Annotated in this window: 50 protein-coding genes (1 of these 50 running past the window's edge); 27 read left to right on the forward strand and 23 right to left on the reverse strand. The window is 58.5% G+C overall.

Features of this window, described 5'->3' with window-relative positions:
• Both kdpD and MHZ89_RS17125 read left to right on the forward strand, forming a co-directional pair.
• A protein-coding gene (gene kdpD / locus MHZ89_RS17120; protein ID WP_311784006.1) for a two-component system sensor histidine kinase KdpD crosses the window boundary here: on the forward strand, positions 1-1,609 show its 3' portion. The gene continues 1,064 nt to the left of window position 1, outside the view; the window shows 1,609 of its 2,673 coding nt (coding positions 1,065-2,673); its start codon lies off the left edge, out of view; its stop codon occupies positions 1,607-1,609.
• Between the two features lie 54 nt (positions 1,610-1,663).
• Positions 1,664-2,167 (forward strand): TIGR00645 family protein, encoded by a 504-nt coding sequence (locus MHZ89_RS17125; RefSeq protein ID WP_311784007.1) that lies wholly within the window; start codon positions 1,664-1,666, stop codon positions 2,165-2,167.
• A gap of 23 nt (positions 2,168-2,190) precedes the next feature.
• Here MHZ89_RS17125 and MHZ89_RS17130 read toward each other — a convergent pair whose 3' ends face one another.
• Positions 2,191-3,132 (reverse strand): LysR family transcriptional regulator, encoded by a 942-nt coding sequence (locus MHZ89_RS17130; protein WP_311784008.1) that lies wholly within the window; start codon positions 3,130-3,132, stop codon positions 2,191-2,193.
• A 95-nt stretch (positions 3,133-3,227) separates the two neighbouring features.
• On the opposite strand from MHZ89_RS17130, the gene MHZ89_RS17135 reads away from it, so the two are divergent.
• From MHZ89_RS17135 to MHZ89_RS17150, 4 genes are all read left to right on the forward strand, one after another.
• The gene (locus MHZ89_RS17135) at positions 3,228-4,436 is read left to right on the forward strand and encodes an MFS transporter (RefSeq protein ID WP_311784009.1); all 1,209 of its coding nucleotides are present in this window, start codon (positions 3,228-3,230) and stop codon (positions 4,434-4,436) included.
• 59 nt (positions 4,437-4,495) lie between these two features.
• Complete coding sequence (locus MHZ89_RS17140; protein ID WP_311784010.1) at positions 4,496-5,845, forward strand: cation:proton antiporter; 1,350 nt, start codon at positions 4,496-4,498, stop codon at positions 5,843-5,845.
• A gap of 28 nt (positions 5,846-5,873) precedes the next feature.
• A complete protein-coding gene (locus tag MHZ89_RS17145) occupies positions 5,874-6,224 on the forward strand; it encodes a hypothetical protein (protein WP_311784011.1) in 351 nt (116 codons plus the stop codon).
• A 167-nt stretch (positions 6,225-6,391) separates the two neighbouring features.
• Complete coding sequence (locus tag MHZ89_RS17150; RefSeq protein WP_311784012.1) at positions 6,392-7,288, forward strand: alpha/beta hydrolase; 897 nt, start codon at positions 6,392-6,394, stop codon at positions 7,286-7,288.
• On the opposite strand, the gene MHZ89_RS17155 is transcribed toward MHZ89_RS17150, so the two are convergent.
• A complete protein-coding gene (locus MHZ89_RS17155) occupies positions 7,289-8,203 on the reverse strand; it encodes a bestrophin family ion channel (protein ID WP_311784013.1) in 915 nt (304 codons plus the stop codon).
• Between the two features lie 282 nt (positions 8,204-8,485).
• Here MHZ89_RS17155 and MHZ89_RS17160 point away from each other — a divergent pair, with 282 nt between their 5' ends.
• The gene (locus MHZ89_RS17160; RefSeq protein WP_311784139.1) at positions 8,486-9,421 is read left to right on the forward strand and encodes an Rpn family recombination-promoting nuclease/putative transposase; all 936 of its coding nucleotides are present in this window, start codon (positions 8,486-8,488) and stop codon (positions 9,419-9,421) included.
• Between the two features lie 106 nt (positions 9,422-9,527).
• On the opposite strand, the gene gorA is transcribed toward MHZ89_RS17160, so the two are convergent.
• The gene (gene gorA / locus MHZ89_RS17165; protein ID WP_311784014.1) at positions 9,528-10,880 is read right to left on the reverse strand and encodes a glutathione-disulfide reductase; all 1,353 of its coding nucleotides are present in this window, start codon (positions 10,878-10,880) and stop codon (positions 9,528-9,530) included.
• Between the two features lie 124 nt (positions 10,881-11,004).
• Here gorA and rnz point away from each other — a divergent pair, with 124 nt between their 5' ends.
• Positions 11,005-11,916 carry a ribonuclease Z gene (gene rnz / locus MHZ89_RS17170; RefSeq protein WP_311784015.1) on the forward strand — a complete coding sequence of 304 codons (912 nt, stop codon included), beginning with the start codon at positions 11,005-11,007 and terminating at the stop codon, positions 11,914-11,916.
• Positions 11,917-11,928: 12 nt separating this feature from the next.
• On the opposite strand, the gene MHZ89_RS17175 is transcribed toward rnz, so the two are convergent.
• A complete protein-coding gene (locus tag MHZ89_RS17175; RefSeq protein ID WP_126689838.1) occupies positions 11,929-12,771 on the reverse strand; it encodes a 23S rRNA (adenine(2030)-N(6))-methyltransferase RlmJ in 843 nt (280 codons plus the stop codon).
• Between the two features lie 224 nt (positions 12,772-12,995).
• On the opposite strand from MHZ89_RS17175, the gene prlC reads away from it, so the two are divergent.
• The gene (prlC, locus tag MHZ89_RS17180; protein WP_311784016.1) at positions 12,996-15,038 is read left to right on the forward strand and encodes an oligopeptidase A; all 2,043 of its coding nucleotides are present in this window, start codon (positions 12,996-12,998) and stop codon (positions 15,036-15,038) included.
• A gap of 8 nt (positions 15,039-15,046) precedes the next feature.
• Complete coding sequence (gene rsmJ / locus MHZ89_RS17185; protein WP_311784017.1) at positions 15,047-15,799, forward strand: 16S rRNA (guanine(1516)-N(2))-methyltransferase RsmJ; 753 nt, start codon at positions 15,047-15,049, stop codon at positions 15,797-15,799.
• A 131-nt stretch (positions 15,800-15,930) separates the two neighbouring features.
• Here the strand turns inward: rsmJ and uspA are convergent, their stop codons facing one another.
• A complete protein-coding gene (gene uspA / locus MHZ89_RS17190) occupies positions 15,931-16,368 on the reverse strand; it encodes a universal stress protein UspA (RefSeq protein ID WP_081136391.1) in 438 nt (145 codons plus the stop codon).
• A 427-nt stretch (positions 16,369-16,795) separates the two neighbouring features.
• On the opposite strand from uspA, the gene uspB reads away from it, so the two are divergent.
• Complete coding sequence (gene uspB, locus MHZ89_RS17195; RefSeq protein WP_033753315.1) at positions 16,796-17,131, forward strand: universal stress protein UspB; 336 nt, start codon at positions 16,796-16,798, stop codon at positions 17,129-17,131.
• Between the two features lie 44 nt (positions 17,132-17,175).
• Here uspB and pitA read toward each other — a convergent pair whose 3' ends face one another.
• Complete coding sequence (gene pitA, locus MHZ89_RS17200) at positions 17,176-18,678, reverse strand: inorganic phosphate transporter PitA (protein WP_120457377.1); 1,503 nt, start codon at positions 18,676-18,678, stop codon at positions 17,176-17,178.
• A gap of 242 nt (positions 18,679-18,920) precedes the next feature.
• On the opposite strand from pitA, the gene MHZ89_RS17205 reads away from it, so the two are divergent.
• The 3 genes from MHZ89_RS17205 to MHZ89_RS17215 all read left to right on the forward strand — a co-directional run bounded on the left by MHZ89_RS17205 (position 18,921) and on the right by MHZ89_RS17215 (position 21,346).
• On the forward strand, positions 18,921-20,105 hold the full coding sequence (locus tag MHZ89_RS17205; protein WP_311784018.1) for an NAD(P)/FAD-dependent oxidoreductase: 1,185 nt from the start codon (positions 18,921-18,923) through the stop codon (positions 20,103-20,105).
• Between the two features lie 235 nt (positions 20,106-20,340).
• Positions 20,341-20,538 (forward strand): hypothetical protein, encoded by a 198-nt coding sequence (locus tag MHZ89_RS17210; protein ID WP_120457126.1) that lies wholly within the window; start codon positions 20,341-20,343, stop codon positions 20,536-20,538.
• Position 20,539: 1 nt separating this feature from the next.
• Positions 20,540-21,346, forward strand: coding sequence for a hypothetical protein (locus MHZ89_RS17215; protein ID WP_311784019.1), 807 nt, complete (start codon positions 20,540-20,542; stop codon positions 21,344-21,346).
• Here the strand turns inward: MHZ89_RS17215 and MHZ89_RS17220 are convergent.
• A complete protein-coding gene (locus MHZ89_RS17220; protein ID WP_311784020.1) occupies positions 21,324-22,343 on the reverse strand; it encodes a LacI family DNA-binding transcriptional regulator in 1,020 nt (339 codons plus the stop codon). The two genes, MHZ89_RS17215 and MHZ89_RS17220, sit on opposite strands and share 23 nt — an antisense overlap.
• 618 nt (positions 22,344-22,961) lie before the next feature.
• Here MHZ89_RS17220 and MHZ89_RS17225 point away from each other — a divergent pair.
• The 5 genes from MHZ89_RS17225 to MHZ89_RS17245 all read left to right on the forward strand — a co-directional run bounded on the left by MHZ89_RS17225 (position 22,962) and on the right by MHZ89_RS17245 (position 28,313).
• Positions 22,962-23,675, forward strand: a complete 714-nt coding sequence (locus MHZ89_RS17225) for a gluconate 2-dehydrogenase subunit 3 family protein (protein WP_311784021.1) — start codon at positions 22,962-22,964, stop codon at positions 23,673-23,675.
• A 31-nt stretch (positions 23,676-23,706) separates the two neighbouring features.
• Complete coding sequence (locus MHZ89_RS17230) at positions 23,707-25,479, forward strand: GMC family oxidoreductase (protein WP_311784022.1); 1,773 nt, start codon at positions 23,707-23,709, stop codon at positions 25,477-25,479.
• A 1-nt stretch (position 25,480) separates the two neighbouring features.
• On the forward strand, positions 25,481-26,791 hold the full coding sequence (locus MHZ89_RS17235; RefSeq protein WP_311784023.1) for a c-type cytochrome: 1,311 nt from the start codon (positions 25,481-25,483) through the stop codon (positions 26,789-26,791).
• A gap of 120 nt (positions 26,792-26,911) precedes the next feature.
• On the forward strand, positions 26,912-27,574 hold the full coding sequence (locus tag MHZ89_RS17240) for an SDR family oxidoreductase (RefSeq protein ID WP_311784024.1): 663 nt from the start codon (positions 26,912-26,914) through the stop codon (positions 27,572-27,574).
• Positions 27,575-27,653: 79 nt separating this feature from the next.
• The gene (locus MHZ89_RS17245; RefSeq protein WP_311784025.1) at positions 27,654-28,313 is read left to right on the forward strand and encodes an epoxyqueuosine reductase QueH; all 660 of its coding nucleotides are present in this window, start codon (positions 27,654-27,656) and stop codon (positions 28,311-28,313) included.
• Positions 28,314-28,366: 53 nt separating this feature from the next.
• On the opposite strand, the gene MHZ89_RS17250 is transcribed toward MHZ89_RS17245, so the two are convergent.
• A complete protein-coding gene (locus MHZ89_RS17250; RefSeq protein ID WP_311784026.1) occupies positions 28,367-28,858 on the reverse strand; it encodes a helix-turn-helix domain-containing protein in 492 nt (163 codons plus the stop codon).
• A 411-nt stretch (positions 28,859-29,269) separates the two neighbouring features.
• On the opposite strand from MHZ89_RS17250, the gene MHZ89_RS17255 reads away from it, so the two are divergent.
• A complete protein-coding gene (locus MHZ89_RS17255; RefSeq protein WP_311784027.1) occupies positions 29,270-30,292 on the forward strand; it encodes an alpha/beta hydrolase in 1,023 nt (340 codons plus the stop codon).
• Positions 30,293-30,294: 2 nt separating this feature from the next.
• Here MHZ89_RS17255 and MHZ89_RS17260 read toward each other — a convergent pair whose 3' ends face one another.
• The 3 genes from MHZ89_RS17260 to proP all read right to left on the reverse strand — a co-directional run bounded on the left by MHZ89_RS17260 (position 30,295) and on the right by proP (position 34,019).
• A complete protein-coding gene (locus MHZ89_RS17260) occupies positions 30,295-31,266 on the reverse strand; it encodes a sensor domain-containing diguanylate cyclase (RefSeq protein ID WP_311784028.1) in 972 nt (323 codons plus the stop codon).
• A gap of 104 nt (positions 31,267-31,370) precedes the next feature.
• On the reverse strand, positions 31,371-32,348 hold the full coding sequence (gene hemB, locus MHZ89_RS17265) for a porphobilinogen synthase (protein ID WP_120457378.1): 978 nt from the start codon (positions 32,346-32,348) through the stop codon (positions 31,371-31,373).
• A gap of 165 nt (positions 32,349-32,513) precedes the next feature.
• Positions 32,514-34,019 carry a glycine betaine/L-proline transporter ProP gene (gene proP, locus MHZ89_RS17270; protein ID WP_311784029.1) on the reverse strand — a complete coding sequence of 502 codons (1,506 nt, stop codon included), beginning with the start codon at positions 34,017-34,019 and terminating at the stop codon, positions 32,514-32,516.
• A gap of 440 nt (positions 34,020-34,459) precedes the next feature.
• On the opposite strand from proP, the gene MHZ89_RS17275 reads away from it, so the two are divergent.
• A complete protein-coding gene (locus MHZ89_RS17275; protein ID WP_311784030.1) occupies positions 34,460-34,855 on the forward strand; it encodes a hypothetical protein in 396 nt (131 codons plus the stop codon).
• Here the strand turns inward: MHZ89_RS17275 and MHZ89_RS17280 are convergent.
• Entirely contained in the window at positions 34,844-35,803 is a 960-nt protein-coding gene (locus MHZ89_RS17280) for a D-2-hydroxyacid dehydrogenase family protein (RefSeq protein ID WP_311784031.1), read from the reverse strand. The two genes, MHZ89_RS17275 and MHZ89_RS17280, sit on opposite strands and share 12 nt — an antisense overlap.
• Positions 35,778-37,382, reverse strand: a complete 1,605-nt coding sequence (locus tag MHZ89_RS17285; RefSeq protein WP_311784032.1) for an EAL domain-containing protein — start codon at positions 37,380-37,382, stop codon at positions 35,778-35,780. Before MHZ89_RS17285 ends, MHZ89_RS17280 begins: the two co-directional genes overlap by 26 nt.
• Positions 37,383-37,617: 235 nt before the next feature.
• On the opposite strand from MHZ89_RS17285, the gene MHZ89_RS17290 reads away from it, so the two are divergent.
• Both MHZ89_RS17290 and MHZ89_RS17295 read left to right on the forward strand, forming a co-directional pair.
• Positions 37,618-38,382 carry a class II aldolase/adducin family protein gene (locus tag MHZ89_RS17290; protein WP_311784033.1) on the forward strand — a complete coding sequence of 255 codons (765 nt, stop codon included), beginning with the start codon at positions 37,618-37,620 and terminating at the stop codon, positions 38,380-38,382.
• 9 nt (positions 38,383-38,391) lie between these two features.
• Positions 38,392-39,339 carry an ABC transporter substrate-binding protein gene (locus tag MHZ89_RS17295; RefSeq protein ID WP_311784034.1) on the forward strand — a complete coding sequence of 316 codons (948 nt, stop codon included), beginning with the start codon at positions 38,392-38,394 and terminating at the stop codon, positions 39,337-39,339.
• A gap of 166 nt (positions 39,340-39,505) precedes the next feature.
• Here the strand turns inward: MHZ89_RS17295 and uxuA are convergent, their stop codons facing one another.
• Positions 39,506-40,693 (reverse strand): mannonate dehydratase, encoded by a 1,188-nt coding sequence (gene uxuA, locus MHZ89_RS17300; RefSeq protein ID WP_311784035.1) that lies wholly within the window; start codon positions 40,691-40,693, stop codon positions 39,506-39,508.
• A gap of 167 nt (positions 40,694-40,860) precedes the next feature.
• On the opposite strand from uxuA, the gene MHZ89_RS17305 reads away from it, so the two are divergent.
• Positions 40,861-41,544 (forward strand): FadR/GntR family transcriptional regulator, encoded by a 684-nt coding sequence (locus tag MHZ89_RS17305; RefSeq protein ID WP_311784036.1) that lies wholly within the window; start codon positions 40,861-40,863, stop codon positions 41,542-41,544.
• On the opposite strand, the gene MHZ89_RS17310 is transcribed toward MHZ89_RS17305, so the two are convergent.
• The 4 genes from MHZ89_RS17310 to MHZ89_RS17325 all read right to left on the reverse strand — a co-directional run bounded on the left by MHZ89_RS17310 (position 41,541) and on the right by MHZ89_RS17325 (position 45,991).
• Positions 41,541-42,587, reverse strand: a complete 1,047-nt coding sequence (locus MHZ89_RS17310) for an AI-2E family transporter (protein WP_311784037.1) — start codon at positions 42,585-42,587, stop codon at positions 41,541-41,543. The genes MHZ89_RS17305 and MHZ89_RS17310 overlap by 4 nt on opposite strands.
• Positions 42,588-42,674: 87 nt before the next feature.
• On the reverse strand, positions 42,675-44,327 hold the full coding sequence (locus tag MHZ89_RS17315) for an ABC transporter permease subunit (protein WP_311784038.1): 1,653 nt from the start codon (positions 44,325-44,327) through the stop codon (positions 42,675-42,677).
• A gap of 1 nt (position 44,328) precedes the next feature.
• On the reverse strand, positions 44,329-45,300 hold the full coding sequence (locus tag MHZ89_RS17320) for an ABC transporter substrate-binding protein (protein ID WP_311784039.1): 972 nt from the start codon (positions 45,298-45,300) through the stop codon (positions 44,329-44,331).
• Entirely contained in the window at positions 45,278-45,991 is a 714-nt protein-coding gene (locus MHZ89_RS17325) for an ABC transporter ATP-binding protein (RefSeq protein ID WP_311784040.1), read from the reverse strand. The genes MHZ89_RS17320 and MHZ89_RS17325 overlap by 23 nt, the downstream gene beginning before the upstream one ends.
• A 228-nt stretch (positions 45,992-46,219) precedes the next feature.
• Between MHZ89_RS17325 and MHZ89_RS17330 the strand changes: the two genes are divergently transcribed.
• Entirely contained in the window at positions 46,220-47,437 is a 1,218-nt protein-coding gene (locus tag MHZ89_RS17330) for an MFS transporter (protein ID WP_311784041.1), read from the forward strand.
• 88 nt (positions 47,438-47,525) lie between these two features.
• Here the strand turns inward: MHZ89_RS17330 and MHZ89_RS17335 are convergent, their stop codons facing one another.
• The gene (locus MHZ89_RS17335) at positions 47,526-48,341 is read right to left on the reverse strand and encodes a TIM barrel protein (RefSeq protein WP_311784042.1); all 816 of its coding nucleotides are present in this window, start codon (positions 48,339-48,341) and stop codon (positions 47,526-47,528) included.
• A 403-nt stretch (positions 48,342-48,744) separates the two neighbouring features.
• Here MHZ89_RS17335 and MHZ89_RS17340 point away from each other — a divergent pair, with 403 nt between their 5' ends.
• Positions 48,745-50,250: a CoA-acylating methylmalonate-semialdehyde dehydrogenase gene (locus tag MHZ89_RS17340; RefSeq protein WP_311784043.1), complete on the forward strand. Its 1,506-nt coding sequence runs from the start codon at positions 48,745-48,747 to the stop codon at positions 50,248-50,250.
• 85 nt (positions 50,251-50,335) lie between these two features.
• Entirely contained in the window at positions 50,336-51,148 is an 813-nt protein-coding gene (iolB, locus tag MHZ89_RS17345) for a 5-deoxy-glucuronate isomerase (protein ID WP_120457165.1), read from the forward strand.
• 68 nt (positions 51,149-51,216) lie between these two features.
• Here the strand turns inward: iolB and MHZ89_RS17350 are convergent, their stop codons facing one another.
• The 4 genes from MHZ89_RS17350 to iolD all read right to left on the reverse strand — a co-directional run bounded on the left by MHZ89_RS17350 (position 51,217) and on the right by iolD (position 56,253).
• Entirely contained in the window at positions 51,217-52,056 is an 840-nt protein-coding gene (locus tag MHZ89_RS17350) for a MurR/RpiR family transcriptional regulator (RefSeq protein ID WP_311784044.1), read from the reverse strand.
• 229 nt (positions 52,057-52,285) lie between these two features.
• Entirely contained in the window at positions 52,286-53,182 is an 897-nt protein-coding gene (gene iolE / locus MHZ89_RS17355; protein WP_311784045.1) for a myo-inosose-2 dehydratase, read from the reverse strand.
• A 57-nt stretch (positions 53,183-53,239) separates the two neighbouring features.
• Complete coding sequence (locus MHZ89_RS17360) at positions 53,240-54,256, reverse strand: Gfo/Idh/MocA family oxidoreductase (protein WP_311784046.1); 1,017 nt, start codon at positions 54,254-54,256, stop codon at positions 53,240-53,242.
• 56 nt (positions 54,257-54,312) lie between these two features.
• Positions 54,313-56,253: a 3D-(3,5/4)-trihydroxycyclohexane-1,2-dione acylhydrolase (decyclizing) gene (iolD, locus tag MHZ89_RS17365; RefSeq protein WP_311784047.1), complete on the reverse strand. Its 1,941-nt coding sequence runs from the start codon at positions 56,251-56,253 to the stop codon at positions 54,313-54,315.
• Between the last annotated feature and the right edge of the window lie 533 nt (positions 56,254-56,786).

Below are 56,786 nucleotides of genomic sequence, written 5' to 3' on the forward strand. Positions count from 1 at the left end.
GCGCCTCGGCAAGCTGGGGCCCGATCTCGATCTGCTGGTGGTGGCGCTCGATGAGCCTGTCGGCGAGGCGCCAGCCTTAGCCGACGCGCGCGTCACCGGTGACCGCTGGCGCCTGCCGCTGCGTGGCGTGCTGATGGCGCTGCTGCTCTGCATTGTGGTGACCGCCGCCGGACGCTGGCTGCTGGCCGGGTTCGATACCGCCAACGGCGTAATGATCTACCTGCTGGCGGTGGTGATTATCGCGCTGCGCTACGGGCGCTGGCCGTCGGTGATCGCCACGGTGATGAATATTCTCGCCTTCGACCTCTTTTTCGTCGCGCCGACCGGTACGGTCGCGGTCTCCGACTTGCAGTATCTGGTGACCTTCGCGGTCATGCTGGCGGTGGGCGTTATCGTCGGCAATCTCACTGCGGGCGTGCGCTATCAGGCGCGCGTGGCGCGCTATCGCGAACAGCGCGCGCGCCACCTCTACGAGATGGCGAAATCACTGGGCAGCGCGCTGACGCCAGAAGATATTGCTGCCACCAGCCAGCGCGTTATCGAGGTCACCCTGCAGGCGCGCAGCCTGCTGCTGCTGCCGGACGAACAGGGTGAGCTGGTCGCGACGGGCGCGGCGACGCCTGGCAGCGAGCCGGATCGCGCTATCGCCAGATGGAGCTACAGCAAGGGCCAGCCCGCCGGCGCGGGCACCGATACGCTGCCTGCCGTACCGTACCAGATCCTGCCGCTGAAGAGCGGCGCGCACTGCCGTGGGCTGCTGGTGGTGGAGCCGCAAAACCTGCGTCAGCTGATGATCCCGGAGCAGCAGCGGCTGGTAGAGACCTTTACGGTGCTGATCGCTAACGCGCTGGAGCGGATGGCGCTGTCGCAGAGCGAGGCGGCGTCGCGGCTGGCGGCGGAGCGCGAACAGCTGCGCAACGCGCTGCTCTCCGCGCTGTCGCACGATCTGCGCACGCCGCTTACCGTACTGTTCGGCCAGGCGGAGATGCTGATGCTGGACCTGGCCAGCGAAGAGTCAAAATTTGTCACGCAGGCGAACCAGATCCGCGAGCAGACGCTGAGCACTATCCGGCTGGTGAGCAATATGCTGGATATGGCGCGCATTCAGTCGGGCGGGCTGAACCTGCGCGAAGAGTGGCTGGCGCTGGACGAGGTGATTGGCGGCGCGCTCAGCAGCATGGCACCGTCGCTGAAAGGACACGGCGTCACGCTCGATCTGCCGTCGGAGCTGGTGCTGATTAAAGGCGACAGCGCGCTGCTGGAGCGGGTGCTGACCAACCTGATTGAGAACAGCCTGAAGTATGCGGGCAACAGCGCGCAGCGCGGCATCCGCGCCTGGCGCGACGGCGAACGGCTGGAGATCGCGGTATGGGACAACGGGCCGGGCATCGCCGACAAAGACCTGACGCGTATTTTCGACAAGTTTGCCCGCGGCGATAAGGAGTCGTCAGTGCCAGGCGTCGGGCTGGGACTGGCGATCTGCAAAACCATTGTCGAGAGCCACGGCGGGCGCATCTGGGCAGAGAATCGCATCGAGGGTGGCGTAGCGTTCCGCCTCTCTTTGCCGCTGCCGCCCGCGCCTGAAATTTCTGAAGAGGCGCTGAAATAACTTCACAGAGGATGGGTTATACTGCCCCACCTGTCTGATCACCTGTGGGAAATTATGGAACGTTTTACCGAAAACCTGATGTATGCGTCGCGCTGGTTGCTGGCTCCGGTTTACATTGGACTTTCGCTGGGTTTGCTGGCGCTGACGATTAAGTTTTTCGAAGAAATTCTTCACCTGCTGCCCAATATTCTCAGTATTGCGGAAAACGATCTGATCCTGCTGCTGCTGTCGCTGGTAGACATGACGCTGGTAGGCGGTCTGCTGGTGATGGTGATGCTCTCGGGCTATGAGAACTTTATCTCTAAACTCGACATCGACGAAAATACAGAGAAGCTGAGCTGGCTCGGCAAAATGGATTCCGGCTCGCTGAAGAACAAGGTCGCGGCCTCTATCGTCGCCATCTCCTCTATCCACCTGCTGCGCGTGTTTATGGAAGCGCGCAACGTGCCCAACGACAAGCTGATGTGGTATGTGATTATCCATCTGACCTTTGTGCTGTCGGCCTTTGTGATGGGCTGGCTGGATACGATGTCGAAGAGCGATAAAAAGTATTCATAACTGCCAGGAGGCGGCTCCGCCTCTTAGCGCTGAAATGTCCCTGCTGGCCGCGTGCCGGTCAGCTGCGGCATCACTTCCCGCACCATCTCGAAGAATTTCTGCAGTCGCGCCGGGTAGTAGCTTGCCCAGGGGTAGGTCAGCCAGACCGGCAAGGGCGGCGCCTGCCACTGCGGCGTAAGCTGAACCAGCTCGCCGCGCGCTAAATCCTCCTGTACCACCCATGACGACATAATCGCCGCGCCCATGCCCATCAGCGCCGCTTTGCGCACCGCGTAGAGGCTGTCACTGCTGAGTCGCGGCGCAATCGCCATATTAACCGGCTGGCCGTCGTCAATCCGCTGTAACGCAATTTCGTTACGGTAAAAGCTGGTCAGTGCCAGCCAGGGTAAATCCGCCAGCTGCTCCACGGCGTCGACCGGCGCGTGCTGCGCCAGCAGAGCGGGCGAGGCGACGACGATGCGCGGCACTTCCGCCAGCAAAATCGCCACGATAGCGGGATCGCTCAGCGCGCCGACCTGAATCGCGCAGTCGATATTCTCGGCGATAAAGTCCGGCGTGCGATCGTTGAGCATCCATTCCACGTTCAGGCGCGGATAGCGCATCAGATAGTCCACCAGCGGGGCGACCAGCTGATCCTGACCAAAGGCGTGCGGCGCGCGCACCCGCAGCGTGCCGACCGGCTCGTCGTTGGCGTGGGTCAGATCATCTTCCAGCGCGTGCCAGGTCGCCAGCAGCTGGCGCGCATGGGCATAACAGCGCTCGCCGTCGTCGGTCAGTTTCAGCGCGTGGGTGGTGCGCATAATCAGCTTTAGCCCAAGCCGCTGCTCCAGCGCCTGGAGTCGGCGGCTGATGGTGGGCTGAGTGGTGTTAAGCTGCGCCGCCGCTGCCGACAGGCTGCCGCTCTCGACGATGCGGATAAAGGTTTGCATCAGTTCAATACGATCGGGGCTGGATAAGTTGCTCATACGTATCACGCATAACAGTTTTGTTTTTTATCAGTCTACAACGTATGGCGGCAATCCGCTTTACTAAGCGCCATATACCTGTGGAGAAAGAAACTATGTCAGCCATTAACAGCATTGCGGCCACCCCGACCGAAAGATTGCCCGGCCCGCTGGTCTTTACCCTCGCCGCAGGCGCAGGGCTGAGCGTCGCCTCGATTTACTACAGCCAGCCGATGCTGGATATCATCGGCAAACAGTTTAGCGTCGGCGTCGGCGCGGTCGGCATGGTGCCGATGCTGACGCAGATGGGCTATGCGCTGGGTATTCTGCTGCTGGCGCCGCTGGGCGACCGTCACGATCGCCGCGTCATCATCCTGATAAAAGGTCTGCTGCTGGTGGCGGCGCTGTTGCTGTGCGGCTTTTCCGGCGGACTGAACGCGCTGCTGATTGCCAGCTTCGCCACCGGCCTGACGGCGACGGTCGCGCAGGATATCGTTCCGGCCTCCGCCGCGCTGGCACCCGAGCGCAGCCGGGGCAAAACGGTCGGTACGGTGATGACCGGTCTGCTGGTTGGCATTCTGCTGTCGCGCGTAATCAGCGGCGTGGTAGCGGAGTATTTCGGCTGGCGCGCCATGTACTGGCTCGCTGCGGCGCTGGTGCTCTTTATCAGCCTTGCGCTGTGGCGCGTGCTGCCGCGTTTTACGCCAGGCACTTCAGTGAGTTATCCACGACTGCTGCTGTCACTGGCGCATCTCTGGCAGCATCATCAGACGCTGCGCCGGGCGGCGCTGGCGCAGGGGCTGCTGTCGGTGGGCTTTAGCGCCTTCTGGTCGACGCTGGCGCTGATGCTCAGCGACCGCTTTCATCTCGACAGCGCAGTAGCGGGTGCCTTCGGCCTGGCGGGCGCAGCGGGCGCGATGGCTGCGCCGCTGGCGGGCAGCATCGCCGACCGTATCGGTCCGGCGCGCGTCACCATTGTTGGTGCCGGGCTGGTAACGGTTTCCTTTGCGCTGATGTTTCTGCTGCCCGCGCTGCCACTGCCCGCCCAGCTGGCATTGATCGTGCTCAGCACTATCGGCTTCGACCTTGGGGTGCAGGCGACCCTGGTGGCGCATCAGACGCTGGTCTACAGCCTGGCGCCGGAAGCGCGTAGCCGCCTTAACGCGCTGCTGTTTACCGTGGTGTTTATTGGTATGGCGACCGGCGCTGCGCTGGGCAGCCTGGCGCTGGCGCGCTGGGGCTGGAACGGCGTTGTGGCCCTTGCCACGCTGGCCGGTGCCGCAAGTCTTGCGCTTCGCCTGGCGAGCCGTCATCTGAAGAACTGATCCCGCTTTCGCGCTCTTGTGCCAGGATTATACGTAATCTTCAGGGAAAACGGAGCGTTATGAACTTTCTCGCCTGGATGGCGGCGACCGGCTGCCTTCTGTTATTAATGTCGCTGGCTTCGGGGTGGATCCACCGCGGGCCAGTAACCTCGTTTGGGCTCTATCTGTTAGCCGGGATCCTCTGCGGACCCTGGGTATTCGACGTCGTACAGATTGATATTCTGAAACATTCGGAAGCGGCCGCGCATATTACCGAAATCACTATGGCGGCCTCGCTGTTTATTACCGGACTCAAGCTGCGCCTGCCGCTGCGTGCGCACAGCTGGCGGCTCGGCATGCGGCTCGCCTTTCCGGCGATGCTGCTGACGGTCGGCGGCATGACGCTGCTGGTTCACTGGCTGGCGGGCTTCGACTGGCCGCTGGCGCTGGCGTTCGGCGCTATCGTCGCGCCGACCGATCCGGTGCTGGCAAGCCTCATCTCCGTCAACGACGCGCGCGACGATGACGCGCTGCGCGTGGCGCTTTCCAGCGAAGCGGGCATGAACGATGGTTCGGCGCTGCCGCTGCTAATCCTGGCGCTGCTGCTGTTTAACGGCGAAAGCCTCACCTGGAGCAGCTTTGGACACTGGACCGCCGTCGAGGTGATCTGGGGTATCGGCGGCGGCCTGGGGCTGGGCTTTCTGTTCGGCCGCCTTGTCGGCGTGCTGGCGACGCGGCTGCGCAACGCACACGGCGATGTGGCGCCCAGCGACTTCCTCGCGCTGGCGCTGATCGCGCTTAGCTATGCGGCGGCGGAAACGCTGGGCGCGTCCGGCTTTCTGGCGACTTTCGCCGCAGGCGTCGGACTGCGCCGCGCCGAGCTGCGCGTTTTCAAAAGTTTTCCCCCGGAAGAGCTGAGCGAAGAGCAGCGGGTGCTGCCCGCCGAGGCGCTGGTCAATCCCAACAACCGTCTGGAGCATGCGGGCGAAAGCGGCAATATGGTGAAATCGGTCGGGCTGGTGGTCAGCGATGCGCTCTCATTTGGTGATACGATTGAGCGTTTGCTGGCGGCGGCGATGATGGTGGTGCTGGGCGTGACGCTGGCCCACCACTGGAACCTCGACGGCGTTCTGTTGGGACTGGCATTATTTATCGTGGTGCGACCGCTGGCGGTGTGGCTGACGACGCTGCGCTGCGGCATCCCGGCGGTGCGACGTCTGCTGATAGGCTGGCTGGGCATTCGCGGCATCGGCAGTATTAACTACATCGCCTTCGCCTGGGTACACGGCATGGCGGGCCAGCAGGCGGAAACAATGGTTGATATGGCGCTGACACTGGTGGTGTGCAGCATCGTAATTCATGGCGTGACGGTGACGCCGCTGCTGAACTGGCGCTCGGCGCGCCTTTCCGCCCGGCAGAACGAAGAGTAGACCGTCACAGGTTAAAACAGGAGTGGATATGAAAAAGTCGTTATTAATTTTACTGGGGATGCTGACTTCATCGGCTGCGATGGCCGCTGACGATGGCACCAACATCCCGCAGGAAAATGTTTATGCCAGCAAGCTGTGTCATATCGTCAGCGGGGAAACTCAGGTCGGCACCGCGGATTCCTACGTGCAGAAAATGAAAAGCTATACGGCGATGAGTAAATCCTCCAGCGCAATGAATCAGCCGTCGTTCGACGAAGATATCGCAAACGAGGTGGCGAATGCCTGGCTGCAACTGGGAGAGGAGGAGCGGGGTAAACTTCGCGCCGATGAACAGCAGTGCGAGCAGACGGTTATGACGCAGTTCCAGCAGGAAGATTAAGCTTTTTTCTGCTCTGCATAAACGCGCCATCAGGGCGCGTTTTTTTGTGGCATTTTTCCCCAGATTGCGTACATAATCGCCAGCAATTGATACAGGTCACATAATAACAGCGCCGCCACAGGCAGGCGCGTCTGAATCAGCGTACTGGCATTGACTTAACGGGCATCATGATCACGCGTCGACATTTTCTTTTGGGGTCTGGGGCCCTTCTCCTTTCTATGACCGCAGGCAAACTTTTTGCCCGCGATGAAGTCATTCCGCTGTGGCCTGACGAGCCGCCGGGCGGCGGCGGGCCGTCCGGGCCGCTGCGCGTGAACAAACATGGCTCCTGGTCCAATATCGTCAGCCCGGCGATTCAGCGATTCAAACCGGAAAACCCCAACGGAGAAGCTGTGCTGATTGCGGCAGGCGGCGGCTATAAATTTATCGGCATGGGGCGTGAGGCCTGGCCGGTGGCGCGCTGGCTCAACAGCAACGGTTATACCGCCTATGTACTGAGCTATCGGCTGCCGGAAGAGAAGTGGCAGGCGGGACACCTTGCGCCGCTACAGGATGCGCAGCGCGCCATTCGCCTGGTACGTTCGTTTGAGCGCAAAGTGCATCTGCTGGGCTTTTCCGCCGGCGGGCATCTGCTCGGCATGGCGGCGGCGCGGCCAGATTTCCGCTCTTACGAGATTCAGGATGAGCTGGATAATGTGGTGCCGAAAGCTGACAGCGTCGGCTTGATCTATCCGGTGATTACGCTGGAAGCGCCCTATACCCATACCACCACGCACCGCATTCTGGTGGGTAACAACGCGACGCCGGCAGAAGAGGCGAACTGGTCAGTACAGAACTACGTAACCCGCAACTACCCGCCTACCTTCCTGGCGCAGGCGGAGGATGACCACATCTCTAACCCTTATAATACCGAGCTGATGCGCGATACCTGTCGGCGTAACCGCGTGCCGGTTGAGCTGATAGAGATCAGCCGCGGCGGCCATGGTTTCGGCCTCGGCACAGCCGGTACGCCTGCCGCGCTGTGGGATCAGGCCTACGCGCGCTGGCTCGACCGCCTCAGCTAATCAGGTCAGCACCCGACGGTTGTCAGGTTGCAGCACTGGCGGCAGCGGGAAGTCGTCGTTCATTTCCCGCAGGCTACGCTCAATGCCAATGCACAGCGCGTTAAGCGGCAAATCATTGGCCTCGACGCCGAAGGGATCTTCCAGCTCTTCCGACACTGACTCCAGCGCCAGAAAGGTGTAGGAGATAAACATTGAGACCAGCGGCGTCATGCCGTGAAGATCGCTCACCAGCGCAAACGGCAATAGCGTGCAAAACAGCGAGACGGTGCGGTGCAGGATCAGCGAGTAGGCAAAGGGGATCGGCGTTGAGGCGATGCGCTCGCATCCGCCCAGCACCAGCGACAGATGGTTAAGATTCTCATCCATGCTCTGCCAGAGAATATCGGACACCTTGCCCTGCTGACGCTGTTCGCCCAGCCATTTGCCCATGCACAGCAGCGCGCGGCTGGCAGGCATCGGGCTGTTTATCACTTCCTCGCGCCAGCGTAACGGCAGCAAACGCATCAAATCTTCACGCGGATCGCTGTTGCGTAGCTGATGCTTCATGCTGTAGCTGAACGCCATCTGCAGCGCCGCAAACTCATGCGCCTTCTCCGCCTCCAGCGGCACGCTCTTTACCTGACGCAGCAGCGAGCGATGGGTAATCAGCATGCTTCCCCAGAGCGTGCGCGCTTCGGTAAAACGCGCATAGCTGGCGTTGTTGCGAAAGCCAAGAAAGATTGCCAGCGCCACGCCGAGCAGGCTGAAGGGCGCGGTAGTGAGATGGACGCCAAGGGATTCGTACCATTGAAAGCAGACGATGGCGATAATCGACATCACCAGGTTTAACGACAGGCGGAAAGCGATTTTCGGCAACACCGAACCGTGCCAGCCCAGCAGCCGACGGAACCAGTGCTGATAAGGACGAACAATCATATTGAATGCGATGTGAAGTTTATTTTTGTGTTTTAAGCCTACGCCGACAGAAGATTGAACGCGAGTTTTCGCGTGCTTTTTCCGTTAGCCTTTTCCCGGATTCGAGGCCGAACGAACGTACCTCAATGAACTCAGCGGCAGGTGCTGCCTGAGTCCCAGCGTGACGGGTCACGCAAAGAGACCTGTAACTCAGTGATAGATCTGGCGCGCTTAGCGGTATCGCTAATGACTGTTTTTTCAGCTGTGATAGGCTCGGTGGATGTTTTTCCAGAGTCAGAAAAGATGGAAAAGAAAAACAGCACGCCGACTCCGCATGATGCGACCTTCCGACAGTTTCTCAGCCAGCCGGAGGTCGCACGCGATTTTATGGAAATTCATCTTCCCTCAGAACTACGCGCCATTTGCGATCTCAATACGCTAAAGCTCGTGTCAGGCTCGTTTGTTGAAGATGATCTGCGCCAGTACTTCAGCGATGTACTTTACAGCCTGAAAACCAAAAGCGGCGACGACGGCTATGTGCATGTGCTTATCGAGCATCAGTCGACGCCAGATAAGCATATGGCGTTCCGGCTGCTGCGTTATGCAGTAGCCGCCATGCAGCGTCACCTGGATGCCGGACATAAAAAGTTGCCGCTGGTGATACCCGTGCTTTTTTACGCTGGTAAACGTAGTCCTTATCCATACTCGTCCTGCTGGCTGGATGGGTTCAGCGACTCGGCCCTGGCCGAAAGACTCTACGGTAACCCCTTTCCGCTGGTGGACGTCACCGTTATCCCAGATGAAGAGATAGCTGAGCATCGTCGTATGGCCGCGCTCACGCTGCTGCAAAAACATATTCGCCAGCGCGATTTGATGGAGGTGATGGACAGGGTTGCGTCCATTATGCTGGCGGGCTGGCTCTCTTCATCGCAAATAATATCGCTGGTACACTATATTGTTCAGGCAGGCGAAACGTCAGACGCCAGCGCTTTTGTTCGCGAACTGGCACAGCGAATGCCGCAACAAGGGGACGCACTGATGACTATTGCAGAACAGCTAAAACAGGAAGGAAAGTTAGAAGGAAAACTAGAAGGCAAGCTGGAAGGAAAGTTAGAGGGCAAGCTTGAAGCGAAACTCGAGGTTGCGCGCAGCCTGCTGAAAATGAACATGCCGCGCGAGTCGATTTTACAAGCCACCGGGCTGACAGAAGAGCAGTTGAGCCGCGTTCAGGCAGATTGATGGGCGCCTGAAACCTTGCCAACAAAAAGATATAGCGAAGCTAAAAGTCAAAAGCCCGCAGAAAGCGGGCTTTGTCAGTCATTACCGGCAAGGCTATACGCCGTTGTTAGCGCATAGTGACAAACTCTTCCGCCGCGGTCGGATGGATCGCCACGGTATTGTCGAAGTCTTTTTTGGTCGCGCCCATTTTCAGCGCTACCGCGAAGCCTTGCAGCATCTCATCCATACCTGAACCGATACCGTGAATGCCGACGATTTTCTCATCCGCGCCAACGCATACCAGCTTCATGCGGCACGGTTGACGGTGCTGCGTGACGGCGGTGTACATGGCGGTGAAAGAAGATTTATACACTTTCACCTGGTCATCGCCATACTGCTCGCGCGCCTGTGGCTCGGTAAGGCCGACGGTGCCGATCGGCGGGTGACTGAATACCACGGTCGGGACGTTGCTGTAATCCAGATGCTCGTCCGGCTTGTTGTTAAACAGGCGCTCTGAGAGACGGCGGCCCGCCGCAACCGCAACCGGCGTTAACTCTACCGCGCCGGTATTGTCGCCCACCGCATAGATGCCGCTGACGTTGGTGTTCTGATACTTGTCGACTTTGATATAGCCTTTTTCGTACAGCTCCACGCCGGTTACCGCCAGATTCAGGTTATCGGTCGCCGGTTCGCGGCCGATCGCCCATACCAGGCAGTCTACGGTCTGTTCGCGCCCGTCTTCCAGCTGCAGCGTCAGGCTGCCGTCGGCGTTCTTGATGACCGCTTTCGGCACCGCATGGGTGTGCAGCGTCGGGCCTTCGGCGTTCATGACTTCTACCAGCGTGTCGGTGATCAGCGGATCGAAGCCGCGCAGCGGCGCGTGCTTACGCACAAACAGATGCGTTTCAGAGCCCAGCGCGTTAACCACGCCCGCCAGCTCAACGGCGATATAGCCTGCGCCGATCACTGCGGTACGCTTCGGCAGCGCATCCAGCTCAAAGAAACCGTCAGAGTCGATGCCGTACTCGGCACCCGGCACCGCTGGATGGCTCGGACGGCCGCCCGTGGCGATCAAAATATGGTCGGCGGTAATGCGCTCGCCGTTGACCTCTACCGTATGGGCGTCAACGAAGCGGGCGAAGCCTTTGATTACGTCGACGTTGTTTTTACCCAGCACGTTGTCGTAGGAGGTGTGGATGCGGTCGATATAGGCGCTGCGGTTTTTCACCAGCGTCTTCCAGTCGAAATGGTTTACTGTGGTATCAAAGCCGTAATCCGGACCGTACAGATGGATAGCCTCGGCGATCTGCGCCGCATGCCACATCACTTTCTTCGGAACACAACCCACATTTACGCAGGTGCCGCCCAGCTCTTTGGCTTCGATCAGCGCGCATTTCTGGCCATACATGGCGGCACGGTTAATCGAGGCAATGCCGCCGCTGCCGCCGCCAATGGCGAGATAGTCATAATGTCGTGTCATGGTGTGTCCATCCGGTTGCAAGAGTTTGGTCAGGATTGTAACGCTGAGAGCCGAGACGGCGCAAAGATTGCGCCTATGATTGTAATAGGGTTGAATCCTCCCATTACTGACAGGGAAGCATAGCATGCAGCTTACATTTCTCGGTACGGGCGCCGGCGCGCCTGGCCTGCAACGCAACGTTACCTCCATCGCTTTTACCTGGTCGTCGCGCGGCGACACCTGGCTATTCGACTGCGGGGAAGGGACGCAGCTCCAGTACATGCGTTCTCCACTTAAGCCGAGCCGCATGACTAAAATTTTCATCACGCATCTCCACGGCGATCATATTTTCGGCCTGCCTGGGCTGCTGACCAGCCGCTCCATGGGCGGCATTATCGAGCCGCTGACCATTTACGGACCGGAAGGCATCAAACGCTTTGTTGAGACTGCGCTGTCGCTAAGCGGCTCCTACACCGACTATCCGCTGGAGATTATTGAGATCGAGGCGGGTCTGGTGCTTGACGACGGCGAGTTCCGCGTCAGCGCCTGGCCGCTGCTGCATCCAGTACCCTGTTTCGGCTACCGGATTGAACAGCACGATAAGCCGGGGTTTCTCGACGCCGCGCGTCTGAAAGAGGAGGGCGTGCCGCGTGGCCCCTGGTATCAGCAGCTGAAAGCGGGAGAGACCGTGACGCTGGAGGATGGCCGGGTAATTAACGGCGCGGACTATCTCGGCCCGGCGACCCGAGGCAAAACCCTGGCGATTTTCGGCGATACCGCGCCGACGCCAATGGCGCTGCAGCTGGCGGCCGATGTCGATCTGATGGTGCATGAAACCACGCTGGAGGCGGCCTTGCAGGAGAAGGCCAACGGACGCGGCCACTCCACGACGCTGCAGGCAGCGCAGGTAGCGAAAGAAGCGGGCGCAAAGCGCCTTATCGCCACGCATTTTAGTTCGCGCTATCTGCCGCGCGATATGCCGCGTTTGCTGGAAGAGTGCCGCTCGGTATTTCCGAATACCGAGCTGGCACATGATCTGGCGGTGTTTACGCTGTAAAACCTGACGGGCTTATTCCGGTACGATCTGCGTCACGCTGGTGTGGCCGGTTCCGGCAGGCACCAGCTTCTGGTGCAGCCAGGGCAGCAGATCGTTCATCTGCTGCGCCAGCTTCCACGGTGGGTTGACGACAATCATGCCCGATGCGGTCATGCCGCGCTGATCGCTGTCGGGACGAACCGCCAGCTCAATCTGCAGAATATTGCGGATGCCGGTCGCTTCGAGGTCGCGCAGCATATGCTTGATCTGCTGACGCAGCACTACCGGATACCAGAGCGCGAAAACGCCGGTAGCGAAGCGCTTGTGACCTTCATGGATCGCTTTCACCACCGCTTGATAGTCGCTTTTCAGCTCGTAAGGCGGATCGATCAGGATCAGGCCGCGGCGGGTCGGCGGCGGCAGTTTCGCCTTCAACTGCTGATAGCCGTCGGCGCGCTCTACGCGGGCGCGGCTGTCCTTCAGGAATTCACCGCGCAGCAGCGGGAAATCGCTGGGGTGCAGCTCAGTAAGCTGCAGTTTGTCCTCTGCACGCAGCAGATAGCGCGCGATAAGCGGCGAGCCGGGATAGTAGCGCAGCGTACCGCCGGGATTGAGATCGCGAATGGCGTTGAGGTAAGGCTTGAGCAGTTCCGGCGCGTCCGGCTGCTGCCAGATACGGGCGATACCTTCCAGATATTCGCCGGTCCGTTCGGCGTGCTCGCCGCTCAGCAGATAGCGGCCTGCGCCAGCATGGCTGTCGAGGTAGAGGAACGGCTTTTCTTTCTCTTTCAGCGCGCTGATGATCAGGCTCTGTACGGTGTGTTTCAGCACGTCGGCATGGTTGCCGGCGTGAAAACTGTGGCGATAGCTCAGCATAACAGTGGGGATTCCGCGGTTGGCGTAAAAAGGCGTACTGCAAGTAAGCGAGATTATACCTGCTGAAGGCGAAAAATGCTGGCCGATTCTCCGTTGCGCAGCTTCCCGAGTCGATTCTTCGCCGCTCAGCCTGGGTGGCATTGATTTTCGCTACACTTAGCCGCATGTTAGTACGATTGCGTTGCGCGCCCCGCGCGCCCCATACATTGAACAAGGACTGCGCTATGACCAATCCATTACTCCAGCCTTTTACGCTGCCGCCTTTCTCCGCCATTCAGCCTGAACATGTGGTGCCTGCCGTAACCGAGGCGCTGAACGAGTGCCGCGCGGCGGTGGAAAAAGTTGTGGCTCAGGGCGCGCCTTATACCTGGGAAAACCTGGTGCAGCCGCTGGCGGAAGTCGACGATCGTCTCGGCCGTATCTTTTCGCCGGTAAGCCATCTCAACTCGGTGAAAAACAGCCCGGAGCTGCGCCAGGCCTATGAACAGACGCTGCCGCTGCTCTCGGAGTACAGCACCTGGGTCGGTCAGCATGAAGGGCTGTACCAGGCCTATCGCAACCTGAAAGAGGGCGAGAACTTCGCTACGCTCGACGTGGCGCAGCAGAAAGCGGTAGATAACGCGCTGCGCGATTTCGAGCTATCCGGCATCGGCCTCGATAAAGAGAAGCAGCAGCGCTATGGCGAAATCGCCGCGCGCCTCTCCGAGCTGGGTTCGGCCTACAGCAACAACGTGCTGGACGCGACCATGGGCTGGAGCAAGCTGATCACCGACGAAAGCGAACTCTCCGGCATGCCGGAAAGCGCGCTGGCGGCGGCGAAAGCGCAGGCCGAAGCCAAAGAGCAGGAAGGCTGGCTGCTGACGCTGGATATTCCAAGCTATCTGCCGGTTATGACCTACTGCGACAACGCCGCGCTGCGCGAAGAGATGTATCGCGCCTATTCGACCCGCGCTTCCGATCAGGGCCCGAACGCCGGCAAATGGGATAACGGCCCGATTATGGCGGAAGAGCTGGCGCTGCGTCATGAGCTGGCACAGCTGCTGGGCTTCGACTCCTACGCCGATAAATCGCTGGCCACCAAAATGGCGGAAAACCCGGCGCAGGTGCTCGACTTCCTGAACGATCTGGCGAAACGCGCCCGTCCGCAGGCAGAAAAAGAGCTGGCGCAGCTGCGCGCGTTCGCCGAGAAAGAGTACGGCGTCAGCGAGCTGAATCCGTGGGATCTCACCTACTACGGCGAAAAGCAGAAGCAGCATCTCTACACCATCAGCGATGAACAGCTGCGTCCTTACTTCCCGGAAGCGCGCGCCGTCAACGGCCTGTTTGAGGTGGTGAAGCGCATCTACGGCATCACGGCTAAAGAGCGTACCGACGTGGACGTTTACCATCCCGACGTGCGTTTCTTCGACCTGTTTGATGAGAGCGGCGAGCTGCGCGGCAGCTTCTACCTCGATCTCTACGCGCGTGAGCATAAGCGCGGCGGGGCCTGGATGGATGACTGCGTCGGCCAGATGCGTAAAGCAGACGGCACGCTGCAAAAGCCGGTCGCCTATCTGACCTGCAACTTTAACCGTCCGGTGAATGGCAAGCCCGCGCTGTTTACCCATGATGAAGTGACCACGCTGTTCCATGAGTTCGGCCACGGTCTGCATCATATGCTGACGCGCATCGAAACTCCCGGCGTTTCCGGCATCAGCGGTGTGCCGTGGGATGCGGTTGAGCTGCCGAGCCAGTTTATGGAGAACTGGTGCTGGGAGCCGGATGCGCTGGCCTTTATCTCCGGTCACTATGAAACCGGCGAACCGCTGCCGAAAGAGCTGCTCGACAAGATGCTGGCGGCGAAGAACTACCAGGCGGCGCTGTTTATCCTGCGTCAGCTGGAGTTCGGCCTGTTCGACTTCCGCCTGCACGCCGAGTTCGATCCGGCGAAAGGCGCGCAGATCCTTGAGACCCTGCGCGAAGTGAAAAAGCTGGTGGCCGTGGTGCCGAGCCCGGAATGGGGCCGTTTCCCGCACGCTTTCAGCCATATCTTCGCTGGCGGCTATGCAGCGGGTTATTACAGCTATCTGTGGGCGGATGTGCTGGCGGCGGACGCCTATTCGCGTTTCGAAGAAGAGGGCATTTTCAACCGCCAGACCGGCCAGTCCTTCCTCGACAACATCCTGACGCGCGGCGGTTCGGAAGAGCCGATGGAGCTGTTCAAGCGCTTCCGTGGTCGTGAGCCGCAGCTGGATGCGATGCTGGAACATTACGGCATCAAGGGATAACGGTTGCAGTGAAGATCTGTTTGATTGATGAATCGGGCGCCGGTGACGGCGCCTTGTCGCATCTGGCACAGCGCTGGCAGCTTGAACATGACGAAGCCTGCGTGCTGGCGCTGGTGCAGACGCCGACCCACCTTGAGCTGCGCAAGCGCGATGAGCCGAAGCTGGGCGGCATCTTTGTTGACTTCGTTTCTGGCGCGATGGCGCACCGTCGTCGCTTCGGCGGCGGGCGCGGCGAGGCGGTGGCGAAGGCGGCTGGCGTTAAAGGCGATTATCTGCCGGACGTGGTAGACGCGACCGCCGGGTTAGGGCGTGACGCTTTCGTGCTGGCGGCTATCGGCTGCCGCGTGCGCATGCTGGAGCGCCATCCGGTGGTGGCGGCGCTGCTGGATGATGGGCTGCAGCGCGGCTACCGGGACGAAGAGATTGGCGGCTGGCTGCGCGACAGGCTGACGCTGATCCATGCGCCGAGCGCTCAGGCGCTTGGTGATATTACGCCTGCGCCGGACGTGGTTTATCTCGACCCGATGTATCCGCACCGGCAAAAGAGCGCGATGGTGAAAAAAGAGATGCGGGTGTTTCAGTCGCTGGTGGGGGCGGATGAAGACGCCGACGCGCTGCTGGAACCCGCGCGTCGTCTGGCGAAGAAGCGTATTGTGGTGAAACGTCCTGACTATGCGCCGCCGCTGGCAGGCGTTGCAACACAGTCGGCGGTAGTGACCAAAAGCCATCGTTTCGATATCTATCCGCCGCTCGGCCAGTAGCGGGACAGCAAGGCGGCAATTAGCGCCGTCTGTTACCTGAGTCAGCAGAGTGATGAGGAAGTTAACTGACCTGAAATAGCGCTCAGGCCAGACTGAAAAAAGCCGGTTCTCGCCGGCTTTTTTCTTTGCTGTTATTCGTCGTCCGCGTCGCGCAGCGGAACAATCAGCATATCGATATGCACTGTGTTGATCAGCTGGCGCGCCGACGACATCAGCTTGCTCCAGAAATCCTGATGATGGCCACACACCACCAAATCCACATCATATTTTTTAATCGCATCGACCAGCACCTGGCCGAGATCGCCGCTGCCGCTCAGGGTTTCGCTAATAGGATAACCTGCCGCATCCGACAGCCCGCGCAGCGCAGTGTGCGTCTCTTCCGAGATGCGCTTCTGCATATCGCCCAGATTAACGTCAATCAGGCCGGTATAGAGATCGGAATAGTTCACGTCGACGTGAATCAGCGAAATTTTGGCGTCATAGGGGCGTGCCAGCGAAACGGCTTTATCCACCAGTAGCTGGCTTTCGGGAGAAAGGTCTACCGCAATCAGGATATGTTTATAAGCCATGATATAACTCCTTTCACAAGATTCAGGATGGCGACCTCTCTTCCTCTCGCGTCATTGCCTGCGCAATCCTTTACGCGAACGGGCGATGCCTGTCACCAGATGTGTGCTGTCGGTGCTCCCGACAGATAGTTATTATGCCTTTAGTATAGCGGTGACGGATAACAAATGCTCCCGTACGCGCTTCGGTTGTGAATGAGATCAAGGCTTATCGCGTTTTTCGCTCGCGGCGAACGAAAATCATCGCTGGAAAAGAGTTAAAAATTTCTCCTACACTACAAATTAACGGTGGTACTCGTCTGGTGCCGACCGCGTATGTTTGCCAAAAAAAAGAGATCTGTTCAGGTCATTCAGTGGTCGGCTTTTTACCGTAGAGCATAAGGCGCAGCCGCGCTTAACCTGTCTCTGCGGCTCCAGTCGGGAGGGGAATATGATCAGCACTATCGCGCTTTTCTGGGCTCTTTGTGTGGTATGTATTGTGAATATGGCGCGCTACTTTTCGTCTTTGCGCGCGCTGCTGGCGGTGCTGCGAGGCTGTGATCCCTTACTCTATCAGTACGTCGACGGGGCCGGTTTCTTTACGTCTCACGGCCAGCCGAGCAAACAGGTGCGGCTGGTGCGTTATATCTGGGCAAAGCGCTATCTCGACCATCACGACGAGGAGTTTATTCGTCGCTGCGAGCGGGTGCGCGGTCAGTTTATCTTAACCAGCGCCTTATGTGGCTTAGTGATCCTCAGCCTGATTTGCCTGGCGATCTGGCATTAGAAATAAAAAAGGGCGACTTGCGTCGCCCTTAATACTGGAGCCTGTTACACCAGCTTCAGCGCCAGCCAGTAAAGACATCCCGACAGCAGAATACACACCGGCAGCGTAAAGACCCACGCCATGGCGATATTCTTGATGGTGCGGCTCTGCAGCCCGCCGCCGTCCACCAGCATGGTACCCGCCACCGACGATGACAGGATATGCGTGGTGGAAACCGGCATACCCGTGTAGCTGGCGATACCAATCGAGACCGCTGCGGTAACCTGCGCCGACATGCCCTGCGCGTAGGTCATGCCTTTTTTACCAATCTTCTCGCCAATTGTAGTGGCAACACGACGCCAGCCAATCATGGTGCCGATGCCAAGCGCCAGCGCGACCGCCATAATAATCCACACCGGCGCATACTCGATGGTGCCCAGCAGATCGGTTTTCAGCTTACCGAGGAAGCGCTGATCGTCGGCGCTGGTTTCCGGCAGCTTGGCCGCTTTATCGGCGGTGTCGGCGATGCACAGCAGCAGGCGACGCATCTGGCTGCGTTGCTCAACGGTAAGCTGCTCATAGCTCTGCAGATTGTTGTTCAGCAGGTTCTGCGCGTGCTGAACCGCCTGCAGCGCGCGGGCGCTGTCGCAGTGGAACTGCTGCGGGCCGGACGGCGTCTCTTCTGGCGTCGGCAGCGCAGGCGGTGCCATCTGAATGATGTGCGTCAGCGCTTCGCTGTGCTGCTGATAATACTGCTCAAGGTGATTGACCGCGTCGCGCGTACGCGTGATGTCGTAACCGCTGGCGTTCATATTGACCACGAAACCAGCTGGCGCGACGCCAATCAGCACCAGCATAATCAGGCCGATGCCTTTCTGGCCGTCGTTAGCGCCATGCGAATAGCTGACGCCAATCGCCGAGACAATCAGAGCGATACGCGTCCAGAACGGCGGTTTTTTCTTACCGTCGATCTTCTCGCGGTCAGCGGGCGTCATATGGATGCGCGCACGCTTTTTAGTGCTGCTCCAGTAGCGACGCAGCAGGAAAATCAGGCTGCCTGCGATGATCAGACCAACAATCGGCGACAGAATCAACGACAGGAAGATATTGATTACTTTAGGGATATTCAGCGCGTCGATCACCGAGGTGCCGGTCATCAGCGCGTTGGTGAGGCCAATGCCAATAATCGCGCCAATCAGCGTATGCGAACTGGAGGCTGGCAGACCGAGATACCAGGTGCCAAGGTTCCAGATAATCGCAGCCAGCAGCATGGAAAAGACCATCGCCAGGCCATGCGCAGAGCCAACGTTCAATAACAGATCGGTAGGAAGCATATGCACGATAGCGTAAGCAACGCTTAAGCCACCAAGCAGAACGCCAAGGAAGTTAAATACGCCCGCCATCACCACAGCAAGCTGCGCGCGCATCGCGCGGGTATAGATAACCGTCGCCACTGCGTTGGCCGTGTCGTGAAAGCCGTTGATTGCTTCATAAAACAATACAAACAGCAGGGCAAGAACCAATAACAGGCCGGTACTGAGGTCAAGACCAGCGAACAAATGTAGCATAAACATTACGCCATTTTTGAGTACATGAGCGCGGCGCATTATCTGCGACAATGCAGGGTATGGGAAAGCAAAATATAGCCTTGTTTTGACTTAGGAATGTCTTAAAAGAGTCGGTTTACCCTAAAAGTGTCTTAAAATTAGGCATTTACAATATGACATAATTACGACAACTTTTTGACGCTGGCGTCATGCAGAGCAGACCTCTACAATCAGCGCCTCTTAAGACAGGCAGGGCGAATGCAGTGGAAAAGTTTGACGTTATTATTATCGGCGCCGGTGCGGCGGGACTGTTTTGCGCGGCGCAGGCCGGGCAGCGAGGCCGACGCGTGCTGCTGCTGGATAACGGCAAGAAGCCTGGCCGCAAGATTCTGATGTCAGGCGGCGGTCGCTGCAACTTCACCAATATGTACACCGATCCCGCTGCCTATCTCTCGCATAATCCGCACTTCTGTAAATCGGCGCTGGCGCGCTATACCCAGTGGGATTTTATCGATCTGGTTAACCGCCACCATATTGCGTACCACGAAAAGACGCTGGGCCAGCTCTTTTGCGACGACTCGGCGGCGCAGATTGTCGATATGCTGATGGCGGAGTGCGAAAAGGGTCAGGTCACGCTGCGCCTGCGCAGCGAGGTGTTAAGCGTCGCGCGTGAAGAGGCGGGCTATACGCTACAGCTTAACGGCGCGACGGTTCAGGCGGAGAAGCTGGTGATCGCCAGCGGCGGATTATCCATGCCGGGCCTCGGCGCATCGCCTTTCGGTTATAAGATTGCCGAACAGTTCGGCCTGAAGGTCTACCCGACACGCGCCGCGCTGGTGCCTTTTACCCTGCACAAGCCGCTGCTTGAGCGGCTACAAACCCTTTCCGGCGTCGCGCTCGATACCACAATCGAAGCGCAGGACGGCACGCTCTTTAAAGAGGCGATGCTGTTTACCCATCGCGGTCTTTCCGGCCCGGCGGTTCTGCAAATTTCCAGCTACTGGCAGCCGGGCGAGCACATTACTGTTAACCTGTCGCCCGCCACCTCGCTCGATGACTTCATCAACGCGCAGCGCGAGGCGCATCCGAACCTGAGCCTGAAAAACAGCCTGGCGAAGCTGTTGCCGAAACGTCTGGTAGAGGTGCTGCAGGAGATGAAGCAGGTGCCGGACGTAACGCTGAAGCAGCTCAACAGCAAACAGCAGGCCGAGCTGGCGCAGACGTTACATCAGTGGCGCGTACAGCCCAACGGCACCGAAGGCTACCGCACCGCGGAGGTGACGATGGGCGGCGTCGATACCACGCAGCTCTCGTCGAAGACCATGGAGGCGCGGGATGTGCCGGGGCTCTATTTTATCGGTGAAGTGGTGGACGTCACCGGCTGGCTGGGCGGCTATAACTTTCAGTGGGCGTGGAGCTCAGCCTGGGCGTGCGCGCAGGCGCTGTAATGGCTTTATTCGGCGTCATTCCTCCCTTTCTGGCTCTGCCGCAGCCGGTGTGACGCCGCGCTGAAAAGGCCAGCCGCCGATAAATCCTCTCGCCGCCATAGCGCGGCTTCTCTTCGTTCCGCTGCCCTGTCGCTTCGCTAATCCTCTGAGCCGCCCTACTTTTAGACTAATCCACCTGGCGCGTTTGCCGCCTGGATTTCATACTTCTGATTTACACAGAGGAGTTCCGCCCCCAATGCTCACCTTTATGCGTTCCCTGTTTTCCAGCCCCGAAAGCTTTATCAGAGGCATGTCGCGTCAGGATTTAAATGATTCCATCGCCGATGGCGAGCGCATCATTATCGACGAAGACGGCAACGCTTCGGTAAACGTGCTGAGTGAGGAAGTGCATGAGGATTTCGCCCGCCACATCGAAACGCTAAAAGGAGTTTAAGATGGGTACGGCGATATTCATGGTGCTGATGGTATGCGGCTACTGGTACACCAGCCGCGATCTCTCCAGCCGTTTTAAAATCCGTCGCAGCTTCGGTTGGGATGTCTATTTTCTGGTAGCGCTCTACGGCTGTATCTTCGTCCTGCAGGGGATGCTGGCGACGGCCATCATCTGGCTGCTGCTGCTGATTATCTCCAGTACCGCCAACGCCTTGCATCTGATACCCGGCGAGCATCTGCGCTGGCAGATGGAGTTTATGAACTGGAGCTTTCTCGGCATTCAGGCGCCGGTCGTGGTGATGCTCGCCTTTGCAGTGCTGTTCTGTATGTACCGGTCAAACTGGTCAGCGAGCGCGCGTCTTAACAGCAGCGGTCGTAAAGATCTCTATCAGCAGCTCTCTAAATCCAACGGCGTCGAACAGCTGCTCTACCAGTGTATGCAGGAGGGCGAGCTGGCGTGGATTACGCTAAAGTCGCGCCGCATCTATATCGGCATGGTGCACGCTGCCACCTTTGAGTATGAAAATACCGCGAATATCGTGCTTATCCCCATGCTCAGCGGCTACCGCGACAGTAAAACGCTCAGCATGTCGATCGAGCATAACTACAGCCGCTGGTATGCCGAACACGGCATTACACTGACCTCAGAACCAAAAAACGCGATGGCGTTTCGTAAAGTGCTGATGGTGGATCAGATCGAGAGTCTGTCACTGTTCGATCCGGCCAGCGCCAGTTCGCTGGCCATGACTCACCACGACGGCGTGCCGATGGAAGTCCACGGCTCCTTTACTCCACATTCTCCGCCGTAAACAGCCGTAAGGCGACTTTGCCGTCCTGATAGGTATCGGGCTGGTAGCCGCTCTCCAGGTGACGCAGCAGCAGTTCGATAGCCAGACGCGCGTGCTGCTGCGCATTCTGATCCAGCGCAAAGGCCAGCTCGTCATTGCGCAACAGCTTTCGCGTAACCGAATAAAGCTCATGGGTAATATAGCCGCAGCGGCCCAGAAGATGATGGGCGCGCAGCGTTTCGCTTATGTCGCTGTTGCCCATACCGGTGTTATAGAGGCCTGCAACGTGCTGTGACTGCGCCAGGCTGCTCTCCAGCAGGGTGCGGATCGTGTCGCGCTGATCGAGTCCAAACAGCACTTCGCGCAGGTGGCGCTGCGGCGCGCGCTGCATCATGACCTCGCGAAAGCCTGCGATACGCTGACGATGCGCCCAGTAATCGAAGCGACCACTCACCATGACAATATCGCCCGGTTGATGCACCATCTTGCTCATCAACAAACCGGCAGTGCGGCCCGCCTGATACTGATCGATGCCGACATGGCAAAGGCGATCCGCATCCGGCAGGTCGGTGACGATGGTGATGACCGGCACGCCGCGTTTGCGACAGAGCGCCAGCGCGCGGTAGATGGGCGGATAGTCGTGGCCAAAAACGATGATGCCGTCACGCGTGGCGCTGCGCGCGATAATGCTTTGCGCCAGCTTTTCCGGCTGCGACTCTGCAGCCAGCGTTTTATGCAGCGTAATGCGCCGATAGCCCAGTTCGCCCGCCACCTCGCTAAAGTAGCGCACCAGCTGCTGAAAAAACGAGGAGCCGTTATTGCTGAGAAACACTTCTATTTGCCAGGGATGGCGATACTCTTCCGGCAGCAGCCGCTTCAGGCCGAGTTCGCGCGCGGCTTTTAATACTTTGCGCGTCGTCTCCGGCGAGACGCCGCCGCGTTCGTTTAATACCCGATCGACAGTTGCGATACCGACGCCCGCAATTTTTGCCACCATCTCAAGGGTGAGCTTTTTCATTCTTGCTCCACACATGACTCTTTTTGTCATGCCGTTACCACTACTCGCCTGCTGGCGTACTGCCTGCAAATGAATAATAAATTTCTGAACTATCTGGCGCTATTCTATTCAGCGCGCTGACCCTTACGCCAGCCTATTTTGATGACATTTCATGTCGCTGAAAAAATGCGCGCCTGAAGCAGTCAAAAAACAGGCAAGAAAGCGCGTATTAATAACTTATCGAAACTTTCTGCTGTCTTAAAAATGAGGGTTAGTGAATAACACTGTAAACTCTGATGTGATTAACTTGCTGAATTATAAAAAATATTCAGTTAATTGATGGATTTTCATCAACGCTTCGCTTTCCGAAAATAGGTTAAAAATTTATTATTATTTTGTTGTTAATAAAAGGATTGTAATTTCAGGCTATCAACAACTCACCTCTGAACAGCACGATTTCTTCGTCGGTTAACGTAAGCGTTTAACGTGAAGTTTAATAAAAATTATTATTCTGTCGCCAGAGGGGATATTTCTGCGCGCAGTTAAAGGCCATGCTCTGAATAATTACAGTCAGCTGCGCCTTCGCATCATCAAATAAAATTAAGCATTTAATGTGATTAATTCGTTAGCAGGGAAAATATGAAACGCAGAGAGTTTCTCACCTCCGTGGCTGCCCTGGGCGTGGCGTCGTCGCTGCCCATCGCAAAAGCTGAAACCGTCCAGGGTGGTCAACCCTGGGAACCCGGCAAAATCAACACGCCGTCTCTGCCGCGCAAAGGCGGCCTGCAATATCTGACACCGCACGAGTTCGACACTGTTGGCGCAATCGCCGAACGCTTTATTCCTGCTGACGATCTGAGCATCAGCGGCAAAGAGGCGGGCTGCGCGACCTTTATCGATCGCCAGCTGGCGGGCGATTACGGCAATGCGGTAGCGATCTATCGTCTGGGCCGCTTTGTAAAAGGCACGCCGGAGCAGGGGCCGCAGTCTCCGCTGACGCCCGCGCAGCGCTATCGCCAGGGGCTTGCCGCGCTTGACGCCTGGACACAAAAAACCTTCCACAAAGATTTTGTCGCGCTGAGCGGCGAACAGCAGGACGATCTGCTGCGCCATATGGAGGCGAACCAGCTCGACCTCGGGCCGGAAGTCGAGACCAAAGTCTTCTTCGAGCTGCTGCTGCAGAACGTGCGTGAAGGCTTTTTGTCCGATCCCATCTACGGCGGCAACAAAGATATGGCGAGCTGGAAAATGATCGGTTTTCCCGGCGCGCGCTATGACTTCCGCGACCTGATTGGCAAGAAAGGGAAGAAGCTCAACATCATCCCGACCAGCCTGATTGATAACACCCTTTAAATCTTCAGTCTGACTGAGCTGTGAGTAACATATGCAAAATATTCGTCCAAAAGCTGACGCTGTAATCGTCGGCCTGGGTTGGTGCGGCTCGTTGATTGCCGAAGAGCTGACCCGCGCCGGCCTGAACGTGGTTGCCATCGAACGCGGCCCCTGGTTTGAAACCGCCACTGATTTTCCGCCCTCTATCGACACCGATGAGCTGCGCTGGGATACCCGCCGCAGCATGCTGCTGCCCCCCGCGGTAGAAACCACTACTTTCCGTAATAATCGTACGGAAACCGCGCTGCCGACGCGCGAATGGAACCTGAACGAGCTGGGCTATAACGTCGGCGGCTCCGGCACCCACTGGGCCGGTATGGCCTGGCGCTTTACGCCGTGGGATTTCCAGCCTTACACCCAGACAGTTGAGCGCTACGGCAAACAGCAGATCGCCAAAGGGCTGATTCTGCAGGACTGGGGCGTGACCTACGACGAACTGGAGCCTTTTTACGATCGTTTCGAGAAGATCGCTGGCGTTTCCGGTAAAGCGGGCAAGCTTAACGGCGAGATCATTCCCGACGGCAACCCCTTCGAAGGCAACCGCAGCAGCGAATATCCACTGCCGCCGCTGGAGAGCACGCGCCTGACCGATCTGTTCCGCGACGCGGCGAAATCCCTCGGCCAGCATCCCTTTATGGTGCCCGCCGGACAGACCTCGCGCGCCTACGTTAACCCGCTCGGCGTCCATATGGGGCCTTGCACCTACTGCGGCTACTGCCTCTATTACGGCTGCGGCAACTTCTCCAAATCCAGCCCGAACGCCTGCGTGATCCCGGCGCTGATGCAGCGTGAAAACTTTACCGTACTGACCGATTCCGCCGTCGTGCGCGTTAATAAATCGGAAGATGGCAAAACCGCCACCGGCGTAACTTATATCGACAAGAACAAAAAAGAGTGGGTGCAGCCAGCCGATATCGTCATTCTGTCGGCATTCCAGATGCAGAACGTGCGCCTGCTGCTGCTGTCGAAAATCGGCCAGCCTTACGATCCGGAAACCAAAACCGGTACGGTCGGCCGCGCTTACAGCTTCCAGACCGTCTCTGGCGCCAGCCTGTTCTTCGAAGATGAATACCTTAACCAGTTTATCGGCGCAGGCGCGCTGTCGCAGCAGGTTGACGACTGGAACGGCGATAACTTCGATCACAGCGGCAAAGGTTTTATCGGCGGCGCCGGCATCCTGGTGGTAGCGCGCGGCGCACGTCCTATCGGCAACGCCGACGCGCTTCTGCCAGGCACGCCGCGCTGGGGCAAAGAGTGGAAAAAGGCCTACACGCACGCTTTCCAGAACGCGACCTTTATCTTCGGTCAGGGCACCAGCTTCTCACACGAGGATTACTACCTCGATCTCGACCCGGAATATAAAGATGACAACGGCAACCCGCTGCTGCGCGTCACCTTTGACTACAACGAAAACGATCGCCGTTCAGCGAAGTTTATCGAAGAGAAGAGCGTAGAGATCGGCAAGGCGATGGGCGCGAAAACTGTCATCGGCACCAATTCGGCGTCGGGCAAATATTCGCCCTATAACTTCGCCAGCGACCATACCATCGGCGGCGCGGTGATGGGCACCGATCCGAAAACCAGCGTACTCAACCGCTATCAGCAGAGCTGGGATATGCACAACCTGTTTGTGCTTGGCGCCTCCTCGTTCCCGAACAACGCAGGCTACAACCCAACCGGTACTATCGGCGCGCTGAGCCTCTGGACGGCGAAGGCGATCGTTGAACAGTACCTGAAAAACCCCGGCCCACTGGTGAAGGTGTGATATGAAAAAAACAACCCTTGCAGGCGGCGCGGTGGTGATCGCAGGCATTATTGCGGCGGGCCTGCTGTGGCAAAACGGCGATACCTCGGCCGATGAAGTAGCGAATAATCAGACGCTGACCAGCCAGCCGCCAGCGGCAGCGGATGCTGCCGCGGTAGCGCGCGGCCGATACGTGGCGATCGCCGGCGACTGCGTGGCGTGCCATACCGCGCCGGGCAGCAAAGAGGCTTTTTCCGGCGGCTACTCTATCAGCACGCCGTTTGGCGGCATTTTCGCCAGCAATATTACGCCGGATAAAGAGACAGGCATCGGCAACTGGACCGAGCGTGACTTCTACCGCGCAGTGCGTCACGGCAGAGGCAAAGAGGGCGAACACCTCTACCCGGCGATGCCGTATAACGCCTACGTAAAAGTCAGCGACCAGGATATGCACGACCTGTGGATGTATATGCGCTCGGTAAAACCGGTGCACTACAAGGTGCCGGAAACCAACCTGGGCTTCCCGTACAATATCCGACTGGCGATGATGGGCTGGAATCTGCTCTTCTTCCGCAACAGCGGCTTTGAAACCGATCCGGGCAAATCCGCCGAGTTCAACCGCGGCGCCTATCTGGTAGAGGGACTGGAGCACTGCGGCGCCTGCCATACGCCGAAAAACCTGCTCGGTGGCGATACTGACGCCTATTTGCAGGGCAGCAACCTCAGCGAGTGGCACGCGCCGGATCTGACCTCAAACCGCTATGTCGGCGTCGGCAACTGGAGCGAAGAGCAGATCGTGGATTACCTGAAGCTGGGCAGCAACCACGTTGCGGTCGCGTCCGGCCCGATGGCAGAAGCGGTCACCAACTCGACGCAGTATCTTAGCGATGGCGATCTGCGCGCGATAGCGACTTACCTGAAGGCGCAGCCCGCCTCTGCGACCCAGCCGCCGCAGCCGCAGAACCCTGACAGCGCGCTGATGAAGACGGGTGCGAATGTTTACAGCGCCAACTGTAGCGCCTGTCATAACAGCGACGGCAAGGGCATCCCGAACCTGGCTGCCAGCCTGGCAAACAACCCCGGACTGCTGGGGGACGACGCCTCGTCCATCATCACGACGGTGTTGCAGGGCGGACGCGGCGCGGTGACGCAGGGCAATCCGACCAGCGGCGCGATGCCGAGTTTCGCCTGGAAGCTGACTGATGAGCAGGTCGCTGCGGTATCGACCTATATCCGCAACAGCTGGGGCAACGCCGCGACGCCGGTGAAGGCTGAGGAAGTAGCAGGCAAGCGCAGGCTGCTGAAGCTGCCAGACCAGATGGCGGCGCACTAAAAACAGAGGCGGCGTAAGCCGCCTTTTTTACACCCTGTGCTCTTGCCTTTCTGCATCGCCTCTCATTCTACGTGCCAGGCTATAAGCTGTGTAAAGTCACTTCATCAGAGAGGAACGGATATGACAGGCAAGGCATTAGTCATTGGCGCATCGCGCGGCATCGGGCTGGCGGTGGTCAAAGCGCTGGCGGCAAAAGGTTATCAGGTAACGGCAACTTATCGCAGCAGCGCGCCGGAAGCGGAAGCGCAGTGGCACGAGCTGGATATGACGCATCAGGATCAGGTGCGAGAGCTGGCGGCGCAGCTCAAGGGCGAGACCTTTGACGCGATCCTGATCAATGCGGGCATTTCAGGCCCGTCGCATCAGAACCTGCTGCAGAGCAGCGACGCCGAGCTGGCGCAGCTTTTTCTGACCAACGCTATCGCGCCGGTACGCAGCGCAGAAACCCTGCTGCCGCTGCTGGCGAAGCAGAATGGCGTTATTGGCTTCACCACCTCAATCCTCGGCAGCCTGAACGAGAACGATACGGCGGCGATGCCGATTTATTCCGCCAGCAAATCGGCGCTCAATATGCTGAGTCGCGCGCTGTTGCCGCAGATTAACGAGCATAACGCGACGCTGTTGTCGCTGCATCCAGGCTGGGTGAAAACCGATATGGGCGGCGAATCCGCGCCGGTGACGGTGGAGCAGAGCGGCGAGGGGCTGGTGCAGCAGCTGGAGGCGTATCGCGGACGCGGCGGCCACCACTACGTGGACTATGCCGGACAGCTACTGCAGTGGTGAATCATGGCGCGTCAGCGCCTTTTTTGCATCTGTAGCGGCGAAACACTAAACTCGCGGCATAGTCTGACAAGGAGTTCGTATGTCTCAGTCCCTTCAGCGTAAGCCGCTGCCGCTGCCAGGCGGCCATAACAAAGTCCTGCTGCACTCCTGCTGTGCGCCCTGTTCAGGCGAGGTCATGGAGGCGATGCTCGCATCCGGCATCGACTACACTATCTTCTTCTATAATCCCAATATCCATCCGCTGAAAGAGTATGAGCTGCGCAAAGAGGAGAACATCCGCTTTGCTGAGCAGTTCGGCGTGCCCTTTGTTGACGCGGACTACGATCGCGATAACTGGTTTGAGCGCGCAAAAGGGATGGAATGGGAGCCGGAACGCGGCGAGCGCTGCACCATGTGTTTTGATATGCGCTTTGAGCGCACCGCGCTTTATGCCCATGAACACGGTTTTCCCGTTATCACCAGCTCGCTTGGCATCTCGCGCTGGAAGAATATGCAGCAAATCAACGACTGCGGCGTGCGTGCCGCGTCGCGCTATCCCGATATGCTCTACTGGGAGTTTAACTGGCGCAAAGGTGGCGGGTCGGCGCGTATGATCGAAATCAGCAAGCGCGAGCGTTTTTATCAGCAGGAATACTGCGGCTGCATCTATTCGCTGCGCGACAGCAATCGTCATCGCGTCGCCAACGGGCGTGAACGTATCAAGATCGGCGTGCAGTATTATTCGCCGGATGAAGAGTAGAGGAATAAAGGGCGGCGATTATTGCCCTTTATTCCCGACGGCTGCGCAGGCATTCAGCGCAAGCCATTGCGCGCTTCATCCGTGTCGATATTACGGATTTCCAGGCGAGCCGAAGTAAAACGCGTGGAATGACCGGCCGCTGGCTGCGCCTGGCGGCAAAGCTCACACGGATTCGTATTGCCTTCCAGCTGCGCCTGCGTTTGCGCGTCCAGCTGGCGCTTTCGACAGACGTAAGGCGTACAGCCCATTACCTGTTTAAACGATCGCGTAAAAGACTGCTGGCTTTCAAAATGGTATTTCATCGCCAGCGTAATAATGGGCGTAGAACTGCTTTTGAGCGCATGAACACAGGCGGCCAGCTTTCGCTGACGGATATAGCGCGCCAGAGTTTCGTTACGGCAACGTGCAAAAAGTTTTTGCAAATACCATTTTGAATAGCCTGACTTTTCGGCAATGTCATCTATGCTAAGTCGCTGATCAAGATGACTATTGATCCAGTCAGTAATGCTATCAATCACTTCTTCGTTATATTTTTTCTCACGCATAATCAACCTCATCAAACTGTGTTATATAGTGTAGGGAATTTAATGTTTCTCTATACGTGGCTTCGGTAAAGAAATATCAGAAAAAGCATGTTTATTTTTTTCAAGAGGAGCGATATCGGTAATTATTAGCAAAAGATGATGAAAGTTAATTAGTGGTTTCGGTAAATAAATAAAAGAATAAATAAAAGTGACGGTAATGTTTGGCTTTGCTGTGAACTCTTTAGCGGTTCTTTAATATCGATAACGCGTATCGTTTAAATTGCCTCTGCCGCAGGCGCAATCCAGCAGGCGAAATAAGCCAAAGCCCGCTACGCTTCTTGCTATAAAAATCATCGACATGACACAGCGCAACAATACGTCCGGCTTTTGCGCGTGTCACACTGCCGCTCTTTTCCACATGGAGATCATCGCATGCGTCCGACCTCTGGCCTGAAAAAACCGCTTGCTGCTTTGCTCGCGTCAGTCACTCTGCTTAGCGCTGCGCCCGCGCTGGCTGCCAGTACCTATGGCGAGCAGCTGGAAGGCTTTCACTATCCCTTCCCGCTACAGCGCTTTAACTTTTCCTCCCAGCAGCAGCCGCTCAGCATGGGCTACATGGATGTAAAACCAGCCAGCCGCGCCAACGGCCAGACGGTCGTGCTGCTCCACGGCAAAAATTTCTGCGGCGCGACATGGGAAGAGAGCATACGCGCGCTGAGTCAGGCGGGTTATCGCGTCGTCGCGCCTGACCAGATCGGCTTTTGCAGCGCCAGCAAACCGGCTAACTATCAGTACAGCTTTCAGCAGCTGGCGGATAATACGCATCAGCTTCTGGCTCATCTCGGTATAAAGAAAGCGGTTATCGTTGGCCACTCTACCGGCGGCATGCTGGCTACGCGTTATGCGCTGATGTACCCCGACGAGACGCAGCAGCTGGTGCTGGTGAATCCTATCGGGCTGGAAGACTGGAAAGCCAAAGGCGCGCCATGGCGCAGCGTCGATCAGTGGTATCAACGCGAGCTGAAGCTCGACGCGGCGGGCATCAAAAAGTATGAGCAGCACACCTACTACAGCGGGCAGTGGAAGCCGGAATATGACAAATGGGTCGATATGCTGGCGGGCCTGAACGCCGGGCCGGGGCACGAGAAAGTCGCGTGGAACTCGGCGCTGATCTACGACATGATCTTTACCCAGCCGGTGTTTTATGAGTTCGGCGATCTGAAAGTGCCGACCACGCTGATGATCGGTACGGCCGATACCACCGCCATCGGCAGCGATATCGCCTCGGCGCAGGTAAAAGCGAAGCTGGGCCACTACGATGTGCTGGGCAAAGAGGCGGCGAAGCGTATTCCCGGCGCACGCCTGATTGAATTCCCCGGCATGGGCCATGCGCCGCAGATGGAGGCGCCTGCGCAATTCAACCAGACGCTGATCGCGGCGTTAGCGCACCGCTAAATTCACGCCTGCGCTTTTTTACTCTTTTTAGCGGCGTACATGCGTGCGTCGCTCCCCTCCAGCATCCGCTCCAGGCTTTGCGGGTGGGCGGCGTTAAACTCGACCACGCCCGACGAGAAGCGCAGCGCATAGCGACGATTCAGGCTGCTGGCCTGCTGCTGTAGATAACGCTCAAAGTCAGCCAGCAGCGCTTCCGCTTCCGGCTGACGCAGCCCGTTAAACAGCACGACGAATTCATCGCCGCCCAGTCGTGCGAAAAGATCGTGATGGCTAAAGCAGACCTTCATCGCGTCGGCGAAATCCATCAGCGCGCGGTCGCCTTCGCGATGGCCGAGGGTATCGTTGATCTGCTTAAACTTATCGAGATCGAGAAACGTCAGGCTGGCTGGACGCTGCTTTAACAGACAGTCGTTAAGCACCAGCTGGCCAAGGGTCATAAAACCGCGACGGTTAGTGATTTGCGTGAGTTCATCGCAGGTCGCGGTCTGAAAGGCCGCCAGCTCAGCTTCTGCCAGCGCCGCCAGGTCGCGCAGCGTTGCACGATCGTCGGCGCTGAAATCGCGCGGCTCGGGGCCGAGAATACAGAGCGTGCCGACGTTAACGCCGCCTGGCCCGCGCAGCGGACAGCCAGCATAAAAACGAATATGGGGCTCGCCGGTCACCAGCGGGTTATCGTGAAACCGCTCGTCGTTAAGCGTATTTTCCACCACCATGATGTCGTCCTGCAAAATAGCGTGACCGCAAAACGAGATATCGCGCGGCGTGCTCCGGGCGTCATAGCGGCCAGAAACAGATTTGAACCACTGCTGGCTGGCTTCCACCAGGCTGACCAGCGCCACGGGCGTGTTAAACAGACGACGCGCCAGACGCGTCAGGCGGTCAAAGCGCTCCTCCGGTGGCGTATTAAGGATTTTTATCTCGTGCAGTTCGGTAAGGCGTTGCGCCTCATTAGCCGGGTACTGAGGTGCTTTCATCGCGGTACTCTTATCGTTATTTATGCAGGTGAAGCGAAACTGGTGTGGCCACAAGGGCTAAAAGAGATCCTGCCGTCATTGAGACAGCAGGATCTCAGGCGGGATCAGAGCACTTTTTGTTCTGCAAGATCAAGGGCGAAATAGCTGAAAATCAGGTCGGCGCCGGCGCGTTTAATCGCGCCCAGGCTTTCCAGCACCACGTTACGCTCGTCAATCGCGCCCGCCTGAGCGGCGAATTTGATCATCGCGTATTCGCCGCTGACCTGATACGCCGCCAGCGGCAGCTCGGTGCGGTCGCGGATTTCACGCAGCACGTCAAGGTAGGCGCCGGCCGGTTTCACCATCAGCGAATCCGCGCCTTCAGCAGCGTCGATCAGCGACTCGCGAATCGCTTCGCGGCGGTTCATCGGGTTCATCTGATAGGTTTTGCGGTCGCCTTTCAGCGCGGTGCCGGCCGCTTCGCGGAAGGGGCCGTAAAACGACGAAGCGAACTTGGTGGAATAGGACATGATGGCGGTCTGGGTAAAGCCCGCCGCGTCCAGCGCCTGACGGATCGCCTTAACCTGACCATCCATCGCCGCCGACGGCGCAATAAAGTCCGCGCCCGCCGCCGCTGCCACTACTGCCTGCTTGCCGAGATTAATCAGCGTCGCGTCGTTATCGACGCCGTGGTCGCACAGCACGCCGCAGTGGCCGTGGCTGGTGTATTCACAGAAACAGGTGTCGGACATAACGATCATTTCCGGCACCGTCTCTTTACAGATGCGCGACATGCGCGCCACCAGGCCGTTTTCATTCCAGGCATCGCTGCCGGTAGCGTCGGTGTGGTGCGAGATACCGAAGGTCATCACCGAGCGAATGCCCGCTTTGGCGATACGCTCAATTTCATAAGCAAGACGCTTTTCCGGAATGCGCATTACGCCCGGCATCGCTTCAATCGCTTTGTAATCATCAACGCCTTCCTCAACGAAAATCGGCAGCGCCAGATCGTTCAGGCTGAGGGAGGTTTCCTGGAAGAGTTCACGCATCGCCGGGCTGGAACGCAGCCTTCTTGGACGCTGGAGCAGAGAAAAATCAGACATATTCATTCTTACGCAGGTGAAAAAAGTAGCGTTAGTCTACTCCTTTTAACGCGCGGAAATGAAGAATGTGTGCGGCGATGGTAGAAATAGCGCGGAACGCTTTGCGCTTATCAGCCTGCCAGCTACGCAAAAAAAAAGCCCGCCTTGCGGCGGGCATTAAAGGCTTTATTCGTTGATGTCGGGATGCTGCTGCACCAGATTTTTACGCTTTGCCTCAAGGCGGGCAATCTCTGCGTCGATATCTTCGATTTTTTGCTCGATGTTGTCGTGATGCTCCTGAAGGATTTCACGCGCTTCTTCGAGGTCAGAAGCGGCAGGCGTCGCGCCGCGCAGCGGTTTATTCGCCGTCTCTTTCATATAAATGCCGGTAATCAGGCCGATCACCGCCACCACCATCAGGTAGTAGGCTGGCATATAGAGGTTATTGGTCGTTTCTACCAGCCATGCTGCGAGCGTCGGGGTCAGACCGGCAATCAGTACGGAGATGTTAAAGGCACTCGCCAGCGCGCTGTAGCGGATATGGGTCGGGAACATCGCTGGCAGCGACGATGCCATGACGCCGGTAAAGGCGTTGAGGATCACCGCCATCAGCAGCAGACCGGCGAAAATCAGCCCCAGCACGCCGCTGTTAATCAGCATAAATGCCGGAATGGCGAAGATCAGCAGCGCGATGCTGCCAATAATCACGAAAGGACGACGGCCGAAGCGGTCGCTCAGCATCCCCATCACCGGCTGCACAAACAGCATGCCAAGCATAATCGCAATGATGATCAACACGCCGTGATCTTCCGAGTAGTGCAGGTTATGCGACAGATAGCTCGGCATGTAGGTCAGCAGCATGTAGTAGGTGACGTTAGTGGCGATCACCAGACCGATACAGGCAAGCAGGCTTTTCCAGTGCTTGCTGGCGATCTCTTTAAACGACACTTTCGGGCCGTCGCGCAGGCCTTCACGGTCGCCTTGCTCCAGTTTCTCAACGTGCTGCTGGAAGGCCGGGGTTTCTTCCAGCGCGTGGCGCAGGTAGAGGCCGATAATGCCGAGCGGCAGCGCGAGGAAGAACGGCAGACGCCAGCCCCATTCCATAAACTTCGCTTCGCCGATAATCGCGGAGATCAGCACGACGATGCCCGCGCCGAGCACGAAGCCTGCGATTGAACCGAAGTCGAGCCAGCTGCCCATAAAACCGCGTTTACGGTCGGGCGAATATTCAGCAACGAAGATCGAGGCGCCGGTATATTCGCCACCCACCGAGAAGCCCTGCGCCATTTTGGCTAACAGCAGCAGAATCGGCGCCCAGATGCCAATTGAGGCGTAAGAGGGTATCAGACCAATACAGAAGGTACTGATCGACATAATTACAATGGTGATAGAGAGGATTTTCTGGCGACCATACTTATCGCCCAGCATGCCGAAGAAAAGGCCGCCCAGCGGGCGAATCAGAAAGGGAACAGAGAAGGTACCGAGCGCGGCGATCATCTGAACGCCTGGCGACGCATCGGGGAAAAAGACTTTACCCAGCGCGTAAGCAACAAAGCCGTATACGCCAAAATCGAACCATTCCATCGCATTGCCCAGCGACGCAGCGGTAATGGCTTTGCGCAAACGGGCGTCATCAATAATAGTGACGTCATCCAGCCCAATAGGTTTGACACGCTTCCTACGTAATTTCATAGATTTACCCTGTAATAGCACATGAAAGTCCTCAAGGTCGCGAACCGGTTGAACGAAACAGTCCGCGGCATTGAGAAAATTTAAGCATAGCCGTTCGGCAGAATTTTCCACTGGCTACTATGCGCAATAATTAGTGTTGAAATTATTGCGACAAGTGGCAGAGTATACCGTTTTTTATTGATATTTGTCATGTTTGGACTGATAGCGGCCTTTTTTGCCGACGATAGCGGCTAAGCCAGCGATGAGATAAAGCAGTAAAAAAAGCGGTTTTACGACAGCGGTTTTTTCTCAAAATGTAGTGGCGATTAATCTGGCGCAGGCGCGTCTGCCTCCGGACGATGAAAAACCTGTGCGGCAGGGCGTTGATCTCAGACACAGCCCAGCTTGCCGCTATGGCGTTATTCAGTAATACTTTGCCCCTCACTGTCAATGGAGGATCGATGGTAAGGAAAGAGACTGCGCCCTTTGAAAACCCCTGGCTGTCAGCCATCGACAGTACAGAAAAGAAACTTACCCGCTACGCTTCGTTTAACCCACTTAATTCTGTGTCAGAGACGCCGTTCAGCGTCTGGCTTGCCCGCCATCCGCTGGCCCCTTTGGCGCAAAAAAGGCCTGTCCGCGCAAACGATTGGCTTTGCGACAGAAACGCGCAGCGCAGCCCGGTGAAGGCGCTGCCGGAAGCAGAGTATCAGCAGCTGATGCCGACGCTGGCGCGTATCAACCAGCGATTAGCGGCGAGAAAAAGCGCGATAACGCCGACACAATGCCCGGATGAGAGCGTTGAAGTGGCGCTGCGCGCAGTAAGAAAGCTGCGCGCAGGGCGGCTAAAGCAGTGAGCGCAGCGGCTGATGTCGCAGCCAGGCGGCGATATCCTCGACCGCCTGAGTAAAGTAGCGCCGGTAGTTACTGTCGGCGACATAGCCCAGATGCGGCGTCGCCAGCACGTTCGGCAGCTGCCGCAGCGGATGATCGGCGGGCAGCGGCTCCGTATCGAATACGTCCAGCGCAGCGCCAGCCAGCCGACCCGAACGCAGCGCGGCGATCATCGCCTGCTGATCCACCAGGCCCGCGCGCGAGGTGTTTACCAGCAGCGCGCCCGGCTTCATCTGCGCCAGCGCGGCGCCATCCAGCAAATGATGCGTACGCTCGCTTAACACCAGATGTATCGACACCACATCACTCGCCGCCAGCAGCGCCTGCAGCGACGGCATCAGCGAAGCGCCGCACTGCGCCGCGCGCTCGGCGGTGAGGTTCTGGCTCCAGGCGCAAACGCGCATGCCAAACGCCAGCGCCACCTTCGCCATCCCGCCGCCGATCTTACCCAGCCCAATCAGCCCGAGGGTTTTACCCTCAAGCCCGATTCCGAGATGCTGTTGCCAGGGGCCGTTGCTGCGCAGCGCCTGATTCTCCGCCACGATATGGCGCGCCAGCGCCAGCAGCAGACCCCAGGTCAGCTCCAGCGGCGGCGCGCTGCTGCTCTCGGTGCCGCATACCGCGATGCCGCGCGCGCGGCAGGCTTCAAGATCGATGGCGGCATTTCGCATGCCGGACGTAACGATAAGTTTCAGGCGCGGCAGGCGCGCCAGACGGGCGGCAGTAAGCGGGGTGCGTTCGCGCATTGCCACCAGAATATCGCTGTCGGCAAGCGCGGCGATAAGCGGTTCATCATCGGCGATATGTTGCTGCAATGAGCGGGTCTGGACAGCGGGCTGTAGCGAAGACCAGTCGGCCAGCGTCAGCGCTACGTTCTGATAGTCATCAAGAAGGGTGCAGTTGAGCGTCATCAGGTACCTCTGTGCGCATCGGCTGATGTTGATGCTTTGTGAGCCAGTCGATGAACGTGACGTTATCCATAGGCAAAGCATAATAGTAGCCCTGAATAAACGTTACGCCGCGCTGGCGCAGATAGAGATACTGCAACGACGTCTCCACGCCTTCGCCCAGCACTTCCAGCTGCAGCTTATGGCTGAGCGTGATAATCGCATCCAGCACCGGCGTTTCCCCCGACAGCGACTCAATGGCGTTGATAAAGCCACGATCGATTTTCAGGTAGTCCAGCGCGAAGTTTTGCAGATAGCTCAGCGAGCAGTGTCCGGTGCCGAAATCATCGATTGCCACCTTCATCCCGTCGGCGCGCAGACGATCGAGCTTTCTTGCCACGTCTTCGCCATCTTTAATCAGGCTGCGCTCAGTCAGCTCCAGCGTAATCTGCAGCGCCTTATGTTTGATTCTATCGGCAAAATTGACCATATCCTCAACGAAGGCCGGGTGTTGCAGATGATCGGCGGCGACGTTGATGCCGATATGAAAGCCAGGGTCAATTTTCCACTGCTGGACATCTTCGGCGATAAGGTCGAGCAGGTGACGCGTCAGCGGCACAATCATGCCTTCCGCCTCGGCGGCGCTGATAAAGATATCGGGCCGGATCGCGTCGCCGTTCGGCAGCGTCCAGCGCAGCAGCGCTTCGGCGCCGGTACAGGTTTGGGTCTGGTTGTTGTAGACCGGCTGGTAGTGCACAAAGAACTGACGCGCACTGATGGCGCGGCGGATCTCATCACGCCAGGAGATGCGACGCTGCAGCCAGTTGGCGGTCAGCACCATCAGCAAAATAGAGAGGATCGCCGTCATCGGCAGGAAAATAAAGGTCACCTGTCGCCAGGCGCGCATGATCTCCGCGCCGGGCGTCTCGATTGTCACGCTAATGGGATAGCGGGTCGACTGCGCCTGATAGGTTTGATCGCTAAAAAGGCTGGCGTGGAGCGGCGTCGTGTTTCCCGCGGAGATCGGCGCGCCGTCGCTAAAGCGCATACTGAGGCGGTAACCGCGCGACTCGCCGATGGCGCTCATAAAATCAATCAGATACTGGCCGTCGATAATCGCCCAGAAACTCTGGTTATCCGCCAGCTGCCGCACAAAAATCACCGCCGGACGCTGCGGTACGGCAGCCGTACCGGCGAGAGAGAGGCTCCACCAGGCTTTGCCGGTTACCGGCGGCGCGCGCCGCATCATTTCGCTTAAGGTGCCGGGATTCATGCCATAAGCGGAGGAGCAGGTAATTTTTTGCCCCTCCAGTTTGCCGATGGCGCGGAAATAGGCGTTGAGGTTGCCGGCGCGCTGCAGTTCATCCTCAAACGCACTGCAGGGCTGATATTGAAAACGACGTAGCCAGGTAATCATATCCCAGGCGCTGTCGCTCATCTTTTCCGCCTGCGAGAGCAGCGTACTGGCGGCGCTGAGCTGCTGCTGCTGAACGGTGTGCCGCGCGTCGATAGCGGTAAACAGGATGCCGAGCAGCAAGGGCAGCACCCCGGACAAAATAATAATTATTCTGGCGTAGTCGCGTTTTCGTTTTAACGGCGGCACCGCGAATTCCTCTGAATGTGAATGCGTCTGTGAGGAGGTGCAAATTTAATCAGCGCAGCATAGCACGCCCTCAGGCCGTGCAGGGTAGCGTTTTGCTCCGGTGAGCAGGTGATACAGATCAATTATCGACCGCGCTTTGCATTTATTGACAATGTTTTGCCGCTTTTGGTATTTCCCAGCGGCAAAAATGCCGTGTCACCATGACGCCACACTGAATCGCGGAAAAGAGGCGTATATGAGTATGGCAACCCTGGCATCAACTTCCCTTCAACAGCGCCTTTCCGATGCGGAATGGCAGGCGCGCGTTAAGCTGGCGCAGGCTTATCATCTGGCGGCGAAGCTGCGCTGGACCGATCATATCTACACCCACTTTTCGCTGCGCGTGCCGGGCGATCTGCCGCACTTCCTGATTAACGCTTACGGGCAGACCTTTGACGAGATCCAGCCGGAAACGCTGGTCAAGATCGATATCGACGGCAATGTCATCGACGATCCCACCGGGCTGGGGATCAATCCGGCAGGCTTCGTGATCCACAGCGCCATCCATCGCGCCCGCCCGGATGCGCATGCGGTTATGCATACGCATACGGCAGCGGGCATCGGCGTGTCGGCGCAAAAGCAGGGGCTGCTGATGATCTCCCAGCACAGCACGCGTTTTCACAGTCGCGTCGGCTATCACGATTACGAAGGGATCGCGCTCGATCTCGACGAGCAGCAGCGCATCGTAGCGGATCTCGGCTCCCTGAACGCGCTGATCCTGCGCAACCACGGCCTGCTGACGGCGGGCGGCAGCATCGAAGAGGCGTTTTATAACCTCTACTATCTTGAGCGCGCCTGCCAGGCGCAGCTGGCCGCGCAGTCAGGCGGCGTGGAGCTGATTATCCTGCCGGACGCGGTGGCGGAAAAGGCGGCGCAGGCGTTTGATAACAGCATCCGCAACAAAAAGTATCAGCTGCACTGGGATGCCTATATTCGCCAGCTCAACCGCAACGCGCTGTAAGGAGCGGCAATGAACAGACTCAAGGTATTTGCGGCGGCGCTGCTGCTGGGCGCCAGCGCGCTGGCGCAGGCGGCGCCCGATCTCAGCGAAGTGACGCTGGTGCTGGGCGATCAGGCGCGCAATTTGCGCTCGCTGGTGGAGGCGTCCGGCGTACTCAAAGATGCGCCCTATCACTATCGCTGGGCTAATTTTCAGGGCGCGGCGCCGCTGTTTGAAGCGCAGCGCGCCGGCGCGGTCGATACCTCTTATGCGGGCGATCTGCCGGTGCTGATGGCGGCATCCGGCGGCGTGCCGCTGAAAATCATCGCCACCAACGTCGGCGACGCGGGCGCAAACGGGGTGATTGTGCCCGCCGATTCGCCGGTGCGCAGCGTAAAGGAACTGGCGGGCAAAGAGGTGGTGGTATCGTCGGCGCGTGGCAGCATTTCGCAACATCTGCTCTATGAAGCGCTGGGCGAGGCGAAGGTACCACGCGACAGCGTGTCGGTGCGCTTTGTGCTGCCGACCGACGCCAGCGCCGCCTTTAACGCCGGGCAGATTGGTGCCTGGGCGACCTTTGATCCCTATCTCGGCATCGCTGAGCAGCATGGCGCGCGCCTGCTGCGCGACGGTACGGGGTTGACCACCGCGCTCTCCTTCGTGACCGCTACCCGGCAGTCGCTGGACGATCCCGGCAAGCGTGCCGCGATCGCCGATTTTGTCCAGCGGCTGGCGAAAGCGCGCGCATGGGCGCTGACCCACAAGGCGGCCTACAACCAGGTTTATGCGCAGCTGACGCGCCTGCCGCCCGCCGATGCGGAGAAAATTACCGCGCGCATTTCTCACGGCATTCGCGCCGTGACGCCAGAGGATATTGCGAAAGTACAGAAGGTGTCGGATCTCTTCAGCGAGCTGAAGATTTTGCCGAACAGGGTAGACGTGGCGGCGATTACCGATCGCACTCTGTTTCCAGAGTAAGTGAGAGGCCAAAAGCTGGCTGGAACGCTCCGCCGGTAAGCGATGGCGCGAATAGCAGGCATCTGGCACACGTTGATGCGCATCTCATCCCTGAGGTGCGCATATTACGCCAGCGCTCTGCGTTTCTGTCCTGGCCCTTCGGCCATGCCTGCTGCTGTCACTGATATTACCGATCGTTGAACAGCGTCTGGCGTAGCGCCAGCTCGACGCCGCGCAGCTCCGCCAGCCCTTTCAGGCGGCCAATCGCCGAATAGCCTGGGTTGGTGCGCTTGTGCAGATCGTCGAGCATCTGATGGCCGTGATCGGGACGCATTGGAATGGCATCTTTCTCTCCCGCGCGCCGACGGCGCTGCTCCTCCGCCAGAATCACCCTGATCACGCCAACCATATCGACATCGCCCGCCAGATGCGCCGCCTCATGGAAACTGTTGGGATTGGCTTCGCGCTGCGTGGCGCGCAGGTGGATGAAATTGATGCGGTCTGCGAACCGCTCCGCCATCTGCGTCAGATTGTTATCGGCGCGCACGCCGTAAGAGCCGGTGCAGAAACAGAAGCCGTTATGCAGGCTGTCCACCGTCTCCTTCAGCCACTGCATATCCTCCTCGGTGGAGATAATGCGCGGCAGGCCGAGAATAGGGCGCGGCGGATCGTCCGGATGCACTGCCAGTTTGATGCCGACCTCTTCGGCGACCGGCACGATAGCGCGCAGGAACGTCGCCATATGTTCGCGCAGCTTCGCCTTGTCGATGCCGTCATACTGCGCCAGCTGGGCGCGGAACTGATCCAGCGTATAGCCCTCTTCCGCGCCCGGCAGGCCAGCAATAATATTGCGTGTTAACAACGCTTTGTCATCGTCGCTCATGGCGGTGAAGCAGCGTGCAGCGGTCTCTTGTTCCGCCGCTGAATAATCCTCTTTTGCGCCGGGACGCTGCAAAATATGCAGCTCGAAAGCGGCGAAAGCGTCCGCGTCAAAGCGCAGCGCTTTTGCGCCGTCCGGTAGCGTCCAGGCGAGATCGGTGCGCGTCCAGTCGAGCACCGGCATAAAGTTGTAGCAGACCGTCTCGATGCCGCAGGCCGCCAGGTTGCGTATCGACTGCTGGTAGTTGGCGATATAGCGCTGATAGTCGCCGCGCTGCGTCTTGATCGCCTCGTGCACCGGGATGCTCTCTACCACCGACCAGACCAGATTCTTTTCAGCCAGCAGCGCCTGACGCGCTTTAATCTCATCAACCGGCCAGACTTCGCCGTTCGGAATATGGTGCAAAGCGGTAACGATACCGGTCGCGCCTGCCTGACGCGCATCGTCTAACGAAACCGGATCGTTGGGGCCGTACCAGCGCCATGTATGTTCCATTTTTACTCCTTAGTCGCAAATTTGGCCCAGTGGTCAGGCCGCTGGGCCAAGAGTATGCTACCCTGCCGGGAAAGGCCGTGATCGCGATCGCAGCGCAGTGAATTGCGTCTGTCGGAAAGGGCACACGGCTTGTGCTACGCTGCACCGCTGCTGACAGGAGAAAAAATATGGCGCTGCCTGTGCTGAAAACGGAACGTCTTTATCGCCAGATCGCTAACGCGATAATGGAAAGTATCAAACGCGGCGAGTTCGCCCCAGGCGCGGCGCTGCCGCCGGAGCGCGAGCTGGCGAAGCAGCTGGGCGTCAGCCGTTCCTCGGTGCGTGAAGCGCTGATTGCGCTGGAAATGACCGGCTGGGTGGATATTCGCACCGGCAATGGCGTCTATGTGATGCAGCCGCTGCCGCAGGCTACTGCTTCCGTGGCGGAGGCGGATTTCAGCCTGGAAGATCTGTTACAGGCGCGTCTCGCTTTTGAAGGGATGCTGGCGGAGATGGCGGCGCGAAACGGCAGCCCGGCGCAGCGCGACCAGCTGCGCGCGCTGGCCGATACGCTACTGCGCTACAACGCCAACGACGCGGAGTTTCTCGATCAGGATAAACGCTTTCATCTGCTGATTAGCGAAATGAGCGGCAACGAGGTACTGCGCGACCTGATGGAGTATCTCTGGAACAAGCGCGACAGCGCGCGTTTCCGGCGGCTGGAGAGCCATTTTGCCGACAACGCCTTTACCCAGGAGATGAACCACGACCATCAGCAGATTGCCGCCGCGATAGAGGCGGGCGATGCCGCCGCCGCGCGCGCCGCGATGGAGAGCCATCTGGCGCAGGTGCAGCAGCGGCTGCTGGGTTAGATTTTATGGCGTTTAGGGCGGCCCGCGCCGAGCATAATCGCCAGCCGGCTGCCGCCTGGGGTCGTTTCCATCAGGATTTTGGTAATGCTGGTTAGCGGTACGGAAAGCAGCATGCCGACCGGCCCCAGCAGCCAGCCCCAGAAAATCAGCGAAAGGAACACCACCAGCGTTGACAGCCCCAGGCCGCGCCCCATTACGCGTGGCTCCAGCATATTGCCGAACACCATATGAATGGCGATAAACAGCGCCGCCACCAGCATCGCGTCGTAGGGGCTGTTAAGCAGCAGCGCCTGCAATACGGGCGGAATGCCGGCGATAATCGGGCCGATATTGGGAATGTAGTTAAGAATAAAAGCGACTACGCCCCACAGCAGCGCGAACTTAACATCGAGCAGAAACAGGCTGCCCCACACCGACACGCCAGTAATCAGGCTGATCAACGTCTTCAGCGCCAGATAGTGGGTTACGCCTTTCAGCGCCCTGTGCAGCCCGGCGATGCGGATCTGCGGATTGGTCAGGGCATTGCGCATTTTGTAGGGCAGGTGACGCACTTCAAACAGCATAAACACCACCGTCAGGATCAGCAGTACGAAGTTGCTCATCATGCCGGAGAACTGCGTCAGCGCGACGGTGGCGAACGACATCAGCATATTGGGATCAAAGCGCTGCACCAGCGTCGTGGTTGAGACGTGAATGCCGATGCCCGCCGCCAGATGCTGCACCACGCTCATCTTCCTCTCCATAGTGGTGCGCAGCTGCGGATAGATATCGGAGAATTCGCTTACCGAGCTGGCGAGCACCGCCACCAGCAGCAAAATAACGATAAATATCACCGTAATCACTACCGTGATCGCCAGCCCGCGCCGCCAGCCGCGCCGCATTAAAAAGGTGACGATAGGATTCAGTACGATGGCGAAAAAGGCGGCCAGTAAAAAGGGCACCATAATTTCGGACGCGGCGCGGATCCCGGCGAGAATAATCACCAGCATCGCCAGCTTAATCAGAATGCTTTGTCCTACTTTTTCCTGCTGTTGTTCGCTCATTCCCTCTCCAGAAAAGCCAGACCGCAGAGAGTAGTGTAGCTGAACGGCAATTAAACGCCTGATTCTGCTATGAAAGCGTAACGATAATCAGACTTTTTTACTGCGCTGCAGCAGCGCCGTCGCGCCCAGCATCAGCGCCAGCGTGGCGACCAGCGTCAACGTCGCCATCGCCATGCCTTGTCCCACCGAGCCTTGTTCGAACTGACGCCAGATAAACAGGGCGACGGTCTGTACGCCAGCAGGTGCCAGCAGCAGTGAGGTCACCAGCTCGCGCGAGGCGACGGCGAACACCATCATCATCGCCGCCAGCAAGCTGGGTGACACCAGCGGAAAGACTACCAGACGCAGCGCCTGAAGGCGCGAGGCGCCGTGTACGCGCGCCGCTGGCTCCAGCGTCGGCGCAAGCTGACGCAGCGCGCTGCTGACGTAGCGCACCGGCCAGGGCAGCAGCAGACAGCAGTAGGAGAGCAGCAGGATTGCTGGCGTGTTATAGGGCGAGACCGGCCAGAAGCTGCGGTTCCACAGCAGGATCAGACCGACGCCGATGACCACGCCAGGGATCGCCGCAGGCAGCAGCGCCAGACCATCCAGCAGCGCCAGCGCGCGGCTTTTGCCTTCCGCCACGCGCCACGCCACCAGAAAACCCAGCGCGCCAGTGAGCAGCGCCGCGCCAAACGCCAGCCCGATGCTGGTAGAAAAGGCGCTCAGCGCATCGCCCTGCTGCGAAAAGAGCGCGGCGAAATGGCGCAGCGTCAGATTCGCACCGCTGAGGCCGCCCGACAGGGTATCGAGCAGGCCGCTCAGCGTCATCGAGCAGAGCGGCAGCGCGACGGCAACCAGCGCCGTAAGCGCAAACAGCAGCACTATCGGCAAGGTCCAGACGCCTGCGCTGACCGCTTCGCTGGCCGCGGGCTTGCCGCCAATAGTGGCGACATCCTGCGCGGCGGTCAGACGGCGCTGAGCGAACCAGGCGGCCAGCGCGACCAGACTCAACAGCAGCGACAGCAGCGCCGCGCCGGGTAAATCGATCGGCCAGTCCGACAGCTTCTGCTCAATGCCGACCGTCATCAGGGTGATACCAGCGCGGGCACCAAGCGCCGCCGGTACGCCATATTCATCAATCGCCAGCGTGAAGGCGAGCAGCGCGCTGCCCGCCAGCGCGGGCAGCAGCAGGGGCAGCGTAACGTGCCAGAAGGCGCGCCATGCCGACGCGCCGTGTACGCGTGCCACCAGCGCCAGCCGCTGCCCGCTCGCCATCAGCGCGCGCGATACGGCGAAATAGACCACCGGAAAGATATTGATCGTCATCACCAGCGTGATGCCGCTGGCGCTGAACAGCAGGCTCTCCAGATCGAGACCGGTAAGCTGCTGCACATAGCCGTTGCGCTGCAGTGCCAGCGTCCAGTTCAGCGCCGCGATATAGGGCGGCGTAAGAAAGGGCACCAGAAACAGCAGATCCCACAGTGCGCCACCAGGCAGGCGAAACAGGCCTCGCAGCGCGCCGAGCGGCAACCCGATAATCAGGCTGCACAGCGCTACGCCCAGGCCCACCTTCAGCGTGCCGAACCCCATCGGCAGCAGCGCGTCGTCGGTAAACAGGCGCGGCAGCGCGCTGAATGCGCCCTGCCAGCTTCCGGCGCCCAGCTGCGGAAATATCGCCTGCAGCACAATAAACAGCAGCGGCAGCGCCACCAGCACGCCGAGCGCCAGCAGGATCAGGCTGTTCAGAACGCGCGACATCTTACTGTCCGAACAGCGTCGCGAAGCGCTTCAGAATCGACGCGCGATCGGCGTTGCTCTCCTGCGGCATCGGTAGCAGCCGGATCTCGGTAATCAGCGGGCGCTGCGCCTTGATATCGGTACGCGCGGGCATCAGCCAGGCGTTCGCCACCTGCTGCTGGCCTTCATCAGAAAGCACATAGTCGATGAATTTCTTCGCGTCGTCGGCGTGCTGGCTGCTTTTCAGGATCATCATCGGACGCGGCGCGACCACGGTGCCGCTTTCCGGGAAGATCACCTTCACCGCTTCGCCCTGGGCGATATTGTTGTAGGTGACATAGTCCACCGCGCCGAATACCGCCGCCTTCGCGCCCTGCAGCACCGGCGTGACCGCCTGCGCGTTTGGCCCGCTGACCACCATGCCGTTCTCTTTCAGCTGCTGGAACAGCGTCCAGGCTTTTTCGCCTTCGCTGTTTTGCAAACCAGCCAGCAGATCGAGCGATGCGCCAGAGAGCGCCGGATCCGGCGTGGTGACCTTATCTTTGAACGCCGGGCCGGTGAGGTCCTGCCAGTTTTTCGGCTCCGGCGTGCCGCTTTTGGTATTCCATACAATGCCGAGCGCGGAGATGCCCTGCGCCACGTAGTCGTTGGTTTTAAAGGCGTCCGGCACCTTTGCGGCGTTGGGGCTTTGATAGGGCTGCAGCCAGCCGCGCTGTTGCAGATCTTCGGCGATATCCCATGAGGCGGAAATCAATACGTCGGCCTGCGGGCTGGCCTGCTCGGCCTCCAGCCGCGCCATAACCTTGCCGGTCGTGGCCTGAAAGATATTTACCTTAATGCCGGTCTGTTTTTCGAATCCGGCTGCCAGGCTTTTCGCCAGCGAGCCGGGGCCAGCGGTGTACACCGTCAGCGCATGGGCGTCACTCATCATTGCGACAGAGGTCAGCAGCATCGTTAACATCGCTCCTGTTTTAACGGGCTTGAGAAAAGACATAGGGTTCCCCTGAGGATTGGGTAATGGACACAATCTGGCCCTGCGCCAGATGAAGGGTGCGATCGGCAATAATCTCCGCCTCGTCGCGGTCATGGGTTACGTAGACGGCGGTGGTGCCGGACTGGCGCAGCAGCGCCTTCATGCTGTGCACCAGCGTTTCTCGCAGGTCGCGGTCGAGGTTGGAAAGCGGTTCGTCAAACAGCAGAATGGCCGGTTCGGCCACCAGCGCGCGCGCCAGTGCCACGCGCTGCTGCTGCCCGCCGGAGAGCGCGGCAGGCTTACGCGCCGTGAAACCCTCAAGACCGACGCGCGCCAGCATGGCGCGGGCCTGCTCTTCGCGCGGCTTTTTCCCCACGCCGCGCATGCGCAGCGGGAAGGCGACGTTCTCACCGACGCTCATATGCGGCCAGAGCGCGTAATCCTGAAACACCATGCCGAGCTGGCGCGCTTCGGGCGGCAGCGAATGGCGGCCGCTGGCGACGCAGCGATCGCCGATCCAGATTTCGCCGCTTTCGGGCTGATTCAGGCCAGCCAGCAGTTTCAGCAGGGTGCTTTTGCCGCAGCCGGACGGGCCGAGCAGGGCCAGGGTTTCGCCAGCAGCGATCTCAAAAGACAGGTTGTGCAGGACCGGCTGGCGACTGATGGACCAGCTGACCGCTTTAACAGAGACAGGCAGGGAAGCGCGCGTCATCGGCCACCTCCGCGCGGGCGCGGGGGCTGGACGAAGCTCAGGCGCGCCTGAAAACTCAGGAGCGTCATCAGATTGTTATCCTCTTTGGGACTTATTGCGCGAGTGTAGGCGGTGATTATGACGACCCGATGACTAAAACCGCCCTCCTGGCGCGGCTGCGGCTCGAAATATTCCGCTGATGGTGGCAAGCTGTAGATAAAACTCAGTCAACCACGAGCGCACTTTGTCATGCCAGATCAACCCGCAGCGGAACCTGCTCATAAGGGCGTCGGATTAACCCTTCTGATTATCTCGATCGTGATCTACAACTTCGCCAGCTATCTCACCATCGGCCTGCAGCTGGCGGTGCTGCCAGGTTTGGTGCATGACCAGCTCGGCTACAGCGCCTTCTGGGCGGGGGTGGTGATCAGCCTGCAGTACCTGGCGACGCTGCTGAGCCGCCCCCATGCCGGGCGCTACGCCGATATCTGGGGGCCTAAGCGCGTGGTGGTGCTGGGGCTGGCGGGGGTGCTGCTCAGCGGGCTCTGCTACCTGCTGGCGACCTGGCTTGCGGTAGCGCCGATCGCCAGCCTGGCGCTGCTTTGCATCGGGCGCGTTATTCTCGGCGTCGGACAGAGCTTTACCGGTACCGGCACCTCGCTCTGGGGCGTCGCGCGCGTCGGCTCGCTGCATATCGGCCGCGTTATCTCATGGAACGGCATCTGCACCTACGGCGCGATGGCGCTGGGCGCGCCGCTTGGCGTCATCATCTATCGTCAAGGCGGCCTGCTGCTGCTCTCCGTGGTGATTATCGCTATCTGTGCGCTGGCGATAGCGCTGGCGCTGCCGCGCCCGGCGGTGAAGGGCAGCCGCGCGCGTCCGCTGCCGTTCCGCGACGTGCTCGGCAAGATTTACGGCTTTGGTCTGATTCTGGCGATGGGATCGGCGGGATTTGGCGTGATCGCCACCTTTATTACCCTGTTTTATCAGGCGAAAGGGTGGGACGGCGCGGCTTTCGCGCTGACGCTGTTTAGCGCGGCCTTTGTCGGCACGCGTCTGCTGTTCCCCAACGCGATCAACCGCCTCGGCGGGCTGCGCGTCGCCAGCGCCTGTCTGGCGGTGGAGGCGGTCGGTCTGTTTCTGGTGGCGGGCGCATTCGATCCCTGGATGGCGAAAACCGGCGCGCTACTGACCGGAGCCGGTTTCTCGCTGGTCTTCCCGGCGCTCGGCGTGGTCGCGGTGAAAGCGGTGCCGCAGGCAAATCAGGGCAGCGCGCTGGCGACCTATACCGCCTTTATGGATTTAGCGCTCGGGATTACCGGGCCGGTAGCGGGATTTATCATGAGTTTCGCCGGGGTGCCGCTGGTCTATCTGCTGACGGCGCTGCTGGTCTGTCTGGGGCTGTTCTGCACGCTGCGGCTGACAAAACGGTTGCCGGAGAGATCGGCAGAAGCGAAAGAGAATTAAAAAAACGGCCTCCGACCGAGGCCAAAACGTGTCCGAGACACAGATAAGGGTAGGGCGACGCGGCGGGTAATGGCCCGCCGCGTGACATTCAGGCCTGCAGCAGGTCGATGCTGTGGCGAATCTGGCGCTCAATTTCAGCAGGCGTCCAGCTGTTCAGTTCAGACGAGAACGGCTCGAAGGCGTAGATGCCCTTGTAGCCAAGCATCTCCAGTCGTTTCACCTGCGCCACGCTGTTCAGCACGTCGCGGTCGCTCAGCATAATGCGCTCTTCGTCGGTCAGTTCTGCGGTGGGGCGCGTATCTTCCACGCCGGAGAGATGCACCAGGCCAATCATGTTGACATCGATCTCCGCCGGAAACTCCTGTTCGGCTTTCTCATACAGATGATGGTGGAAGGTGTCGATGACCAGCTTAAAGGGCACCTGGGCGTCGCGGATAAGCTGCTGCGCCTGCACCGCCGAGCGCAGAGAGCTGACCGGGAAGCCCAGCGGCTCCACCAGTCCCTGGACGCCATGTTGCGCAAAACGCGGCGCAAGCGTGCGAAGCGCCGCCAGCGTGTCGTCCGGCGCAATGTTGACGCCTTCGTTTAGCGGGCACATGACCAGCGCCTTCGCGCCGATCGCCTGCGCGTCCTGCAGCAGCACGTCGGTTTTCGCCAGCAGCGCCTCATCCACGCGGTTAAAGGGATAAATCGCGTTAATGGTAATCACTTCGATGTTGTACTTCGTTAACAGGGCGCGCGTCTGCTCATAAGTCAGATCGTCGCACACCTTGCCGCTCGGCATGTCGTTACGCAGTTCTACTTTATTCAGGCCCAGGCGTTGAACCAGCTGGAAAAACGCCTCCAGAGAAAGGGTTGGCGCAATTTTACGGTTAATACAGAAACGGGTGGGGTCGATGGCCATGCTGCAGCTCCTGTAGTGTTGCAAGAGGAAAGATAAATAGGCTGGGGCCAAAGAAAACATTTATTTCATGAATAGTGAATTATGAAATTTAAAGGTTGAGATCTGCCTCTCAATAATTTCATTTTCCGCCGTTGCTGCGCCTGTTTAGCGCTGCATTGATGATGAAAAACTGGCTGTTAAGGAGAGTTTAATCAGCGCGCTACGCCCTGTCACCACGCGGTTTTTGGCGTCGGTCGAGAAAATGCGATCTATGCCGCTAAAAGGGAATTTCCCAAAAACTTTTATTTGAAAAATTTATTTCACTGTAATAGCTTCTTAGCATGCTTTCGGTTTTGCCTGATCAGGCGGCGTGGCGTCACGCTAAGACTCTGCAGGGAACTCACACATCTTAAGAGGCTATGAAATGAATATCACAGGAAACTTCATTGGCGGTCAGATTACCTACAGCGCCAGCAACGAAACCATCCCTGTTTATGACCCGGCGACCGGCAAAGTGGTGCGCGAGTTAACGCAGAGTACCGGCGCAGAAGTCGCCGAAGCGATTAAAGTGGCGCATGACGCCTTCCCCGCCTGGTCGAAAACTTCACCGCTGCGCCGCGCGCGCGTTTTGTTTAACTTCAAAGCGCTGATGGAGCAGCACCGCGACGAGCTGGCTGAACTGATTGTCTCTGAACACGGCAAAGTGTGGTCGGATGCGCAGGGCGAGCTGACGCGCGGGCTTGAAGTGGTAGAGTTCGCCTGCGGCATTCCGCATCTGATTAAGGGCGAATACTCGGCAAACGTAGGCACAGGCGTTGACAGCTACTCGCTGATGCAGCCGGTGGGAGTGGTTGCGGGTATTACCCCGTTTAACTTCCCGGCAATGGTGCCGCTGTGGATGTTCCCGATCGCGCTGGCCTGCGGTAACACCTTTGTGCTTAAGCCGCCTGCGCTCGATCCTTCCGCAGCGGTGCGTATGGCGGAGCTGCTGAAAGAAGCAGGCCTGCCGGACGGCGTGTTTAACGTGGTGCACTCTTCCAACGAAGACGCCGAGCAGCTCTATAAAGATCCGCGCATCGCGGCGGTAAGCTTCGTCGGCTCTTCCGGCGTCGCCGAGCACATCTATAAAACCGCCAGCGCCCACGGCAAACGCGTGCAGGCATTCGGCGCGGCGAAGAACCACGCTATCGTCATGCCGGACGCCGATCTCGACGCGACGGTGAATGCCATTATGGGCGGCGCATTTGGCTCCGCTGGCGAACGCTGCATGGCGCTGCCGGTCGTGGTCGCGGTCGGCGACGATACCGCCGACAAGCTGATTGCTCGCCTGACGCCGCTGATCAAAGCGCTGCGCGTCGGGCCTGGCATCAAGCAGGGCGCAGAAGAGAATGAGATGGGGCCGGTTGTCTCTGCCGCGCATCAGAAAAAAGTGCTGGGCTATATCGACAAGGGCGAGCAGGAAGGAGCGAAGCTGGTGGTCGACGGCCGCAACTTCCAGGTGCCGGGCCACGCTGAAGGCTACTACGTTGGCGGCACGCTGTTCGATAACGTGACGTCGGATATGACTATCTGGCGCGAAGAGATTTTCGGGCCGGTGCTGAGCATTATGCGTGCACCGGACTACGCCAGCGCGTTGCAGTTAGTAAACAGCCATGAGTTCGGCAACGGCAGCGCCATTTTCACCAGCAACGGCAACACGGCGCGCGAGTTCGTGCAGAACGTGGAAGCGGGCATGGTCGGCGTCAACGTACCGGTGCCGGTACCGATGGCGTTCCACAGCTTCGGTGGCTGGAAGCGTTCAGTGTTCGGCGCGCTTAACGTACACGGGCCGGACGGCGTGCGTTTCTATACCCGCATGAAGACCGCTACGGCGCGCTGGCCGAGCGGCCAGCAGACGGTATCGGAATTCAGTATGCCGACGCTGAGCTAATAAGCGCACAACGTCATAATAACAGCTACAGGCCAGCGGCAACGCGCCTGTAGCTTATTGTTTTCACGTTAAAAAGGAGAGTGGAATGTCTTTTCTTGCAAAAGCGCAGCAGCCGGACGCCAGCGGTCGTATCCAGCACGTGACGCCGGAAAGCGCGGGCTGGCGCTATGTCGGCTTTGACGCCTACCTGCTGAAAAAGGGCGACACTCTGCGACTGAGCAGCGGCGACAAAGAGCTTTGTCTGGTGCTGGTAGCGGGACTCGCTTCGGTAAAAACGCGCCACGCAGACTTCCCTGGCATCGGCAAGCGTATGTCGCCGTTTGAGCGCGTTCCGCCTTATTCTGTTTATGTGCCGCATAACGATGAAGTGGAGATCGTCGCTGACAGCGATCTGGAGCTGGCGGTCTGCAACGCGCCCAGCCAGGGTAATTTGCCGGCGCGTCTGATCGCGCCAGCGGACGTCGGCGTCGAACACCGCGGCAAAGGGCGCAATAAGCGTCTGGTGCACAATATTCTGCCGGACGATAAGCCAGCCGACAGCCTGCTGGTGGTAGAGGTCTATACCGACGAGGGCGATACCAGCTCCTACCCCAGCCATAAGCACGATCAAGAGAGCGAAAACGAAACCTATCTGGAAGAGACCTACTATCACCGTTTCGATCCTGAGCAAGGGTTCGCTATGCAGCGCGTCTACACTGACGACCGCTCGCTGGATGCCTGTATGGCACCTTATAACCGCGACGTTGTGACGGTGCCGCGTGGCTACCATCCGGTGGCGACGATTGCAGGTTACAACAACTACTATCTGAACGTGATGGCGGGGCCGGTGCGGCTGTGGAAATTTACCTGGGAGAAAGATCACGCCTGGGTTAACAGCGATAATTATCCGCGCGGCTAACAGAAGCGGCGTTCATAAAAGAAAAGGGCAACCGCAGGGTTGCCCTTTTTTATTGTCAAAATCGGTACTCAGGTGCTGGCATTATTTAACGCCAGCGATACCGCCAGCGTCTGCGCCAGACAGAGCGAAGCGACCTGTGAACGGAAGCCGTCCACCTGCGCTTCACGCACCACAAAACAGACGTCGCTGAACGCTGCCAGCGGACTCACCTGGCTGTCGGTAATAGCGATCTGATGCGCGCCGCGCTTCGCGCCCATCTCTACCAGCTCTACCGCTTCGCGCGCGTAAGGGGAGTAGCTGATGGCGATAACGACATCTTTCGGGTTTACCAGGCTGAGCTGTTCGGTGAACATGCCGCCCAGGCCGTCGATCAGGAAAGCGCGGCGCTCAAGATGGCGCAGCGCATAGACCAGATAGGAAGCGACGCTGAACGAGCGGCGCAGGCCGATTACATAGATATTCTCAGCGTCATTCAGCAACTGCACCGCTTTGTTAAGCTGGTCGGGATTAGTCTGCATCGCCAGCTGTTGCAGCGCCTGGCTGTTGACCATGGTAAAGACGTTGAGGATTTCTACCGGGCTTTCCGGCGAAGTCGCAGCGTCGTCGGTAGCGGTCTGACGGAACAGGCGCGCGCGCTCGGTATAGTTAACCGTCTCTTCCATCAGGTGCTGACGAAAAACCTGTTTCATTTCGTTGAAGCCGCTGAAGCCGAACGCGTTAGCGAAGCGAATAAGCGTTGACGGCGGTACGTCAGCCTGAGCGGCAATAGAAGCCACGGTATCAAAGGCGATGCTGTTGCTGTTATCAAGAATATAACGAGCCACCTGCTTCAGTCGCTTGCTCAGCGTTTCATAGCGTCGACGAATATCATCCTGTAACAGGGAGAGTTGAGTAGGGTTATTGGTCATTACTTCGGCCCGTTAAAAAAGAAATATGGCTGGATAATGAGCGCTATAGTACCAGATGAATGGAAAATTTCATTTGTTTGCGCCCGGGGCGGGATTTATTTCATGGGTTTATGAATTGCCTCACATAATGCGGGGAATAGGGTGGGAATGGCAGTGAAAACCCAGAGATAAAGCGGATTTAAAAATCCTGCGCCCCGTGAGGCGGCGCAGGATCGCACAGGAAAGGCTTTTACAGCCCGGCGTTTTCGCGAATATATTTGCGCGCTTTCACCGCATATTCAAACGGGTTAGCCAGTGCCGGATCCTGCTCCGCTTCTACCACCATCCAGCCTTTATAGCCGTAATCATCCAGAATTTTAAACACTGGCCTGAAGTCGATAACGCCGTCGCCCGGTACGGTGAAGGTGCCTTTCTTCACGCCATCGAGGAAGCAAAGATGATTTTTGCGCACCTCTGCGACGACCTCATCGCGCACATCCTTCAGATGCACATGGAAAATACGCGGCAGATATTTTTGCAGCACGTCGAGCATCGCCTGCTGCGAGCCTTCGGAATAGTAAATATGGCCGGTATCGTAGAGCAGCCCAACATTGTCATTGGTCAGCGCCATAAAGCGGTCGATCTCTTCTACGGTCTGAATGCCGGTGCCCATATGATGGTGTAGCGTGACGCGCATCCCTTTCGTCGCCGCGATTTCCGCCAGTTCGTTGTAGCCTTCGGCCGTCAGACGCCACTCTTCATCTGTGAAAATCGGCTTCTGCTCCAGCACCGGCAGCGTGGTGCCCTGGATGCTTTTGCTCTGCTCGGAGCAGCCAATCACGCGCGCGCCCATCGCGTGCAGGAAGTTCATATGATTGACGAATTCATCAATGGTTTTCGCCTTGTCGCCGTTAGCGAAGAAGGTGCTAAACCAGGCGTTGCAAATCTCAATGCCGCGAATATCGAGCATCGGCTTCAACACCGCCGGCTCGCGCGGATATTTGCTGCCGACTTCGCTGCCGGTAAAGCCCGCCAGCGCCATTTCGCTTACGGTCTGCTGAAAGGTGTTCTCTTTCCCCAGTTCCGGCATGTCGTCGTTGGTCCAGCCAATCGGCGCGATAGCCAGTTTTACGTTCTCTTTGTTCATCTGTTTAGTCCTGACAGGTCGGGGCGGCCGCAGCCGCCCGCAAGGAGAGGAAAACGCTTATTTCTTGTCGTAGAAAGCCGGACGTGGCGGCATTTCGACCGGCTCGATAGCGCCGCTCTGCTGCGCCTTCAGGCAGGCGTCGGCGGCCACCGAGGCGGCAAAGCCGTCCCAGGCGGAAGGGCCGGTAAGCTGGCCCGCTTTCACGTCGTTAATAAAGGCCTGCAGTTCGACGTCATACGCCTCGATAAAGCGATCCTTCCAGTCGGTCAGGATAGTGGTGGAGAGTTTGGCTTCGCTGCGCAGCTGCACTGAGGCAGGTTCTGGCAGTCTGGCGATGCCGGTTTCACCGACGACTTCGCACTGGATATCGTAACCGTAGGCGCAGTTAACGAAGATCTCGACGTCAATGCGTACCCCTTTCTGGGTTTCAAACAGCACGATCTGCGGATCTTTCAGGCGAGCATGGGATTTTGAGGTTACGCGCGGGAAGACCACCTGTACGCTTTTATAGTCGTCATTGGTCAGCCAGCGCAGCACGTCCAGCTCGTGGATCAGCGTATTAGTGATCGCCATATCAGTGGTGTAGCTCTCCGGCACAGCCGGGTTGCGGTGCGCGCAGTGCAGCATCAGCGGTTCGCCAATGCCGCCTTCGGTAATCACTTTTTTCAGCGCGCGGTAGCCCGCATCGTAAGGGCGCATAAAGCCGACCTGCACCAGGCGCTTGCCGTGTTTAATCTCCGCATCTACTACGCGGCGACAGCCTTCCGCGCTCATCGCCAGCGGCTTTTCGCAGAACACCGGCTTGCCTGCGGCGATAGCCGCCAGCGTAAATTCTTCATGCGTCGGGTCCCAGGAGGTCACCAGAATCGCATCCACTTCCGGCGACTGAATGACCTGATGGCCGTCTGCGTAGACTTCCGCTTCAATATTCAGTCGCTGCAACGCGGCGCGCGCGCCGTCGACGTTAATATCCGACACCGCCACAACTTTTGCCCCCTGCAGGACATTGTTGCAGCGACGAATGTGTTCCTGGCCGATTGCGCCAGCACCGATAACGCCTAGTTTCAAAGTCATAATTACACCTGTAGGGTTTATAGTGAGGAATAAAAGGCCGGTTTCCCGGCCGGAAATTAGTATTTACGCGCCTGCTCAAGATGGGCGTTAAGTTTTTCTGCTACCGCCTGCACGCGTTCAGATTCAGAGGCCTGCGCCACGCCGACGTGCCACCAGCTGAAGTATTTATGCACCATGGTCTTCGGCAGCACCTTGATGTCGATAAGTGTGGAAACCGTCTGCTTACGCGCATCTTCCAGCGCCGCGGTAAGCTGATCCAGCGTGGTAACGCGATAGGTTTTACAGCCGTAGCCCGCCGCGATGGCGGCGAAGTCCACCGGCACGAAGCCGCCGTCCAGCTTGCCGCCTTCTGGATTGCGGAAGCGGAATTCGGTGGTGAAGCTGTCCATACCGTGTTCCATCTGCAGGTTGTTAATGCAGCCGTTGGTCATGTTGTCGAACAGCACCACATTGATCTTGGCGCGCTCCTGAATCGAGGTGACCAGCTCGGAGTGCAGCATCATAAAAGAGCCGTCGCCCAGCAGCGCGTAGACCTCGCGATGCGGCTGTGCCAGCTTCGCGCCCAGCGCGGCATTCACTTCATAGCCCATGCAGGAGTAGCCGTACTCAACGTGATACGAGTTGTAGTCGCGGGTGCGCCAGACGCGCTGCAGATCGCCCGGCAGACTGCCCGCTGCCGCCACAATCACTGCATCCTTTGGGAGTTGCTCATTTAGCGTGCCGAGCACGCGGCTCTGGGTGAGCACCGACTGGGTAAGACGATTAAATTCGGCGAATACCGCGTCGCGATCGATATGATCGGCAATCTCCGGAATAAAGCCTTCGCCGGTATATTCCACCTGATAGACGCGCTGCGTCTCTTTCAGCAGTTTGCTCTGCGCCTGCTCGATCTGGCTGCCCCAGTCGTTGCTGTAGTTCTTATCCGCCAGTCCCGCTTCCAGCGCGACGAGCCCTTCACGCGCGTCGGCCAGCAGCTGCACGCCGTCGAGCTTGTAGGTGTCGAAATTACTGACGTTGACGTTAAGGAAGCTGACATCCGGGTTCTGGAAAATCCATTTCGATGCGGTGGTGAAGTCGGTGTAGCGGGTGCCCACGCCAATCACCAGATCCGCCTCTTTCGCCAGCAGGTTGGCGGCCAGACAGCCGGTTTCACCAACGCCGCCGACGTTAAGAGGATGGTCGGAGACGATAGTACCTTTGCCCGCCTGAGTTTCAGCGAACGGAATCTGGTAGCGTTCAGCGAACTGACGCAGCGCCTCGCCCGCTTCAGAATATTTCACGCCGCCGCCCAGCACGATCATCGGCTTGCGTTTGCGTACGATCAGCGCCAGCGCGTCATCAAGCTGCGCGGCGGTCGGCAGACGGCGATCGAGACGGTGCACGCGCTTCTGGAAGAAGTAGTCCGGGAAGTCCCAGGCTTCGCCCTGCACGTCCTGCGGCAGCGCGATCGTCACCGCGCCGGTTTCGGCGGGGTCGGTCAGCACGCGCATGGCGTTAATGCAGGCGGTCATCAGCTGTTCAGGACGGCTGACGCGATCCCAGTATTTGCTTACGGCGCGGAAGGCGTCGTTAGTGCTGATGCTGAGATCGTAACTTTGTTCGATCTGCTGCAGTACCGGATCGGGCTGGCGCGTGGCGAAGACATCGCCCGGCAGCAGCAGCAGCGGAATGCGGTTCGCAGTGGCGGTGGCCGCTGCGGTGATCATATTGGCGGCGCCTGGGCCAACCGATGAGCTGCAGGCGATAATCTGGCGGCGCAGAGACTGTTTGGCGAAGCCCATCGCGGCGTGCGCCATTCCCTGCTCATTACGGCCCTGATGCACAATCAGATCGCCGCTGTCCTGTTCCAGCGCTTGCCCCAGGCCCAGCACGTTGCCGTGACCGAAAATGGCGAAGAGGCCTTTCACAAACTTCGTTTCCACGCCGTCGACATTAATGTATTGATTATCAAGAAACTTAACCAGCGCCTGCGCGGTGGTCATTCTGATTGTGGCCATAGACTTTTCCTTTACATGCTGCAACCTGGTGACAGGTTAGCGACGTGGCGTTCGCGAAGGGCGACCGCAGGTAACTGAACTTGAAGCGATTATAAACAAATATATTTTTCATAAAATACGATTACAGAAGAAACATTTCATTTTGCGATTGAGATCAAATTTAACCGTGAAACGCAGCGTCAGAGGGATGCCGAAGCGGGCTAAGTGAAACAAGAAACGCGAAAAGCAGAGAGTCTGGAAGTTTTCATTTAAATTCAGCTGCTTCCTGCAAAGGCTCAGCTTTTTCTGCGATCCGCCTCACACCCCTGCTGCTGCGCGAAACGGATGAAACATTGCACGCGTGAAGCGCAGGCGGCGCAGAGTAATACCTGGTTCACAAAATCGCGATGGATGTTTCATTCCATATTGAATTTGGAATTTTTATTCCTCATAATTTCTTTATCATTAGTCTGGCAAAGGCCAACCCCCAGACGCACGCCGGGATGCCTGCTCCCTTGCACGCGTGTCTGCTTATCACAGAAGGAAACCACAGG

It is taken from the genome of Pantoea sp. ACRSB (genome assembly GCF_022346905.1).
Classification (GTDB): domain Bacteria; phylum Pseudomonadota; class Gammaproteobacteria; order Enterobacterales; family Enterobacteriaceae; genus Pantoea; species Pantoea piersonii.

Excerpts from the sequence above, each read along its gene's own strand:
- MHZ89_RS17150 (WP_311784012.1), top strand. The coding sequence starts at position 6,392 with ATGATCACGCGTCGACATTTTCTTTTGGGGTCTGGGGCCCTTCTCCTT.
- MHZ89_RS17235 (WP_311784023.1), top strand. The coding sequence starts at position 25,481 with ATGAAAAAAACAACCCTTGCAGGCGGCGCGGTGGTGATCGCAGGCATT.
- MHZ89_RS17360 (WP_311784046.1), bottom strand. The coding sequence starts at position 54,256 with ATGACTTTGAAACTAGGCGTTATCGGTGCTGGCGCAATCGGCCAGGAA.
- MHZ89_RS17215 (WP_311784019.1), top strand. The coding sequence starts at position 20,540 with ATGGGTACGGCGATATTCATGGTGCTGATGGTATGCGGCTACTGGTAC.
- MHZ89_RS17255 (WP_311784027.1), top strand. The coding sequence starts at position 29,270 with ATGCGTCCGACCTCTGGCCTGAAAAAACCGCTTGCTGCTTTGCTCGCG.
- MHZ89_RS17305 (WP_311784036.1), top strand. The coding sequence starts at position 40,861 with ATGGCGCTGCCTGTGCTGAAAACGGAACGTCTTTATCGCCAGATCGCT.
- uxuA (WP_311784035.1), bottom strand. The coding sequence starts at position 40,693 with ATGGAACATACATGGCGCTGGTACGGCCCCAACGATCCGGTTTCGTTA.
- MHZ89_RS17350 (WP_311784044.1), bottom strand. The coding sequence starts at position 52,056 with ATGACCAATAACCCTACTCAACTCTCCCTGTTACAGGATGATATTCGT.
- MHZ89_RS17335 (WP_311784042.1), bottom strand. The coding sequence starts at position 48,341 with ATGGCCATCGACCCCACCCGTTTCTGTATTAACCGTAAAATTGCGCCA.
- pitA (WP_120457377.1), bottom strand. The coding sequence starts at position 18,678 with ATGCTACATTTGTTCGCTGGTCTTGACCTCAGTACCGGCCTGTTATTG.
- MHZ89_RS17145 (WP_311784011.1), top strand. The coding sequence starts at position 5,874 with ATGAAAAAGTCGTTATTAATTTTACTGGGGATGCTGACTTCATCGGCT.
- MHZ89_RS17245 (WP_311784025.1), top strand. The coding sequence starts at position 27,654 with ATGTCTCAGTCCCTTCAGCGTAAGCCGCTGCCGCTGCCAGGCGGCCAT.
- MHZ89_RS17220 (WP_311784020.1), bottom strand. The coding sequence starts at position 22,343 with ATGAAAAAGCTCACCCTTGAGATGGTGGCAAAAATTGCGGGCGTCGGT.
- MHZ89_RS17210 (WP_120457126.1), top strand. The coding sequence starts at position 20,341 with ATGCTCACCTTTATGCGTTCCCTGTTTTCCAGCCCCGAAAGCTTTATC.
- hemB (WP_120457378.1), bottom strand. The coding sequence starts at position 32,348 with ATGTCTGATTTTTCTCTGCTCCAGCGTCCAAGAAGGCTGCGTTCCAGC.
- iolE (WP_311784045.1), bottom strand. The coding sequence starts at position 53,182 with ATGAACAAAGAGAACGTAAAACTGGCTATCGCGCCGATTGGCTGGACC.
- iolD (WP_311784047.1), bottom strand. The coding sequence starts at position 56,253 with ATGGCCACAATCAGAATGACCACCGCGCAGGCGCTGGTTAAGTTTCTT.
- MHZ89_RS17225 (WP_311784021.1), top strand. The coding sequence starts at position 22,962 with ATGAAACGCAGAGAGTTTCTCACCTCCGTGGCTGCCCTGGGCGTGGCG.
- prlC (WP_311784016.1), top strand. The coding sequence starts at position 12,996 with ATGACCAATCCATTACTCCAGCCTTTTACGCTGCCGCCTTTCTCCGCC.
- uspA (WP_081136391.1), bottom strand. The coding sequence starts at position 16,368 with ATGGCTTATAAACATATCCTGATTGCGGTAGACCTTTCTCCCGAAAGC.
- rnz (WP_311784015.1), top strand. The coding sequence starts at position 11,005 with ATGCAGCTTACATTTCTCGGTACGGGCGCCGGCGCGCCTGGCCTGCAA.
- MHZ89_RS17155 (WP_311784013.1), bottom strand. The coding sequence starts at position 8,203 with ATGATTGTTCGTCCTTATCAGCACTGGTTCCGTCGGCTGCTGGGCTGG.
- proP (WP_311784029.1), bottom strand. The coding sequence starts at position 34,019 with ATGAAATTACGTAGGAAGCGTGTCAAACCTATTGGGCTGGATGACGTC.
- MHZ89_RS17295 (WP_311784034.1), top strand. The coding sequence starts at position 38,392 with ATGAACAGACTCAAGGTATTTGCGGCGGCGCTGCTGCTGGGCGCCAGC.
- MHZ89_RS17175 (WP_126689838.1), bottom strand. The coding sequence starts at position 12,771 with ATGCTGAGCTATCGCCACAGTTTTCACGCCGGCAACCATGCCGACGTG.
- MHZ89_RS17320 (WP_311784039.1), bottom strand. The coding sequence starts at position 45,300 with ATGTCTTTTCTCAAGCCCGTTAAAACAGGAGCGATGTTAACGATGCTG.
- MHZ89_RS17130 (WP_311784008.1), bottom strand. The coding sequence starts at position 3,132 with ATGAGCAACTTATCCAGCCCCGATCGTATTGAACTGATGCAAACCTTT.
- MHZ89_RS17140 (WP_311784010.1), top strand. The coding sequence starts at position 4,496 with ATGAACTTTCTCGCCTGGATGGCGGCGACCGGCTGCCTTCTGTTATTA.
- MHZ89_RS17125 (WP_311784007.1), top strand. The coding sequence starts at position 1,664 with ATGGAACGTTTTACCGAAAACCTGATGTATGCGTCGCGCTGGTTGCTG.
- MHZ89_RS17330 (WP_311784041.1), top strand. The coding sequence starts at position 46,220 with ATGCCAGATCAACCCGCAGCGGAACCTGCTCATAAGGGCGTCGGATTA.
- MHZ89_RS17230 (WP_311784022.1), top strand. The coding sequence starts at position 23,707 with ATGCAAAATATTCGTCCAAAAGCTGACGCTGTAATCGTCGGCCTGGGT.
- MHZ89_RS17135 (WP_311784009.1), top strand. The coding sequence starts at position 3,228 with ATGTCAGCCATTAACAGCATTGCGGCCACCCCGACCGAAAGATTGCCC.
- MHZ89_RS17275 (WP_311784030.1), top strand. The coding sequence starts at position 34,460 with ATGGTAAGGAAAGAGACTGCGCCCTTTGAAAACCCCTGGCTGTCAGCC.
- MHZ89_RS17315 (WP_311784038.1), bottom strand. The coding sequence starts at position 44,327 with ATGTCGCGCGTTCTGAACAGCCTGATCCTGCTGGCGCTCGGCGTGCTG.
- MHZ89_RS17260 (WP_311784028.1), bottom strand. The coding sequence starts at position 31,266 with ATGAAAGCACCTCAGTACCCGGCTAATGAGGCGCAACGCCTTACCGAA.
- MHZ89_RS17160 (WP_311784139.1), top strand. The coding sequence starts at position 8,486 with ATGGAAAAGAAAAACAGCACGCCGACTCCGCATGATGCGACCTTCCGA.
- MHZ89_RS17310 (WP_311784037.1), bottom strand. The coding sequence starts at position 42,587 with ATGAGCGAACAACAGCAGGAAAAAGTAGGACAAAGCATTCTGATTAAG.
- MHZ89_RS17340 (WP_311784043.1), top strand. The coding sequence starts at position 48,745 with ATGAATATCACAGGAAACTTCATTGGCGGTCAGATTACCTACAGCGCC.
- MHZ89_RS17240 (WP_311784024.1), top strand. The coding sequence starts at position 26,912 with ATGACAGGCAAGGCATTAGTCATTGGCGCATCGCGCGGCATCGGGCTG.
- uspB (WP_033753315.1), top strand. The coding sequence starts at position 16,796 with ATGATCAGCACTATCGCGCTTTTCTGGGCTCTTTGTGTGGTATGTATT.
- gorA (WP_311784014.1), bottom strand. The coding sequence starts at position 10,880 with ATGACACGACATTATGACTATCTCGCCATTGGCGGCGGCAGCGGCGGC.
- iolB (WP_120457165.1), top strand. The coding sequence starts at position 50,336 with ATGTCTTTTCTTGCAAAAGCGCAGCAGCCGGACGCCAGCGGTCGTATC.
- MHZ89_RS17280 (WP_311784031.1), bottom strand. The coding sequence starts at position 35,803 with ATGACGCTCAACTGCACCCTTCTTGATGACTATCAGAACGTAGCGCTG.
- MHZ89_RS17325 (WP_311784040.1), bottom strand. The coding sequence starts at position 45,991 with ATGACGCGCGCTTCCCTGCCTGTCTCTGTTAAAGCGGTCAGCTGGTCC.
- MHZ89_RS17290 (WP_311784033.1), top strand. The coding sequence starts at position 37,618 with ATGAGTATGGCAACCCTGGCATCAACTTCCCTTCAACAGCGCCTTTCC.
- MHZ89_RS17250 (WP_311784026.1), bottom strand. The coding sequence starts at position 28,858 with ATGCGTGAGAAAAAATATAACGAAGAAGTGATTGATAGCATTACTGAC.